40 protein-coding genes (1 of these 40 only partly in view) are annotated in these 44,944 nt (G+C 61.7%); 23 read left to right on the top strand and 17 right to left on the bottom strand.

Annotation, left to right across the window (positions count from 1 at the left end):
• Positions 1-774, top strand: partial view of an NAD-dependent DNA ligase LigA gene (ligA, locus tag V6M61_RS17190; RefSeq protein WP_332777806.1) — the 3' end only. The gene continues 1,323 nt to the left of window position 1, outside the view; the window shows 774 of its 2,097 coding nt (coding positions 1,324-2,097); its start codon lies off the left edge, out of view; it ends in the stop codon at positions 772-774.
• The gene (gene def, locus V6M61_RS17195) at positions 774-1,313 is read left to right on the top strand and encodes a peptide deformylase (RefSeq protein ID WP_332777807.1); all 540 of its coding nucleotides are present in this window, start codon (positions 774-776) and stop codon (positions 1,311-1,313) included. Before ligA ends, def begins: the two co-directional genes overlap by 1 nt.
• 97 nt (positions 1,314-1,410) lie before the next feature.
• Here the strand turns inward: def and V6M61_RS17200 are convergent, their stop codons facing one another.
• The 5 genes from V6M61_RS17200 to map form a co-directional block, all read right to left on the bottom strand.
• Positions 1,411-2,259 carry a phosphate/phosphite/phosphonate ABC transporter substrate-binding protein gene (locus V6M61_RS17200; RefSeq protein WP_332777808.1) on the bottom strand — a complete coding sequence of 283 codons (849 nt, stop codon included), beginning with the start codon at positions 2,257-2,259 and terminating at the stop codon, positions 1,411-1,413.
• Positions 2,256-3,458 (bottom strand): hypothetical protein, encoded by a 1,203-nt coding sequence (locus V6M61_RS17205; RefSeq protein WP_332777809.1) that lies wholly within the window; start codon positions 3,456-3,458, stop codon positions 2,256-2,258. Before V6M61_RS17205 ends, V6M61_RS17200 begins: the two co-directional genes overlap by 4 nt.
• Entirely contained in the window at positions 3,401-4,282 is an 882-nt protein-coding gene (locus V6M61_RS17210; RefSeq protein ID WP_332777810.1) for a phosphate/phosphite/phosphonate ABC transporter substrate-binding protein, read from the bottom strand. The genes V6M61_RS17205 and V6M61_RS17210 overlap by 58 nt, the downstream gene beginning before the upstream one ends.
• Before the next feature lie 318 nt (positions 4,283-4,600).
• Entirely contained in the window at positions 4,601-7,273 is a 2,673-nt protein-coding gene (locus tag V6M61_RS17215; RefSeq protein ID WP_332777811.1) for a [protein-PII] uridylyltransferase, read from the bottom strand.
• Between the two features lie 31 nt (positions 7,274-7,304).
• Positions 7,305-8,165, bottom strand: coding sequence for a type I methionyl aminopeptidase (map, locus tag V6M61_RS17220; RefSeq protein WP_332777812.1), 861 nt, complete (start codon positions 8,163-8,165; stop codon positions 7,305-7,307).
• 192 nt (positions 8,166-8,357) lie between these two features.
• Between map and purL the strand changes: the two genes are divergently transcribed.
• Positions 8,358-12,491, top strand: coding sequence for a phosphoribosylformylglycinamidine synthase (purL, locus tag V6M61_RS17225; protein WP_332777847.1), 4,134 nt, complete (start codon positions 8,358-8,360; stop codon positions 12,489-12,491).
• 339 nt (positions 12,492-12,830) lie between these two features.
• Here the strand turns inward: purL and V6M61_RS17230 are convergent, their stop codons facing one another.
• The 7 genes from V6M61_RS17230 to V6M61_RS17260 all read right to left on the bottom strand — a co-directional run bounded on the left by V6M61_RS17230 (position 12,831) and on the right by V6M61_RS17260 (position 18,733).
• A complete protein-coding gene (locus V6M61_RS17230; RefSeq protein ID WP_332777813.1) occupies positions 12,831-13,613 on the bottom strand; it encodes a peptidylprolyl isomerase in 783 nt (260 codons plus the stop codon).
• Positions 13,614-13,685: 72 nt separating this feature from the next.
• Positions 13,686-13,979, bottom strand: a complete 294-nt coding sequence (locus tag V6M61_RS17235) for a BolA family protein (RefSeq protein WP_332777814.1) — start codon at positions 13,977-13,979, stop codon at positions 13,686-13,688.
• Complete coding sequence (locus V6M61_RS17240; RefSeq protein ID WP_332777815.1) at positions 13,976-14,602, bottom strand: septation protein A; 627 nt, start codon at positions 14,600-14,602, stop codon at positions 13,976-13,978. Before V6M61_RS17240 ends, V6M61_RS17235 begins: the two co-directional genes overlap by 4 nt.
• 171 nt (positions 14,603-14,773) lie before the next feature.
• The gene (gene msrB, locus V6M61_RS17245; RefSeq protein WP_332777816.1) at positions 14,774-15,181 is read right to left on the bottom strand and encodes a peptide-methionine (R)-S-oxide reductase MsrB; all 408 of its coding nucleotides are present in this window, start codon (positions 15,179-15,181) and stop codon (positions 14,774-14,776) included.
• A 37-nt stretch (positions 15,182-15,218) separates the two neighbouring features.
• Positions 15,219-16,697 carry a protein adenylyltransferase SelO gene (locus tag V6M61_RS17250; protein ID WP_332777817.1) on the bottom strand — a complete coding sequence of 493 codons (1,479 nt, stop codon included), beginning with the start codon at positions 16,695-16,697 and terminating at the stop codon, positions 15,219-15,221.
• A 258-nt stretch (positions 16,698-16,955) separates the two neighbouring features.
• Complete coding sequence (locus V6M61_RS17255; protein ID WP_332777818.1) at positions 16,956-17,642, bottom strand: Crp/Fnr family transcriptional regulator; 687 nt, start codon at positions 17,640-17,642, stop codon at positions 16,956-16,958.
• A 68-nt stretch (positions 17,643-17,710) separates the two neighbouring features.
• On the bottom strand, positions 17,711-18,733 hold the full coding sequence (locus V6M61_RS17260; RefSeq protein ID WP_332777819.1) for an AraC family transcriptional regulator: 1,023 nt from the start codon (positions 18,731-18,733) through the stop codon (positions 17,711-17,713).
• A gap of 406 nt (positions 18,734-19,139) precedes the next feature.
• On the opposite strand from V6M61_RS17260, the gene V6M61_RS17265 reads away from it, so the two are divergent.
• The 20 genes from V6M61_RS17265 to V6M61_RS17360 all read left to right on the top strand — a co-directional run bounded on the left by V6M61_RS17265 (position 19,140) and on the right by V6M61_RS17360 (position 41,304).
• Positions 19,140-20,285 (top strand): ABC transporter substrate-binding protein, encoded by a 1,146-nt coding sequence (locus V6M61_RS17265; protein ID WP_332777820.1) that lies wholly within the window; start codon positions 19,140-19,142, stop codon positions 20,283-20,285.
• 90 nt (positions 20,286-20,375) lie between these two features.
• Entirely contained in the window at positions 20,376-22,004 is a 1,629-nt protein-coding gene (locus V6M61_RS17270) for a 3-(methylthio)propionyl-CoA ligase (RefSeq protein WP_332777821.1), read from the top strand.
• Positions 22,005-22,140: 136 nt separating this feature from the next.
• Positions 22,141-23,466 carry a branched-chain amino acid ABC transporter substrate-binding protein gene (locus tag V6M61_RS17275; protein ID WP_332777822.1) on the top strand — a complete coding sequence of 442 codons (1,326 nt, stop codon included), beginning with the start codon at positions 22,141-22,143 and terminating at the stop codon, positions 23,464-23,466.
• A gap of 267 nt (positions 23,467-23,733) precedes the next feature.
• The gene (locus V6M61_RS17280; protein WP_332777823.1) at positions 23,734-24,681 is read left to right on the top strand and encodes a branched-chain amino acid ABC transporter permease; all 948 of its coding nucleotides are present in this window, start codon (positions 23,734-23,736) and stop codon (positions 24,679-24,681) included.
• 2 nt (positions 24,682-24,683) lie between these two features.
• Positions 24,684-26,147: a branched-chain amino acid ABC transporter permease gene (locus tag V6M61_RS17285; protein ID WP_442957800.1), complete on the top strand. Its 1,464-nt coding sequence runs from the start codon at positions 24,684-24,686 to the stop codon at positions 26,145-26,147.
• A 107-nt stretch (positions 26,148-26,254) separates the two neighbouring features.
• A complete protein-coding gene (locus V6M61_RS17290) occupies positions 26,255-27,031 on the top strand; it encodes an ABC transporter ATP-binding protein (protein ID WP_332777849.1) in 777 nt (258 codons plus the stop codon).
• An 87-nt stretch (positions 27,032-27,118) separates the two neighbouring features.
• Positions 27,119-27,814 (top strand): ABC transporter ATP-binding protein, encoded by a 696-nt coding sequence (locus V6M61_RS17295; RefSeq protein ID WP_332777824.1) that lies wholly within the window; start codon positions 27,119-27,121, stop codon positions 27,812-27,814.
• A gap of 216 nt (positions 27,815-28,030) precedes the next feature.
• Positions 28,031-30,139: a 3-hydroxyacyl-CoA dehydrogenase NAD-binding domain-containing protein gene (locus tag V6M61_RS17300; protein WP_332777825.1), complete on the top strand. Its 2,109-nt coding sequence runs from the start codon at positions 28,031-28,033 to the stop codon at positions 30,137-30,139.
• An 18-nt stretch (positions 30,140-30,157) separates the two neighbouring features.
• Positions 30,158-31,333, top strand: a complete 1,176-nt coding sequence (locus tag V6M61_RS17305) for an acetyl-CoA C-acyltransferase (protein WP_332777826.1) — start codon at positions 30,158-30,160, stop codon at positions 31,331-31,333.
• Positions 31,334-31,429: 96 nt separating this feature from the next.
• A complete protein-coding gene (locus V6M61_RS17310) occupies positions 31,430-31,999 on the top strand; it encodes a hypothetical protein (RefSeq protein WP_332777827.1) in 570 nt (189 codons plus the stop codon).
• A gap of 113 nt (positions 32,000-32,112) precedes the next feature.
• Positions 32,113-32,556: a PaaI family thioesterase gene (locus V6M61_RS17315; protein ID WP_332777828.1), complete on the top strand. Its 444-nt coding sequence runs from the start codon at positions 32,113-32,115 to the stop codon at positions 32,554-32,556.
• 27 nt (positions 32,557-32,583) lie between these two features.
• The gene (locus V6M61_RS17320; RefSeq protein ID WP_332777829.1) at positions 32,584-34,473 is read left to right on the top strand and encodes an acyl-CoA dehydrogenase; all 1,890 of its coding nucleotides are present in this window, start codon (positions 32,584-32,586) and stop codon (positions 34,471-34,473) included.
• Positions 34,473-34,703 carry a hypothetical protein gene (locus V6M61_RS17325; protein ID WP_332777830.1) on the top strand — a complete coding sequence of 77 codons (231 nt, stop codon included), beginning with the start codon at positions 34,473-34,475 and terminating at the stop codon, positions 34,701-34,703. Before V6M61_RS17320 ends, V6M61_RS17325 begins: the two co-directional genes overlap by 1 nt.
• Before the next feature lie 117 nt (positions 34,704-34,820).
• Complete coding sequence (locus V6M61_RS17330) at positions 34,821-35,612, top strand: SDR family oxidoreductase (RefSeq protein ID WP_332777831.1); 792 nt, start codon at positions 34,821-34,823, stop codon at positions 35,610-35,612.
• Positions 35,609-36,076: a PaaI family thioesterase gene (locus V6M61_RS17335; RefSeq protein ID WP_332777832.1), complete on the top strand. Its 468-nt coding sequence runs from the start codon at positions 35,609-35,611 to the stop codon at positions 36,074-36,076. Before V6M61_RS17330 ends, V6M61_RS17335 begins: the two co-directional genes overlap by 4 nt.
• Positions 36,077-36,175: 99 nt before the next feature.
• Complete coding sequence (locus V6M61_RS17340) at positions 36,176-37,192, top strand: NADP-dependent oxidoreductase (protein WP_332777833.1); 1,017 nt, start codon at positions 36,176-36,178, stop codon at positions 37,190-37,192.
• Positions 37,193-37,211: 19 nt separating this feature from the next.
• Positions 37,212-38,969: an acyl-CoA dehydrogenase family protein gene (locus V6M61_RS17345; protein ID WP_332777834.1), complete on the top strand. Its 1,758-nt coding sequence runs from the start codon at positions 37,212-37,214 to the stop codon at positions 38,967-38,969.
• 26 nt (positions 38,970-38,995) lie between these two features.
• A complete protein-coding gene (locus tag V6M61_RS17350) occupies positions 38,996-39,934 on the top strand; it encodes a glutathione S-transferase family protein (protein ID WP_332777835.1) in 939 nt (312 codons plus the stop codon).
• Positions 39,931-40,383: a GNAT family N-acetyltransferase gene (locus V6M61_RS17355; protein ID WP_332777836.1), complete on the top strand. Its 453-nt coding sequence runs from the start codon at positions 39,931-39,933 to the stop codon at positions 40,381-40,383. The genes V6M61_RS17350 and V6M61_RS17355 overlap by 4 nt, the downstream gene beginning before the upstream one ends.
• Positions 40,384-40,398: 15 nt before the next feature.
• Positions 40,399-41,304, top strand: coding sequence for an SDR family oxidoreductase (locus tag V6M61_RS17360; RefSeq protein ID WP_332777837.1), 906 nt, complete (start codon positions 40,399-40,401; stop codon positions 41,302-41,304).
• A 234-nt stretch (positions 41,305-41,538) separates the two neighbouring features.
• Here the strand turns inward: V6M61_RS17360 and V6M61_RS17365 are convergent, their stop codons facing one another.
• From V6M61_RS17365 to V6M61_RS17380, 5 genes are all read right to left on the bottom strand, one after another.
• Positions 41,539-41,895, bottom strand: a complete 357-nt coding sequence (locus tag V6M61_RS17365; protein ID WP_332777838.1) for a TfoX/Sxy family protein — start codon at positions 41,893-41,895, stop codon at positions 41,539-41,541.
• Positions 41,896-41,897: 2 nt separating this feature from the next.
• Positions 41,898-42,386 carry an anthrone oxygenase family protein gene (locus V6M61_RS17370; RefSeq protein ID WP_332777839.1) on the bottom strand — a complete coding sequence of 163 codons (489 nt, stop codon included), beginning with the start codon at positions 42,384-42,386 and terminating at the stop codon, positions 41,898-41,900.
• Positions 42,387-42,468: 82 nt separating this feature from the next.
• Positions 42,469-42,804: a hypothetical protein gene (locus tag V6M61_RS17375; RefSeq protein WP_332777840.1), complete on the bottom strand. Its 336-nt coding sequence runs from the start codon at positions 42,802-42,804 to the stop codon at positions 42,469-42,471.
• A 215-nt stretch (positions 42,805-43,019) separates the two neighbouring features.
• Positions 43,020-43,253 carry a hypothetical protein gene (locus V6M61_RS21060; protein ID WP_442957804.1) on the bottom strand — a complete coding sequence of 78 codons (234 nt, stop codon included), beginning with the start codon at positions 43,251-43,253 and terminating at the stop codon, positions 43,020-43,022.
• 5 nt (positions 43,254-43,258) lie between these two features.
• Positions 43,259-44,944: ATP-binding protein (locus V6M61_RS17380; protein ID WP_442957801.1), on the bottom strand; the 1,686-nt coding region annotated here is incomplete at its 5' end.

The raw sequence follows: 44,944 nt of genomic DNA on the forward strand, positions 1-44,944 counted from the left end.
GCCGTGCGCGAAGAGGGTGAAGCCGATTACCGCTGCACCGGAGGGCTGTTTTGCAGCGCCCAGCGCAAGGAGGCGATCCTGCATTTTGCGCATCGCCGGGCGGTGGAGGTCGAAGGCCTGGGCGACAAACTGGTCGAGCAACTGGTGGATGCGAACGTGATCCGCACGCTGCCCGATCTTTACAAGCTGGGCCTGACGGCCCTCGCCAGCCTGGACCGCATGGCCGACAAGTCGGCCAACAACCTGCTGGAAGCACTGGAGAAATCCAAGCAGACCACCTTGCCGCGCTTCCTGTTCGGCCTCGGCATACGCCACGTGGGCGAGGCGACGGCCAAGGAGCTGGCGCGCCACTTTGGCAAGCTCGACGCCATCATGGATGCGACCGAGGAGCAGTTGCTCGAGGTCAGCGATGTGGGGCCCATCGTCGCCAAAAGCATACGCATGTTTTTTGACCAGCCGCACAACCGCGAGGTGGTCGAGCAGTTGCGCGCTTGCGGCGTTAGGTGGGAAGAGGGTGAACCTGCTGCGGTGGCGCCCAAACCGCTGGCCGGAAAAACGTTTGTCATCACCGGAACCTTGCCCACACTGAGCCGCGACGAGGCCAAAGATCGGGTCGAGGCCGCCGGCGGCAAAGTGGCGGGTTCTGTCAGCAAGAAGACGGACTTCGTGGTCGCCGGCGCCGAGGCGGGCAGCAAGCTTGCCAAGGCACTGGAGTTGGGGGTGGCCGTCATCGATGAGGCTGCTTTGATGGTTTTGCTTGAGGGAGGTGTTTGATGGCCGTGCATGAAATTCTCAAAATGGGCGACCCGCGCCTGCTGCGCGTGGCTCCACCCGTCACCCGGTTCGATACCGACGAACTGCATCTGCTCGTCTCCGACATGTTTGATACCATGCAGGCGGCTAATGGGGCTGGCCTGGCCGCGCCGCAGATTGGCGTGGATGTGCAATTGGTGATTTTTGGCAGCAACCAGGTCAATCCGCGCTACCCCGACGCGCCCGTGGTGCCACGCACGGTGCTGCTCAACCCGGTCATCACGCCCCTGGGACCCGAGGAGGAAGACGGCTGGGAAGGTTGCCTGTCAGTGCCCGGCCTGCGCGGTGTCGTGCCGCGTTTTGCGCGCATCCGCTATACCGGCTTTGACCAGTATGGCGACCCCATTGACCGGACGGTTGATGGCTTTCATGCCCGTGTGGTGCAGCATGAATGCGACCACCTGATGGGCGTGCTCTATCCGATGCGGATCAGGGACTTTAGCCAGTTTGGCTTTACCGAGGTGCTGTTCCCGGGGCTGGACGCGCCTGTCGAGGAGTAAAGGCGCGACAGGCGCACCAGGCGCCCAGGGCGTGCATGGGGGCTGTCTCGTTCCGTTTTATCAATAGGCCGTGCATGCATGGCGCAAGAACATGAATTTATTCGCCCGTATATTCCAGCAGGGCCAGATAGTCGGCGCGGTCGGCCTTGGCCCACTGCTTGACGCCTATGTCAGACAGAATGCCTGCAGACTGGCTGTTCATTGCCAGAAGTGATTCGGTGAGTTTGGCCACAAGCTCTGGCGGCGCTTTGGGTGACGCCAGCACCGACCAGTTGACCACCGGCTGCGTCTCTCCAATGATGCGCCCCCCACTATCCTTCCACTTTTTGGCAATAGTTGGATTGACCACGCCGGCCTCAGCGAAGCCGGCGTTGATCTGTGCGGCCACCGTATCCTGGAAGCGGGTGTGCGACATGTAGGGTTCGCGTATATTCATTCGGCGTACTTCGGCCTTCGCCAGAGCGGTGGTAGCGGAAAACTCGTCGGGCAGCAGCAACTTCCGGCCACCGAGTTGTGAAAAGGCCTGAATTGATGAATCCTTTGGAACAATAAATGCGGCCTTGTAGGGCTCTGGTCGGCGCACCAGTGGCTGGTAGCCGTGATCTCGCACCAGCTTGGACAACTGGTTGACCGATTTCCCAAAAATTAACAGCGGCTTTTTCTCCGACTGTGCTTGTTTCACGAAGCGCCGGATATCGATGATGGCGTCTACATACACCTGCTTGTTGCGGATTTGTGCGGCCATGTAGTCGGCCCAACTGCGGTAGCGCATGGCCAGCATGGAAATGCTGAGGTCGGCTGTCATGGCTTCGTTGACCAGCAGGTGCCACTGGTCTGCGCCGGGCTGCTGCGCCCGGGCCATCGGGGTGCTGCAAAGAGCGGCGGCTGTGACGCTGCGCAGGACAGTGCGCCGGCTGACGGAGGCATGGCAAAAGGGCTGGTTCATTTCATCACCTCTAAGCGTTTGGTTGAAGAAAATTCCTCGGGTGAACTCACACCAGTACGCCGCTCGGGTACCAGGCTGGCCGTCCGCTTGCCGGGGGCTTGCTTCTCCCAGGCTTGCGCGGCTTCCAGGGTCGCTTTGAAAGCGGTGGCGCTTTCAAGAAGCCATTTCTTGTTCTCGGGAGACAGGGCATAACTAAGCCGGAACTCATCCATCGGCATGCGGTCTTCCTTGACCGCCTTGATCAGGCGGTCGATCTCTCCGGCTGCATGAGCGGGTGTCGATAGCAGCACCAGGCGGCTCATCTTGTCCGGGTTGTTGGGCACGTGGCAGCTTGTGCATTGCGACTCGCGCATCTGCAGCGCCAGGTCGCGGTACTGACGGTCGATGGATTTGATGTAGGGGTTTTCGGGGCGGTAGATGCCGTCGAACAGGGTCACTGCTGGCTGCGTATTGCCCTTTTCGTCGGTCCACAGCCAGGGCCCTTCGTATTTGGCATGCTTGATGGGCTGCACCGGTAGCAACATCGGCGTCGACGCGCGGTCGGTGAACTGCGCTGCACGGATCTTGCCGGTTTCAGGATTTATCCACAGAATGAAAGCATTGGCGTTTTCATACATCGTCCATTTGCCTTCGTCATGCCAGAAAGGGTAGGGGAATTGCCCCGGTGCCAACCGGTTGCGAAAAGCCGCTTCCAGCTCGACCCGGAACATCTTCTCTTCTGGCACCCACTCCACGCTGTGGCGCCCATTGAACATGAAGAGAGGCGCGTACATGCTGGTCCAGATGTCCGGCGCGAACTGGGTCAGATTGGTCTGGCGCAGCGTGGCATTGGCCGTTTTGCTCTGCCGGCCCCACATCAGAAAGCTGGGCAGATGAGAACGCAGGGTGCTCGGCCCGAACAACCCTTTACGGCAAGTGTTGTAGGCCCCGGTATCCCCTGCAGATGCCAGAGGGCAATGCGAGGCCAGCTCCGCGGCGATATCTCGCGCCGTCTGCTGAACCGCAGGCGGTACGCCAGCCGGATCTGGCGATTGCAGGTTGGGCAGGGAGGCCGCTGCGGCGGCAAGCGCAAGCCCGCCGAGCAGGGCCGCCACAGCGGTTCGGATGCCGTGAGATTTGTAATGCGTTTCGAACATTCCCTTCACTCCTTCGTGTAGTCCAATAAATCGAGATAGTCCTTGCGCTCGGCCACAGCCCATGCCTTGACGCCGATGGCGGCGATGACCGTGGGCGCTTGGCTATTCATGCTGAGCAGTGCTTCGCGCAATTGCTGCACAACTTCTGCCGGCAGGCTGGGTCCTGCCAACACAGACCAGTTGACCACTGGCTGGGTTTCGGCCAGCAGGCGGCCGCCTTCTTCTACCCATTTGCGGGCCGTGGTCGGGTTGACCACACCCACCTGCGCCACACCGGCCTTCACCTGCTGGGACACAGCTTCCTGGTAGCGGATATGCACAACGGTCGCATTGACGTTTTGCCGGCGCAGCTCAGCCTTGGCCACGGCGCTGGTCGCTGCGTATTCGTCGGGCATGATGATTTTTGCGTTTGCCGCATCTGAAAGTTTCTTCATCGGTGAAGCCTTGTCGACGATGAACGCGGCCTTGTAGGGGTCAGCACGCCGCACCACTGGCTGATAGCCGTTATCCCGCACCAGCTTGGCCAACTGGTTGACCGACTTGCCAAACACCAGCTCTGGTTTGGACTGGCCTTGCGCCAGCGCCATAAAGCGCTTGATGTCTACAACGGGTTCCAGGCCGATGGACTTTCCCTTGAACTGCGTCTCCAGGAAGTCAGCCGTCGGGCGGTAGCGGCTCGTCAGCAGGAAGATATTGGTGTCACCCGTCACGGCCTCGTTAATGACCAGGCGCCATTGACTGTTGGGGGCTTTCTTGCTGGCGCCGGGGCTTTGGGCCCATGCCGGCACCGCTGGCAGCAGAGCGCCAACACCGAGTGAAAATAAGGTTCTACGGCCAAATGGGGTGAGCAGGCCGTGAGGGCGTGGCTCGCGGTCAGGGTATTTCATACTGGCTGGTTTCCTCGTCATGCGCCGGGGGGCACACGTAAGGGCACTCTAGGAGCGCGCCAGTACAAGCACAAACTCCTGCGATGCACCTCCCCCTGTCAGATCTAACAGGGTCACCAGCTGAAGGCTTCAAATGACGATACGGCCGCTAACACTGGAAATAACTTGATACTTGGGGTGGCGATGAAAGGTCGCGTTTTCGCGATGCTCGGATGTATTTGCGCCAAAGCGGGCTGCAGGAAAATATCCTGATCAACTGTCAGAAATTCATGTAACAAACGTACAGAAAAGGCAGTCTGTTGGATTGCCGCAACGGCATCAGGCGTTCAACGCCTCGAGCAACTCGGTTTCAATCGCGATCTGCGCCTTGTTGTGCTGCAGCTCCGGCCCGTCAATCAGGAAGGTGTCTTCCACGCGCTCGCCCAGCGTGGTGACTTTGGCCAGTTGCAGGTTGATGTGATGGCGGGCCAGCACCAGGGCGATGGAGTACAGCAGGCCGACCCGGTCGCTGGCGGACACGCTGAGCAGCCAGCGCTGGGCTTTTTCGTCGGGGCGCAAATCCACGCGCGGGGCGATCGGAAAGCTTTTCACGCGCCGCGAAACACGGCCTTTGCCCGGGGCCGGCAGCGGCCCGCGCTCTTCAATGGTGCGGTCCAGATCGGCTTCGACCATGGCGGCCAGTTCGCGGTAATGCTCGGTCAGCGTCGGACTCACCACCTGGAAGGTGTCGAGGGCGTAGCCGTTTTTGGCGGTATGCACCTTGGCGTCCAGGATGCTGAAGCCGGCGTGCTCAAAGTAACCGCAGATGCGTGCGAACAGGTCGGGCGCGTCGGGCGTGTAGACCAGCACCTGCATGCCTTCGCCGGCCGACGAGCGGCGTGCCCGCACAATGGCTTTGGTCCTGGATGCGAGCGGGGCATCGCCTTCTTTTTTTTCCACATGGCGCGACAGCTGGCGGGCGTGCCAGGCAATGTCGGCTGCTTCGTGGCGCATGAAGTAGCTCACATCGAGCGTGTCCCACAAGGCCTTGTGCGCCTCAAACGGTTCGGCATGCAGGGCCAGCGCGGTCAGGGCTTCACGCTTGCGGGCTTCCACCTCGGCGTGGGGGTCGGGCGCCCGGCCGCCCAGCACACGCAGGGTGTAGCGGTACAAGTCTTCAAGCAGCTTGCCTTTCCAGGCGTTCCAGACCTTGGGGCTGGTGCCGCGGATATCGGCCACGGTCAGCAGGTACAGGGCGGTCAGGTAGCGCTCGTTGCCCACGCGTTTGGCAAACGCGGCAATCACTTGCGGGTTGCTCAGGTCTTCTTTCTGGGCAATGCGGCTCATGCTCAGGTGCTCGCCCACCAGAAACTCCACCAGCTTGCTGTCTTCGGCGGCAATGCCGTGCTGGCGGCAGAACACGCGCACATCCCGGCAGCCCAGCTCGGAATGATCGCCGCCGCGGCCTTTGGCGATGTCGTGAAACAGCGCGGCGATATACAGGATCCAGGGCTTGTCCCAGCCGGCAGCGAGCTGCGAGCACATGGGGTATTCGTGCGAGTGCTCGGCCATGAAGAAGCGCCGCACATTGCGCAGCACCATCAGGATGTGCTGGTCCACGGTATAGACGTGAAACAGGTCGTGCTGCATCTGGCCGACGATCTTGCGGAAAACCCACAGGTAGCGCCCCAGCACCGAGGTCTGGTTCATCAGCCGCATGGCGTGCGTGATGCCTTCGGGTTGCTGAAGAATGCGCCGGAAGGTGTCGCGATTGACCGGGTCGCGGCGGAACTTGCCGTCCATCACGCCGCGGGCGTTGTACAGGGCCCGCAGGGTGCGGGCCGACAGCCCCTTGATGCCGACCGTGGTTTCGTAGAGCAGAAAGGTCTCAAGAATGGCGTGCGGTTCGCGCACGTACAGGTCGTCGCTGGCGACCTCCAGCATGCCGGCCTTGTCCGAAAACCGCTCGTTGATCAGGCGCGGCTCGTGGGTGCTGGGGTTGAGCCGTTCCTGGATATTGAGCAGCAGGATCTGGTTGAGCTGCGTCACGGCCTTGGCCGCCCAGTAGTAGCGCTTCATGAGCGCCTCGCTGGCGCGGCGCGGCAGTTTGGTGCCGTCTTCGGTCTGGGCCAAATAGCCGAATGACTCGGCCACGGCGGTTTGCAAATCAAACACCAGCCGGTCTTCGCGGCGCTGCGAAATGATGTGCAGGCGCGCCCGGATCAGGCTGAGCAAGGCTTCGTTGGCCTTGATCTGTCGTATTTCAAAGGCCGTCGCCAGCCCCGTACTGGCGAGGTCATCCCACGATTTGCCCAAACCGGCGGCACGGGCCACCCACAACACCACCTGCAGGTCGCGCAGGCCACCGGGCGATTCCTTGCAGTTGGGCTCCAGCGAATAAGGTGTGTCTTCAAACTTGTTGTGGCGTTGGCGCAGCTCCAGCGTTTTGGCCACAAAAAAGGCCTGGGGGTCCAGCACGGCATCGAGTTGCTGCTGCAGACGCAAAAAATGCTTCCTGGCACCGGCCACCAGGCGCGCCTCCAGCAGCGAGGTCTGCACCGTCACGTCTTTGCTGGCTTCCTCGACGCAATCGCCCACGCTGCGCACGCTGGAGCCTATTTCCAGTCCGCTGTCCCAGCAACTGCCAATAAAGTGCTCAATCCTGGTTTTCAGGCTGTCGCCGTTCGCTCCGGCGGCCTCCATGTCCGCGCCATCGGGCAGCAGCAGCAAGACATCGACGTCAGAGTGCGGGAACAGCTCGCCGCGGCCATAGCCCCCGACTGCAATCAGCGCGCAGTCTGCCGGAAAGCCGGCGCGCCGCCAGAGTTGCTGCAGGGTGCTGTCGGTGTGCCGGGCCAGCTTTTGCAGCAGGCTGTGAATGCCGCGTGTTGAGGCGCCGCTGCGGGCCACCGAGGCCAGCAGGGCGGTTTTGCCGCTGCGGTAATGCTCGCGCACCTGGCTCAGCCCGGACGCGGCCTGGGCTGAGCCGTTGTCAGGGGAAACAAGGGTCATGGGGGCGATTCGGCGCGCCGGCTGGTTGAACTCAGGCAGGAACGGATTCGGTGCCGGCGGGGCGGGCCTGGGCCGTCGCCTGGCGTGGCACAAAATCAGGCACGGGCGGGCTGCCGGCCGACAGGGTGAGCACCTCGTAGCCGGTTTCGGTGACCAGGATGGTGTGTTCCCATTGGGCGGACAGCGAGTGGTCGCGCGTCACGATGGTCCAGCCGTCTTTTTCAGGGCCGTCCTTGATGTCGCGCTTGCCGGCGTTGATCATGGGCTCGATCGTGAACGTCATGCCGGGCTTGAGTTCTTCCAGCGTGCCGGGGCGGCCATAGTGCAGGACTTGGGGCTCTTCATGAAAGCGCTTGCCAATGCCATGGCCGCAAAACTCGCGCACCACGGTAAAGCCCTGTTTTTCCGCAAAGGTCTGGATGGCAAAACCAATATCGCCCAGCCGCACGCCGGGTTTGACGCGCATGATGCCCTGCCACATCGCTTCGTAGGTGATGTGGCACAGCCGCTTGGCGGCAATGGAAGCTTCGCCAATGATGTACATGCGGCTGTTGTCGCCGAACCAGCCGTCCTTGGTGATGACGGTGACATCGATGTTCATGATGTCGCCCTTTTTCAGCGGCTTGTCATTCGGGATGCCGTGGCACACCACATGGTTCAGCGAGGTGCACAGCGACGCGGGGTAGGGCGGGTAGCCCGGCGGCTGGTAGCCCAGCGTGGCCGAGGTTGTGCCCTGCACGTTCACCATGTAGTCGTTGGCGAGCTTGTCGATTTCCCGGGTGGTGACGCCGGCCTTCACGAAGGGCGTGAGGTAATCCAGCACTTCGGAGGCCAGTCTGCCCGCCACGCGCATACCTTCCATGCCTGCTGCATCTTTGTAAGTAATACTCATGCCGCGATTATCCCACCAGGCCAGGCCGAAGTGCATGGCCCCGGCCCGACTGACAGAGTTTGCGAGAAGATGGGGGAGTCGCTGGTAAAATTACAGGTTAACGCGTACCCGGAAGCTTCAGGCTTGCAGGCGGTGTTAAACCCCCAAATCAGCCCATGGCTGTCCACCCACCACTACAAGGCCACCGCTACCGTGACCCTGCACCTGACGACTTTTGAGGGCGAGCCCCACGGGATCAGCGCCCTGAGCGATTTCCGCGTTCAGCAACTTCTTCCCCGCCTGCAAGCCATCCACGACAAGATCACGGGCATCAGCGCCCGTTTTGTGCACCTGGTGGCCTCCGATGCACCGCTGACTGATGCGGTCAAAACCCAGCTGGCGGCCTTGCTCACCTATGGCGAGCCTTGCGCCCAGCCCGCCGGCCCCAGCGACTCTGGCCAGCTGTTCATCGTGTCGCCGCGCTTTGGCACGGTGTCGCCCTGGGCCTCCAAAGCCACCGATATTGCCCACAACTGCGGGCTGGCCATCAAGCGCATCGAGCGCATCACCGAGTACCGGCTGACGCTCAAATCGGGTTTTTTTGGCAAAACCGCGCTGACGGATGCCCAACAGAGCCAAGTCGCTGCGCTGCTGCACGATCGCATGACGGAAAGCGTGATGTTTGACCGGGCGCAGGCCTTCAGCCTCTTTACCGAACTGCACGGTGCGCCGCTGCAAACCATTGACGTGCTGGCGGGCGGCAAAGCGGCGCTGGAGCGCGCCAACAGCGAATTCGGCCTGGCGCTGGCCGCTGACGAGATCGACTACCTCGTCAACGCCTTTACCCAGCTCAAGCGCAACCCGACCGACGTCGAGCTGATGATGTTTGCGCAGGCCAACAGCGAGCACTGCCGCCACAAAATCTTTAACGCCGACTTCACGATTGACGGCGTGCCGCAGGACAAAAGCCTGTTTGCCATGATCCGCAACACCGAGCAGCTGCATCCCCAGCACACGGTGGTGGCCTATTCGGACAACGCCTCGGTGATGGAGGGCTCCAAAGTCCAGCGTTTCTATGCCAAATCGACCTCCAGCCGGGAAGGAATGGGCGCAAGCAGCTATCAAACTTATAGCGCAACCGACGACGTGCTGATGCACGTGCTGATGAAGGTCGAGACGCACAACCACCCCACGGCGATTTCGCCGTTCCCCGGCGCCTCGACGGGCGCGGGTGGCGAGATCCGCGACGAAGGTGCAACCGGCCGCGGCTCCAAACCGAAGGCCGGTTTGACCGGGTTTACCGTGTCAAAGCTCTTTGACGGAGACTTCGGCAAACCCGAGCAGATCGCCAGCCCGCTGCAGATCATGCTGGAGGGCCCGCTGGGCGGCGCGGCCTTCAACAACGAGTTTGGCCGGCCCAACCTGGCCGGTTACTTCCGCGAGTACGAGCAGACCGTGGGCGGCCAGCGCTGGGGCTACCACAAGCCCATCATGATTGCCGGCGGTGTCGGCACCATAGCTGCCGAATTGACCAAAAAAATCCTTTTCCCGGCCGGCACGCTGCTGATCCAGCTGGGTGGCCCCGGCATGCGCATCGGCATGGGCGGCAGCGCGGCCAGCTCCATGGCCTCGGGCGCCAACGCGGCACAGCTCGACTTTGACTCGGTACAGCGCGGCAACCCCGAGATCGAGCGGCGCGCCCAGGAAGTCATCAACCAGTGCGCCCAGTTGGGCGCGGCAAACCCTATCCTGGCGATTCACGACGTGGGCGCCGGCGGCCTGTCCAATGCTTTCCCTGAGCTGGTCAACGACGCGGGGCGGGGCGCCCGCTTCGACCTGCGCGCCGTGCCGCTGGAGGAAAGCGGTTTGTCGCCCAAGGAAATCTGGAGCAATGAAAGCCAGGAACGCTATGTGATGGCGATTGCGCCCGAGTCGCTGCCGCAATTCAAGGCGTTCTGCGAGCGCGAGCGCTGCCCGTTTGCGGTGGTTGGGGTGGCGACTGAGGAGAGGCAACTCCTTGTATCCGACGACGCGCCCCTCACCCTAGCCCTCTCCCCAAAGGAGCGAGGGAGCAATACGCTAGTTTTGGCCACGGATGAATTACTCCCTCTCCCTCTGGGAGAGGGCAGGGGTGAGGGCGCGGCCGTGGACATGCCCATGAACGTGCTGCTGGGCAAGCCGCCCAAGATGCACCGCGACGTGACAAGCGTGACGCGTGCTGTCAAGCCGATAAATCTGACCGGTGTAGACCTGCAGAAAAGCTGCATAGCCGTGCTGAGCCACCCCACGGTGGCGTCCAAGCGCTTTCTGATCACCATTGGCGACCGCACGGTGGGCGGCCTCACGCACCGTGACCAGATGGTTGGCCCCTGGCAGGTGCCGGTGGCCGATTGCGCCGTGACGCTGGCCGATTACCTGGGCTTTGCCGGCGAAGCCATGAGCATGGGCGAGCGCACGCCGCTGGCCGCCGTGGGCTCGGGTGGGGCCGCCGCTTCGGGCCGCATGGCCGTGGCCGAGGCCATTACCAACCTGCTGGCGGCACCGATTGAGCTGCCGCGCGTGAAGCTCTCGGCCAACTGGATGGCCGCCTGCGGCGAGCCGGGGCAGGACGCCGCGCTGTACGAGACCGTCAAGGCCGTGGGCATGGAGCTGTGCCCGGCGCTGAGCGTGTCGATTCCGGTCGGCAAGGATTCGCTGTCCATGCGCACGGTCTGGACCGATGGCGCCGAAAGCAAAAAAGTCACCTCGCCGGTTTCGCTGATCGTCAGCGCGTTTGCCTCCTTGGCCGATGTGCGCGGCACGCTCACACCCCAGCTCAACAGGACGGAAGCCGACACCACGCTGATCCTGATCGACCTGGGCAAGGGCCAGAACCGCATGGGCGGCTCCATCCTGGCGCAAAGCCTGAATCTTGAAGACGGCGCGGTGCCCGATCTGGACGACCCGCAAGACCTGGTCAACGTGGTCAACGCCATCAATGAACTGCGCGCCCAGGGCCAGATCCTGGCCTACCACGACCGCAGCGACGGCGGCCTGTTTGCCAGCGCCTGCGAAATGGCGTTTGCCGGCCACGTGGGGGTATCGCTCAATGTGGACATGCTGCTGGTCGAGGGTGACGGCATTTCCGACAGCCGCATGGACACCGGCGACAGCAAAAACTGGGCAGCGCAAGTCGCGCCGCGCCGCGATGAGCTCACGCTCAAGGCGCTGTTCAATGAAGAATTGGGCGTGCTGATCCAGGTGCGCACCGAATCGCGCAACGACGTGATGCAGACCTTGCGCCAGCACGGCTTGTCGAAATTCAGCCACTTTGTCGGCACAACCCGGCCGGATCACGCCTCGCTCGACGTGGGCAAGGGTGAAGTCCAGGTCTGGCGTGACACCAAGGCAGTGTTCAGTGCCAAGCTGCAGGACTTGCACCAGGTCTGGGATTCGGTGAGCTGGAAAATTTGCCAGCAGCGCGACAACCCGCTGGGTGCTGACGCCGAGCATGCCGCAGCAGGTGAGCCTGCGGACCCGGGCCTGCATGTGGCGCTGACCTTCGAACCGGTGAAGGCGCCGGCCGCCCCCGCACTGAATCTGTCGCGACCCAAAGTGGCCGTGCTGCGCGAGCAGGGCGTCAACTCGCATGTGGAAATGGCCTATGTCTTTACCCAGGCTGGTTTTGATGCCTGCGACGTGCACATGACTGATCTGCAAACCGGCCGCGCCAGGCTGGCTGATTTCAAGGGCATCGTGGCCTGTGGCGGTTTCAGCTACGGCGACACGCTGGGTGCCGGCATTGGCTGGGCGCGCTCCATCACCTTCAATCCGGTGCTGGCCGACCAGTTCAAGGCCTTTTTTGCCCGGCCGGACACCTTCGGCCTGGGCGTGTGCAACGGCTGCCAGATGTTTGCCGAGCTGGCTGACATTATTCCCGGGGCTGGGGCCTGGCCGCGTTTCACCACCAACCGCAGCGAGCGCTTTGAGGCGCGCCTGAGCCAGGTCGAAGTGCTGGATTCACCGAGCCTGTTTTTCAAAGGCATGGCCGGCAGCCGCCTGCCGATCGCCGTGGCGCACGGCGAGGGCTACGCCAACTTTGCTTACCGGGGTGATGCATCCAAGGTTATTGCGGCGATGCGCTATACCGACAACCACGGCCAACCCACCGAGGTCTATCCGTTCAACCCCAACGGCAGCCCGGGCGGCCTGACGGCAGTGACCACGCTTGACGGCCGCTTCACCGCCCTGATGCCGCACCCCGAGCGCGTGTTCCGCAACATCCAGATGAGCTGGACGGATCAGGACCGCAGCGCACACAGCCCGTGGATGCAGCTGTGGCACAACGCAAGGAAGTGGGTGGGCTAGCTCGAACGCGGCGAAGGGCCGCCCCAAGCAAGTTCAGTCCCCTCGGGGGGCAGAGAGCTACACGCCAGTAGAGCGAACGTGGGGGCTAGTTTCCTATGACCTCGCTCGCACGAGACAGGCGCTTAAAACGCAGGCACCGCGGCGCAAGCCACGCCCCATCTCGTTTTGTGTAGTTTCCCGCTGCCTCATCAACAAGCTTATCCACATGAAGCAGGGACAACTTTTTGTCGCTGCAGCCAGGCAAGCACGCTCACCATCGGTAGCCATAAAAAAAAGCGCGGACATGTCGCGCTTTTTTTTGAGGGCTTCGCTGGGGCTCAGCGAAACTCGACAGGATGATTACTCGATTTTGGCCTTTTCACGCAGGCCTTGCTGGAAAGCGGCCAGCTTTTGCTGCTGCATTTGCTGGGCGATTTGTGGCTTGAGTTCTTCGAACGCAGGCAACTGGGCGGTACGAATGTCGTCGACACGGATGATGTGGTAGCCAAACTGGGTTTTGACCGGCGCATCAGTCATCTGGCCCTTGCCCAGCTTGGTCATGGCTTCGGCGAACTCGGCCACATAGCTGCTGGGGTTGGCCCAGTCCAGGTCGCCACCGTTGGCGCCGGAGCCGGGGTCTTTCGATGATTTCTTGGCGATGTCTTCAAATTTACCGCCTTTTTTCAGGCTGGCAATGATGGCCTTGGCTTCGTCTTCCTTGTTCACCAGAATGTGGCGGGCCTTGTATTCCTTGCCGCCGTTGGCTGCGGCAAATTTGTCGTACTCGGCTTTCAGGTCGGCGTCGGTGACCGGGTTTTTCTTCTGGAAGTCGGCAAACAACTCGCGGATCAGGATGGTCTGGCGGGCCAGTTCCATCTGGACCTTGAAGTCTTCGCTGGCAGACAGACCAAGCTTTTCAGCTTCCTGCATGAAGACTTCACGGGTAATGACTTCTTCACGCAGCTGGCCCTGCATTTCGGGCGTCACGGGGCGGCCGGTACGCGCGATTTGCTGTGCCAGGGAATCCAGACGGGCTTTGGGCACGGCCTTGCCGTTGACGATGGCCACGTTCTGGGCCCATGCGGCGCCGCCAAAGGTCATCAGGCCTGCGACCGCGGTTGCCAGTAAAAGTTGTTTCTTCATAAGTTTTTCCTTTGTAATCCTTGACGGGTGTTCGCAAGTAGCTATATTTTTAATAGCGAAAATCAGGCGTGTTTAAGGGTTGTCGACAATCTCGATGGCCAGGGCATGCAGCCCCTGGTCGATGAAATTTTGCATTGCATCATACACAAGCCGGTGGCGCGCCACGCGGCTTTTACCCTCAAACAGGGGGCTGGCAATGCGGATGCGAAAGTGAGTGCCAAAGCCTTCTTCATTGGCACCGGCATGACCGGCGTGAGCGGCGCTTTCATCGATCACTTCGAGCCGTGTCGGGCTCAAAAGGGTTTTGAGCTGCTGCTCAATCTGGGCAGCCCGCACCGGCACCGGGGCCGCGGCTGAATGAGTCATGGTGCTGAATCAGCTTTGAGGTATTTGCCCAGGTACAGCGCCTGCGCCACCACAAATGCCAGCATCAGCCCCAGGCCGCCAAACAGCTTGAAGTTGACCCAGGTGCTGGTCGAAAAGTTGTAGGCCACCCACAGGTTGATGATGCCCATGACCGAAAAAAAGGCGACCCAACTCCAGTTGACCGTGCGCCAGATGGCTTCGGGCAGCACCATCTGCGAGCCCATCAGCGCCTTGATGCCGTTCTTTTTGAAGAGTAGCTGGCCCAGCAGCAGGGCGCCGCCCATGACCCAGTAAAGCACGGTGGGCTTCCACTTGATGAAGGTTTCGCTGTGAAAGTAAATGGTGGCGCCGCCCAGCAGCGTGACCAGGCCCAGGCTGACCCACAGCATGGTGTCGATCTTGCGGCCATGGGCCAACAGCCAGAGGATTTGCAGCAGCGTGGCCACAATGACCACCACGGTGGCCAGCAGTACCGGGGCCTCTGACGGGCCCACCACACCGCCGGAAACCATGAAGCCCAGCCATTCGGTTGCGGTAACGGCGGCCCAGTCCCTTTGGCCTTCGGCGAATTTGAACATGCCGAAGAAAAGGGCAATCGGCAGGAAGTCGAACAAAAGTTTCATAACGTGATTATCGGGGTTGTTGGAGTGCGGCCGGAGAGCTATATGCAGTGAACGAACGTGGGGATGGTCTTTTCAAGTAGGGGCCGCGGGACTGGCTCTGCCAGACCGCAGGCGCAGCGGCCCCCTCGGGGGGCAGGGAGCTACACGCAGTGAGCGACCGTGGGGGCCACATTATTTTGGTTTGAAGTCAAGCGAAGCGGAATTCATGCAATAACGCAGACCGGTAGGCGTGGGGCCGTCTGGAAAAACATGGCCCAAGTGCGCGCCACAGCTGGCACACACGGTTTCGGTGCGCGTCATGCCGTGGCTGCGGTCCACGATCTCTTCAATGGCGCCAGGCACCGCCAGCGAAAAGCTGGGCCAGCCGCAGCCGGCGTCGAACTTGGTGCCGGCATCAAACAGCTTGTTGCCGCAGCAGATGCAGTGGTAGCTTCCGTCGTCCCAGACCGCTTCGTATTTGCCGGTGAAGGGCCGTTCCGTGGCGGCATGGCGGGTCACCTCGAAAGCGCCGCGCTCGGCGCCTTTCTCTGCGAGCAGGGCTTTCCATTCGGCATCAGTCTTCTGGATTTTCACGGTCATGGCTCTACCTTTGGCGGCAACTATTGATCAAGAGAGCTTACGAACTGCAGCTGATCTCGATCGAGGCAGCCCAGTCGGGGGGAAAGTCGGCAAAGCTGTCATGCCCCGGATGTTCCTCAAATGGGGCCTGCAGCAGTGTCAGCAAGGTGTTGACCCCGGAAAAGTCTTTTAGTTTCGCGGCGCGTATGGCCTCTTCGCCCAGATGATTGCGCAGCACGAATTTCGGGTTGTTTTTGAGCATCAAATCTGCCCGCAGCCCTTGATCGACGTGCGCCAGGCGCTCTGAATAATGGAGCGCCCAGACGTCAAAGGACTCGCGGTCGAAAAACAGGTCGCGCACGGGCTCGTGGCCGCTTTGGGGCGTAAAACGGCACAGGCGGCGCCAGAAAATCGAATAATCCGCCTTGTTGCTGGCCAGCAGCTTGAAGGTGCTTTCAATCAGCTCCCTATCCTCGGGCTGCTCATCGGTCAGCCCCAGCTTGGCCCGCAGCCGGTCTTCCAGCGCCTGTGGAAACACGGTTTTGTAGGACTCCAGCGCCGCCAGCGCCTCGTCCTGCTCTGCAATCAGCGGCAGCAAGGCCTGGCCGAGGCAAAACAGGTTCCAGTAGGCGATGTTGGGCTGCTTGTTGTAGGCATAGCGGCCCTGGGGGTCGGAATGGTTGCAGATATGACCCGGCTCAAATGCGTCCAGGAACTGGAAGGGGCCGTAGTCAATGGTCAGGCCCAGAATGCTCATGTTGTCGGTGTTCATGACACCGTGGCAAAAGCCCACGGCCTGCCAGGCCGCCATCAGGTGCGCCGTGCGTTCACTCACCGCCTGCAGCAGTGCCGCATAGGGCTGGCTGGTCTCGCGGCAGGCCGGGTAGAACTGATCGATGACGTAGTCGGCCAGCGTTTTGAGCTGGGCATGCTGGTTGCTGTAGCTGAAGTGCTCAAAGTGGCCAAAACGGATGAAGCTGGGCGAGGTGCGCGTGACCACGGCGGCGGTCTCGATTTCTTCACGGCGCACCGGGGCATCAGAGCCGGTCACGCACAAGGCGCGGGTGGTGGGTATGCCCAGGCCGTGCATGGCTTCGGAGCACAAAAACTCGCGGATGGAGCTGCGCAGCACGGCCCGGCCATCGCCCATGCGCGAGTAGGGCGTGAGGCCTGCGCCCTTGAGCTGGACTTCCTGCGTGCCCGCTGGTGTCTGAAGGTCGCCCAGCATGATGGCCCGGCCGTCGCCCAACTGCCCGGCCCAAACGCCAAACTGGTGGCCGCTGTAGACACTGGCCAAGGGGCGGGAGCCTGCCGCTCCGCGGTTGCCGGTCAACACTTCCAGCGCGTCGGCTGATTCCAGCCAGCTGTCTTCCAGCCCCAGTTCACGGGCCAGCGCCCGGCTGCGGCCCACCCAGTAAGGTGAAGGCAGGGGGGTAGGCTGGAGCTCGGTATAAAAATCAGGCCCCAGCCGGGCAAAGCGGTTGACCCATTTCAGGGTTGAGGTCGCGGCAAGCGGCTCATCGATGGCAGCGTTCATGCCGCCATTGTCCTATGGCGGCGGCAGCCCCGTGCCGGTGGGGTTAAGCCTAGGAATTTTCCAACGGGCCGCCCCTAGGAAAATTAACCCCCTCGGGGGGCATCCTTCGACAAGCTCAGGACGATCGGGTATGAAGTGAACGTCCGCGGGGGGCTCTCCAACCCAGCAGGGGCCGTGGAACCGGCTTAGCCGGGCCGCAGGCGCAGCGGCCCCCTCGGGGGGGCAGAGAGCTACACGCAAGTGAGCGAACGTGGGGGCTTAAATTTCAGGCTGGGTGGCATAGGCCGCCAGCGCGCGTTCGTCCAGCATGGTCACGCGGCCAAACTCCAGTGACACCAGGCCTTGCTGCTCCATTGATTTGAGCGCCCGGTTCACCGTCTGCCGCGACAGGCCGGCCAGGTGCCCCAGTTCTTCCTGGGAGAGCACCAGCTTGCGCCGGCCCTGCCAGAACACGCGGCTCAGGTACAGCGCCACGCGCTGCTCGGGCGCGCGCAGGCGCCCGGCTTCGATGATGGTCATGGCCTGCCCGAGGCGCCGGTTCAGATGCGCCACCAGAAAGTGGTTGAAAGGCAGGCAATCGGCCAACAATTCGTCGAACTGGGCGCGTGGCAGGCACAGCAACACGGTGTCGCGCAATGCGATCACGTCGTAGCGGCGCGGCTCGGTCTTCAGTGTCGAGCCTTCGCCAAACCACTCGCCATCGGGTACACCCAGAAAAGCCGACACCCGTCCCTGGGACGAGCTGCTTTGCAGTTTGACCAGGCCCGACAGGACGGCGTACCAGCCTTTGACCTCTTCACCGGCGCGCAGCAGCACCTCGCCCTTGCTGGCCGCCTGGGTGAAAACGCGGTCGGCCACACGGGCCTGGGTTTCCTCGGGCAGTTGCCTGAACCAGGGCTGCATGTTGAGGAACTGGGTGGAAGGGCGGGAAATGTCGGGGAGCATGGGACGCATTTTCCGCCGGCTCGCTTCTCCAGGGGTAAATACTGGGAAGCTGCCTGTGTCACTGCCATTCAGGCAGTGGACGTACGGTCGGCCTCAAGGCGCTGGCGATACTGCCCCGGCGGCAAGCCAAACCAGCGCTTGCAGGCGCGAAAGAAGTTGCTTTGGTCGACAAAGCCAAGCATGTCGGCCACTTGGCCCAGCGAATGGCGTTCCTCTGTCAGGTATTTGCGGGCCAACTCGCTGCGGGCCTCGTCCAACAGCTGCTGGAATGAGGTGTTTTCGGCGTGCAGCCGCCGCTGCAGCGTGCGGTCCGTCAGGGCCAGGGCGCTGGCAATATCCTCGCGACGCGGCTCGCCTTGGTGCAGCCTGCGGATGATTTCCCCGCTGACCCGATAGCTGGTGCGGGTATTGCCCAAACTGGTCAGCCTTTCCTCGATCACACGCTCATGCAAGTCAAACATCAAAGGGTTGCGCGAAGGTATGGGCGCGTCCAGGTCTTCGGCGGCCAGCAGGATACGGGAGACCGGCTGGTCAAATCGCACGGGGCACTCGAACGCCATGCGGTAGGGGTGGATGTTGACCGGTTCTGGAAAAATGAACTCGGCGCCCAGTATGTGCACGTCGCGGCGCGTCAGCCAGCGGCACAAACTGAGCAGCGTCAACAGGCTGTACTCCTGCCGCTGCCTGGGCAGGTGCCGCGTGTTGCCAATGTGACCGAGTATCAGCCAGCAGTTCTCACGTTCGGGCAGCAGCTCGAGTGTCGTGCAATCCGAAATCAACGCCAGATAGCGCGAAGCGTTTCCCAGGGCGGTGCGCAGGTTGGGGCTGGAAAGCATCGCGTAGCCCACGATGTCAAAGTTGACGTATCTGGAAGCGAGCTCCGGGTTCAGGCCCAGGGCCGGGTTGCCCGACCACGCCACTGCCAGCGCCCATAGCTCGGAAATCTTTTCAACGTCAAAGCGCGCCTCCGCTTGGTCCAGCAGTTGGATGTCCAGCTTCGCAGCCCGGAACAGTTGCGCTACGTCTATGCCTTGCGAGGCGAACATGTCGGTCAATCCCTTGACCCAGGTGGATGAGCTTGTACGGTTCATATCAAAAATGGCGTGCCAAAGTCACTATTTCGGTCGTGTTCGGATAGCCATGAAACACCCCGCATTCCTTAGAATTTTTTCATTGCGGACCCGCCACACGATCCGGCGATTGGAAGTGATTTGGCCGGCGCGCGCAAGCTCACATTTACCCTTGACAGGAGACAAACAATGAATTCAAAAAGCAGGCTGTGGTCGATGCCGGGCGCGAACCAAGCTTCGGGCCTCTCCAATATTTTCGAGCGGCGCTGACGCAGGCCGGAACTTCGACCCAGTAAGAGCGGGAGGGCCTAGGGTAAACACCCGCGAAATGTCGATCAGGCGACATGTTTTGCCATGGGTCGCCGACGCCATCAGACTTCTGCACAACGATTCGAGCACGACACCCTTTCGGGTGATGGAGACAACTATGTGGAATAAACGGTTCTTGCTGGGCCTGCTCGGCCTCGCTGCAACGCTGGCCTGGAACGGGGTCCGTGCCGAAAGCGGCGTGACCGACAAGGAGATCGTGATTGGGCAGTCCTTGGGCCTGACCGGGCCATTGGCGCAGCTGGCACCCGACATCGTCAACGGCTCGAAGGCGTATTTTGATGCCGTGAACGAGAAGGGCGGCGTTTTCGGCCGCCGCATCCGCGTGGTGACGCTGGACGACGCCTACCAGCCGGCCAATACCGTCAAGACCGTGCGCCAGCTGATCGACGCGGATCAGGTGTTCGCCCTGTTCAATCTGACGGGCACCGCCAATGTGGCCGCGATACTGCCGGCGCTCGAGAGGGAAAAGTCGCCGGTGCCGCTGTTCGCGCCGTTCACCGGTGCGGACCTGATCCGGGTGCCACCGCTCAACCACGTGTTCAACATTCGCGCCAGTTACGCCGATGAAACTGAAAAAATGGTGCAGCACCTGAGCACCATCGGCGTGCAGCGCATCGGCGTGCTCTGGCTCAACAACGGCTTCGGCAAGGACGGGCTGGCCGGCGTGGAAAAGGCCATGCACAAACGCGCGCTCAAGCTGTACGCCAACGCAGCCATCCAGCCTGACGCCTCGGATGTGGACAAGGCCGTTGCGGCGCTGCATGACACGCGGCCCGAGGTCATCATCATGATCACCACAGGCGTGCCCACGGTCTCGTTCATCAAGGCCTACAACAAGGTTCGTAAGGGCATGCGCTTTTACACGCTGTCGGTCATGGGCACCCAGGCCACGCTGCGTGCGCTCGGGCCTGACGGCGTCGGCGTGGTCGTGACCTCGGTAGTGCCGTTTCCCTGGAGCCAGAGTCACCCGGTGGCCAAGGAGTACCGCGCCGCGATGCAAAAAGCCGGCCATGACAACCTTTCGTTCCTGGGCTTCGAAAGCTACATCAATGCCAGGGTGCTCGTCGAAGGGCTCAAGCGTGCAGGCAAGGATCTGACCCGCACGAGGTTCGTCAGCGCACTGGAAAACATGAAGCAGTTGAACCTTGGCGGCTTCGAAGTCGGCTTCGGCAAGGAGTCGAGGCAGGGCTCGCGTTTCGTCGAGCTTACCTACATCGGCTCCAATGAGAAGTTCACGAAGTAGCCGTCCCTTGGGCGAAACCCGATCTTTCCATTCCCTCTGCAAACCACTACGATCAAGGACCCGAAACAAATGCCTCATCAAGGAGTACCCATGCTGGGTTTGATGCAAAGCCAACCGCTGCTGATCTCGTCGCTGATCGAATTCGCCGAGCGCCACCATGGCGATGCCGAGATCGTCTCGCGCCGCGTGGAGGGCGACCTGCACCGCTACACCTATAAGGACGCGGCTGCCCGCGCCCGCCAGGTGGCCGGTGCGTTAGATGCCATGAAACTGCAGTTCAGCGACCGTGTTGCCACGCTGGCCTGGAACGGCTACCGGCATCTGGAGCTGTATTTCGGCGTCAGCGGCTCAGGCCGTGTGCTGCACACGCTCAATCCACGTCTGCACCCCGAGCAGATTGCCTGGATTGCGAACCACGCGGAAGACCAGGTGCTGTGCTTTGACATGAGTTTTTTGCCCATCGTCAAGGCGATCCACGGCAGTTGCACCACCATCAAGCAGTATGTCGCCTTGTGTGACGCCGACAAGCTGCCGGAGGGCAGCGGCATTCCGAACCTGGTGAGCTACGAGGCCTGGATCGCAGCGCAGTCCAGCGACTACGCCTGGCCGAGCTTTGACGAGAACTCGGCTTCGAGCATGTGCTACACCAGCGGCACCACGGGCAATCCCAAGGCCGCGCTGTACAGCCACCGCTCGACCATACTGCACGCCTACGCAGCGGCACTGCCCGATGTGATGTGCCTGAGCGCACGCGACTCGATTTTGCCGGTCGTGCCGATGTTCCACGTCAATGCCTGGGGCATTCCGTACTCGGCCGCGCTGACCGGCGCCAAGCTGGTGTTTCCCGGCCCGGGCCTGGACGGCAAATCCGTCTATGAATTGATCGAAGCGGAAAAGGTGACTTATGCCGCCGGCGTGCCCACCGTCTGGCAGATGATGCTGGGCCACATGAAGCCGGCCGGCCTGAAATTCTCAACGCTCAAGCGCACCGTCATCGGCGGCTCGGCCTGTCCGCCCGCGATGATCCATGCCTTCCAGGAAGACTACGGTGTCGAGGTGCTGCACGCCTGGGGCATGACGGAAATGTCGCCGCTGGGAACCTTGTGCACGCTGAAGAACAAGCACCTGTCGATGTCCAAGGAAGAGCAGATGAAGATACGCCTGAAGCAGGGCCGGGCCATCTATGGTGTGGACATGAAAATCGTTGGCGAAGACGGCAAGGAGATCGCCTGGGACGGCAAGGCCTACGGTGACCTGCATGTCAAAGGCCCATGGATCGTCGGTGAGTATTTCAAGGGCGAGGGCGGAAACCCCTTGGTTGACGGCTGGTTCCCCACCGGCGACGTGGCCACGATTGATCCCGACGGCTACATGCAAATTACCGACCGCAGCAAGGACGTGATCAAGTCCGGCGGCGAGTGGATCAGTTCCATCGACATCGAAAACATCGCCGTGGCGCATCCGGCCGTGGCCATGGCCGCCTGCATCGGTGTCAGGCATCCCAAATGGGACGAGAGGCCCATCATTGTTGTGGTGAAGAAGCCGGGCGCCGAGGTCACGCGTGCCGAACTGCTCAAGTTCTATGAGGGCAAGACGGCCAAATGGCAGATTCCCGATGATGCGGTGTTTGTCGATGCCATCCCGCTGGGCGCCACCGGCAAGATGCTCAAAACGCGGCTGCGGGAGATGCTGAAGGACTATGCGCTGCCTTCCGCCTGATTTTGGTGTGTTTCGGCCCGTGGAACTGATGTGTCACATGGGTGATAGAAAGGGCCTCGCTTAGGGGCAATCCCTGATCGCTGCACTGCACAAAACTTGTACTCTTATTTCGTTCTTGATTCCTAAGGAGACATACATGACATTTCCGATGAAACACCTCGCCATCGCCGCTATTTTTGCCTGCGCAGGCACCGCCTTCGCGCAGCAGGCCGCGCCCGCCAAGCCGGCTGCGCCTGCGGCGAAAACCGCGCCCGCGCCAGCCGCGCCTGCGATGGCCGCCGGCGTTCTCAAAGGGGAAACCGTCAAGATCGCCTTCATTGACCCGCTGTCGGGACCGTTCGCCAACGTCGGCCAGAATCAGCTCAAGAGCTGGCAGTTCGTGACTGAGCGCCTCAGCGGCGCGAAAAACCAGGCGGGCGTGAAATTCGAGGTGGTCGGCTTCGACAACAAGGGCTCACCGCAGGAAAGCCTGAACTCGCTCAAGGCAGCGATCGATCAGGGCTTTCGTTATGTCACACAAGGCAACGGCTCTGGCGCCGCATTGGCGATCTCCGACGCAGTCGCCAAGCACAACGAACGCAATCCCGGCAAGGAAGTCATTTACCTGAACTACGCTGCGGTCGATCCGGCGCTCACCAATGAAAAGTGCGACTACTGGCACTTCCGTCTGGACGCCGACACCAGCATGAAGATGGAGGCCTTGACCTCGTTCATGAAGGACCAGCCCAAAGTCAACAAGGTGTACCTGCTCAACCAGAACTACTCGCACGGCCAGCAGGTCGCCAAGTACTTCAAGGAAGGCATCGCGCGCAAGCGTCCCGACGTGAAGATCGTCGGTGAAGACCTGCACCCGATCGGCCAGGTCAAGGACTTCGCGCCCTACGTCGCCAAGATCAAGCAGTCGGGTGCCGACACCATCGTCACCGGCAACTGGGGCGCCGACCTGACGCTGTTCGTCAAGGCGCTGAACGACGCCGGCCTCAAGCTGCCGATGTACACCTACTACGCCCAGGTAACCGGCACGCCGACCGCGCTGGCCGCCGGCGGCGACAGCGAGGTTTACGTGATTGCCTACGGCCACGCCAACCACACCGGCGAACTCGGCGCCATGGCTGCTGACTTCAAGAAGAAATTCAACGACGATTACTACACCTTTGCCACGCTCAACGGCACCCTGCTGCTGGGGGAGGCCATGGCCAAGGCCAAGTCGAGCAACCCCGTGGCTGTGGCCAGAGCGCTGGAAGGCCTGAGCGTCAAGAGCTTTGCCGGTGACGTCACGCTGCGCGGCAGCGACCACCAGTTGCAGCAGTCCATGTTTGTGACCAAGTGGCAGAAGGCGGACAAGAAAAATCCGTACAGCGTGGAGAACACCGGCTACACCTTCGTGCAGGTCAAGCAGATGGACCCGTACGTGGCCAGCACGCCGACGAGCTGCCAGATGAAACGGCCCTCCGCCGGCTGAAACTGACAAGGAACAAGTCCGGGATAGCTATTCGCCGTCCCGGCTTTTTTCTATGCCGACGGGCTGCCCCACGCAAGTTCAGCCCCCTAGGGGGGCAGAGAGCTACATGCAGTGAGCGAACGTGAGAGCCGACAATTTTCCGCCGGGCCGCCCCAAGGAAAATTAGCCCCCTCGGGGGGCAGCGTAGTACGCGAAGCGACAAGCGTGGGGGCCTACTCCCGCTTGCGTTCCTGACGCAACGTCAATTCATACCAACGCAGGTACCGCATGGAGTTTTTTACCATTTCCCTGTTGAACGGGCTCAGCTACGGGCTGCTGCTGTTCATGCTGAGTTCCGGCCTCACGCTGATTTTCAGCATGATGGGCGTGCTCAATTTCGCGCATGCCAGCTTCTACATGCTGGGCGCCTATTTCGCCTTCAGCACCACCGAGTTGCTCGGTTTCTGGCCGGCGCTGCTTGTTGCTCCCTTGCTGGTGGGGGTGCTGGGCGCGGGCTTCGAGAAGTTCTGCCTGCGCCGTGTCCACAAGTTCGGCCATGTGCCCGAGCTGTTGATCACCTTTGGCCTGAGCTACATCATTGTTGAGCTGGTGCAACTGGTCTGGGGCCGCAGCTCGGTCGACTACCGGGTGCCGCCCGCACTGGATGGCCCGCTGTTCACGCTGTTCGGCACGCAGTTCCCGATGTACCGCGGCTTCATGATGCTGGTGGCCGTGTTCATGCTGATCGTGATCTGGCTGCTGCTCACGCGCACCCGCATCGGGCTGGTGATCCAGGCCGCGCTGACGCACCCGGAAACGGTGGAAGCGCTTGGCCACAACGTGCCACGGGTCTTCATGCTGGTGTTCGGCGGCGGCGCGGCACTGGCCGGCCTGGCCGGGGTGATTGGCGGCAACGCCTTTGTGACCGAACCGGGCATGGCGGCCACCGTGGGCTCGGTCATTTTCGTGGTGGTGGTGGTCGGGGGCATGGGCTCACTGCCGGGCGCCTTTGTCGCTTCATTGCTGATTGGCGTGATCCAGACCTTCGCGGTGGGGATTGACAGCTCGCTGCTCGGCGCTGCCTCGGCGGCCGGTGTGGCCATCACGCCGCAGACCTTTGGCTACGCGCTGTGGAAACTCAAAATCAGCCAGATCGCACCGATCATGCCCTACCTGTTCCTGGTGCTGATCCTGATCTTCCGGCCCAAGGGCCTCATGGGCACGAGGGAGGGATGAGCATGAGCGTTACGCAGAACCACTTCCAGCAAGCTCGCGGCCCCTTGGGAGGCAATGCCGCCGCCATGGCGGCAAACGTGGGGGCCGCAGAACGCAGCGCCGGGCCGCCCCAAGCAAGTTCAGTCCCCTCGGGGGGCAGCGCATTACACGAAGTGAAAAGCGTGGGGGCACTAGTGAAAAGCAACTACTACCAATTCAAACCTTTCAATCTCGGTCGCTGGATCGTCTGGGGTCTGTTTGCACTGCTGCTGCTCGCGGCGCCCCTGCTGTTCACCAGCAGCCTGAGCCACACCATGCTGTCGCAAATGGGCGTCGCGATCATCGTCTGCCTGAGCTACAACATGTTGCTGGGGCAGGGCGGCATGCTCAGCTTCGGCCACGCGGTTTATTCGGGCTTGGGCTCCTTCCTCGCCATTCACGCGCTCAACCTGATCGTCAAGGGCCACTGGCCCATCCCGGTCAGCCTGGTGCCTATCGTGGGCGGCTTGGCCGCGGCGCTGTTTGCGGTCTTGCTGGGTTACGTGACCACCAAGAAAGCGTCGACGACCTTCGCGATGATCACCTTGGGCATCGGCGAACTGGTGGCGGCCATGTCGCTGATGTTTCCGGAATTTTTTGGCGGTGAAGGCGGCATCAGCAGCAACCGGGTGGCCGGCAGCGCGCCGCTGGGGGTTACCTTTGGCCCGCAGATCCAGCTGTATTACCTGATCGCGTTCTACACCTTTGTGTGCACGGGGCTGATGTTCGCGTTCACGCGCACACCCTTGGGCCGCATGCTCAACGCGGTCCGCGACAACCCCGAGCGGGTGGCGTTCGTCGGCTACGACACGCAGAGAGTGCGCTACATCGCCTTCATCATCGCGGGCTTCTTTGCCGGCATTTCCGGCGGGCTCGCAGCGCTCAACTTCGAGATCGTGACGTCCGAAGTGGTCGGGGCAGCGCGCTCCGGGGCCTACCTGCTGTTTGTTTTCCTCGGTGGCGCCACTTTCTTCTTCGGCCCCATCATCGGCGCCATCCTGATGGTGCTGGCTTTTGTGCTGTTGTCCGAATTCACCCAGGCCTGGCTGCTGTACCTGGGTTTGATCTTCCTGTTCATGGTGATGTATGCCCCCGGCGGGATTGCCAGCCTGATCATGATGAACCTGCGGGTGGCCACCTTTGGCAAGCTCAGGCAGCTCTGGGTCAGCTACCTGGCGCTGGCCGTCACGGCGCTGATCGTGCTCATAGGCGCAGCGGCCATGATCGAGATGATTTACCACTTGCAACTCAATGCGGCGCTCGGCAACGAACTGCGCTTCATGGGCGCCACGCTCAATGCCAAGGGCTTGAACAGCTGGTTCGGCGCCGGCTTGGTAATGCTGACCGGGCTGGGCCTGTTCGAGGTATCGCGCCGCCAGTTCGTGAAGGAATGGGGCGAGATCCAGGAATTCATCGAGAAAGAAATCAAGCGGAGGGAAGCGCTATGAGCGCAGTACAAAACCACACAAGCGTGGGGGCTGGCGAACGCAGCGAAGGGCCGCCCCGAGCAAGTTCAGCCCCCTCGGGGGGCAGCGCAGCACACGAAGTGGCAAGCGTGGGGGCTAGTTACGCACTTGAGCTGAAAGACTTGCGCAAGAGCTTTGGCAAGACCGAAATCATCCGTGGAGTGCACCTGGCCGTGAATGCCGGCGAGCGGATCGGCATCATCGGTCCCAACGGCGCCGGTAAATCGACCTTGTTCAATCTCATCAGCGGGCGTTTTGAGCCCAGCAGCGGGGAGGTGCTGCTCAATGGGCATCGCATCGACGGCAAAAAGCCGTTCGAGATCAATCGCCTGGGCCTGTCACGCAGCTTCCAGATCACCAACATCTTCCCCAAGCTCAGCGTGTTCGAAAACCTGCGCTGCGGTGTGCTCTGGAGTCTGGGCTACAAGTACAGCTTTTGGAAGTTCCTGGCCGACCTGGACGACGCCAACGACCGGGCCGAGGAATTGATGCAAATGATCAAGCTCGACAAGAAGCGTGATGTGCTGGCGATCAACCTGACCTACGCCGAGCAGCGCGCGTTGGAAATCGGCATCACCATCGCTGGCGGCGCTGGCGTCATTTTGCTGGACGAGCCCACTGCCGGCATGAGCAGGTCGGAGACCAAGCGTTTTATCAACCTGATCAAGGAAGTCACCGTGGGCAAGACCCTGCTGACCGTGGAGCATGACATGGGCGTGGTGTTCGGCCTGGCTGACAAGATTGCGGTGGTGGTGTACGGCGAGGTCATCGCCTTCGATGTGCCTGACGCGGTGCGCGCCAACCAGCGCGTGCAGGAGGCTTACCTCGGATCTTCAGTGGCCGACCAGCAGGCAGGGGGTCATTGATATGAGCCCCCACGTTTGCGGCTACGCCGCTTCACTGCCCCCCGAGAGGGGCCTAGGCTGCCTAGGCGCGGCCCGTCGGAGCCTTACATGTTGAAAATCGAAAACCTCCACGCCTTCTACGGCAAGAGCCATGTGCTGCATGGCGTGCACTTCGAGGTGAACCCCGGCGAAATCGTCGCCCTGCTGGGGCGCAACGGCTCGGGCCGCTCGACCACGGCCAAGGCCATCATGGGCATGGTGGACTGCCAGGGTTCGCTGCACTGGAAGGGCCAGGAGATCATGGGCAAAAAAGCCTATGAAATTGCCCATATGGGGCTGGGCTACGTGCCCGAGAACCGCGACATCTTCCCCAAGCTCACGGTGCACCAGAACCTGCTGCTCGGCCAAAAAGGCTCGGGCAAAGGCAGCCGCTGGTCGTTCGACGACATGTACCAGATGTTCCCGCGCCTGAAAGAGCGCCAGCACACCGAAGCCGGCGTGCTTTCGGGCGGCGAGCAGCAAATGCTCACGCTGTGCCGTACGCTGATGGGTGACCCGGACCTGATCATCATCGACGAGCCGACCGAAGGGCTGGCGCCAAAAATTGTCGAGCTGGTCGGGCAGTACCTTCAAACACTGAAGGCCAAGGGCATCTCGGTGCTGCTGATTGAACAAAAGCTGACCATTGCCATGGCGATTTCCGACCGGGCCCTGGTCATGGGGCATGGCAGCATTGTGTTTCAAGGCACGCCGGACAGCCTGCGTGCCGACGCCTACACCCGCAAGGAGTGGCTGGAGGTGTAGGTAGCTGCAACCCCGGATGCAACCCCGGACTTGGTCCGGGGCCGGTTGGCAGTGGGGCGCTTGTCACGGCAGAGACAAACTGGGCTTGCACAGTAGTCCAAGCCCTCTACAATGAGAAAACGAACGGTCGTACTATTTTGCTTTGACTTGTTTCAGCAGCCTGCAACGGGCTGTGCCGACCAACGGAAAACGTAACTCAAGGAAAGAGAAATCCACATGACAGCGCAATACCAAGTCCACGGCACCGTCGCGGTAATCACCCTGGAGAACCCACCCGTCAATGGTCTGGGCCATGCCACGCGTCTGGGCATCACCGACGGCCTGCAAAAAGCCAATGCCGATGCGGCGGTCAAATCCATTGTCATCACCGGCGCCGGCAAGGCGTTTTCCGGCGGCGCGGACATCAAGGAATTTGGCACCCCCAAAGCCCTGTTCGAGCCCAATTTGCTGAGCGTCATCCAGACCGTCGAAAACTCTGCCAAGCCGGTGGTGGCGGCCATTCACTCGGTCTGCATGGGCGGTGGCCTGGAATTGGCACTGGGCTGCCACTACCGCATTGCGGCCCCGGGCTGCAGCGTGGCGCTGCCTGAAGTCAAGCTGGGCCTGTTGCCCGGCGCCGGCGGCACCCAACGCCTGCCGCGCGCACTGGGCGTGGAACCCGCGCTGAACATGATCGTGAGCGGTGAGCCCGTCAAGAGTGAGCTGCTGGCCCAGTTGCCCGGACAAAAGCTGTTTGACAAAATGGCCGCCGCGCCCGAGTCGCTGGCCGAAGAAGCCCTGGTCTTTGCCCGCTCGGTGGCCGACGCCCGCCCGCTGCCCCTGGTGCGCGACCTGAAGGCCAAGCACCCCAATGGGGATGCCTACTTCCAGTTCGCGCGCAACATGGTCAAGGGCATGTCGAAAAACTTCCCGGCCCCACTCAAATGCGTGGACGCGGTGGAAGCCGCCACCAAGAAGAAGTTTGAAGACGGCATGCTGTTTGAGCGCGAGCTCTTCATCAACCTGATGTGGACCACTGAAAGCCGCGCACTGCGCCACATTTTCATGGCCGAGCGTGCCGCCTCCAAAATTCCGGATGTGCCGGAAGACACCCCCAAACGCGAGATCAAGTCGATTGCCGTGATTGGCGCCGGCACCATGGGCGGCGGCATCGCCATGAACTTCCTCAATGCGGGCATTCCGGTCAAGATGCTGGAAATGAAGCAGGAAGCGTTGGACCGCGGCATTGCCACCATCCGCAAAAACTACGAGGCGCAGGTCAAAAAGGGCAAACTCAAGCAGGACAAGTACGAGCAGCGCATGAGCCTTTTGACGACCACGCTGAGCTACGACGACCTCAAGGACGCCGACATGGTGATCGAGGCCGTGTTTGAAGAGATGGGCGTCAAGGAAAAAGTCTTCAAGGAACTCGACCGCGTGATGAAGCCCGGTGCCATTTTGGCGTCCAACACCTCCACGCTGGACATGAACCAGATCGCCAGCTTCACCCGCCGCCCGCAAGACGTGATCGGCACCCACTTTTTCAGCCCGGCCAACGTGATGAAGCTGCTCGAAGTGGTGCGCGCCGAGAAAACCGCCAAGGATGTGCTGGCGACCGTCATGGCGCTGGGCAAGAAGATCAAGAAGACTTCCGTTGTCTCGGGCGTGTGCGACGGCTTTATCGGCAACCGCATGATCGAACAGTACAGCCGCCAGGCCGGCTTTTTGCTGGAAGAGGGCGCAACGCCGGCCCAGGTCGACAAGGCGGTTGAGAAGTTCGGCTTTGCCATGGGCCCGTTCCGCATGGGCGACCTGGCCGGCAACGACATTGGCTGGGCCATCCGCAAGCGCCGCTACCAGGAAAAGCCGAACATGAAATACAGCAAGACCGCCGACCTGCTGTGTGAAATGGGCCGCTACGGCCAGAAGACCGGCGCCGGCTGGTACGACTATGTGCCCGGCAAGCGCGATGCGATTCCTTCGCAGCTGGTGGAGGGCATGATCGAGAAACACCGTGTCGACTTGGGGCTCACGCCGCGCAAGATTTCCGACGAAGAAATCGTTCAGCGCCTGGTTTACTCGCTGGTCAATGAAGCCGCCCACATCCTGGAAGAAGGCATTGCCTCCAAGGCCAGCGATATCGACATGGTTTACCTGACCGGTTATGGCTTCCCGATCCACCGCGGCGGCCCCATGCTGTATGCCGACCAGATGGGTCTGTTCAACGTGGTGCAGAGCATGAACCGCTTTGCGCAGAACCCGCTGGACGATGCCAGGTTCTGGCAACCCGCACCGCTGCTGGCCAAGCTGGCCGCCGAAGGCAAGACATTCAACCAATCCACGTAACAGATTCCGGAGCCGAACATGACATCAGCTGTAATCGTTTCTACCGCCCGTACGCCCCTGGCCAAAAGCTGGAAGGGCTCTTTCAACATGACGCACGGCGCCACCCTGGGCGGCCACGCCGTGCAGCACGCGATCCAGCGCGCCGGCATTGAAGCCGCCGAGGTCGATGACGTGATCATGGGCTGCGCCACGCCCGAAGGCGCGACGGGCGCCAACATTGCGCGCCAGATTGCGCTGCGCGCCGGCTGCCCGATCACCACCTCCGGCGTCACGGTCAACCGCTTTTGCTCATCGGGCCTGCAAGCCATTGCCCTGGGAGCCCAGCGCGTGATCGCCGGCGAAGCCGACATCTACGTCGCCGGCGGCGTGGAGAGCATTTCCTGCGTTCAGCAGGAGATGAACACCCACATGATGCGTGAAGACTGGCTGGCCAAAAACAAGCCCGAGATTTACTGGAACATGCTGCAGACCGCCGAGCAGGTTGCCAAGCGCTACAGCATTTCCCGTGACCGCATGGACGAATACGGCGCTCTCAGCCAGCAAAAAGCCACTGCGGCACTCGCCGCCGGCCTGTTCGAGGCCGAGATTGCGCCAATTACCGTGACGGCCGGCGTGGCCGACCCCGTGATGGGCCTGACCACCAAGCAGGTCACCGTCAGCAAGGACGAGGGTATTCGCGAAGGCACGACCAAGGAAGGCATCAGCGGCATCAAACCGGCCATTCCCGGCGGCGTGATTGCCGCAGGCAACGCCAGCCAGTTCTCGGACGGCGGTGGCGCTTGTGTGGTCATGGACGAAAAAGTGGCCGAGAAAAAAGGCTTGAAACCGCTGGGCCGTTTTCTCGGGTTTGCCGTCGCGGGCTGCGAGCCTGACGAAATGGGCATTGGCCCGGTGTTCGCCATTCCCAAAGTGCTGGCGCGTCTGGGCCTGAAGGTCAGCGACATTGACCTGTGGGAACTCAACGAAGCGTTTGCCGTGCAGGTGCTGTACTGCGCCGACAAACTGGGCATTCCCATGGACAAACTCAACGTCAATGGCGGTGCCATCGCCGTGGGCCACCCCTACGGCGTGACGGGCCAGCGCCTGACGGGCCACGCCCTGATCGAAGGCAAGCGCCGCGGCGCCAAGCGCGTTTGCGTGACCATGTGCATTGGCGGCGGCATGGGCGCGGCCGGCATTTTCGAAGTCCTTTAAGTAACGATGCTCATGCGTTCTGCGGGACGGTGGCTGACTATGTGCATCGCTGCGGCTGCCATGCCGGTGGCGCACGCGGACCCGTTAGAAGAAAGCATGAGTGCCTGTCGTTGGGGCCTTTATGACTCCAACATCACTGAATTTCGCAAATCGCGAGCCCGGTTACCCACCGGCATTGAGGTTAAGGCTGAGTGCAAGAAAAATGGCCCAACTTATCTTGTCAGGACTGAAAAGAAAACCTTGGTCATTCAGGATGGCTGGATAGAAGGTGACAACTCGACGGCACACTTTTTCGCGAAAGAGCAGCCGTCGTCAAGGTATTGGATATTCAGTTACCAAGGATACGAATGGAGTGGCCTCATGTTCATCAATAGAAGAACAGGGGCAATGACCGATACCCCGGGCAATAGCTGCGAAGCCCCCGTCTTCAATTCCTCTGGCAATCGGGCAGTCCTTCGTTGTTACCCTGAGTACGGAAGTGGCGAAAGCGAGCTGTATTACATCAATCTTGGGAGCAAACTGGCTTTATCGAGATTGCACCGCTATCCGCCTGGAGGGGGCCTAACGGTGAGCTGGCAGCGTGAAGGAGAGGTAACTATTCAATTCGCCACGCAGACGGGGAAAATTGCAGTTCGGAAATACCGCATTCCTAAATTGATGAACTAGCAAGGGAACAAAAATGGCACTCCGAGACACCTTGGCGTTTCTGCGCTACCAGTGGGTTGAGTGCAGTTTTCGTTTTTTAAATCCTCTAGGCTCCCTTTACTCTTGGCAATGCTATGAATGAAGCCCTGCTCCTTCAGAAAGGGCAGGCGTTTCTTGCCCTGCAGCCTTTCAGCATGCTGATTGGTGCCGAGCTGCATGCGCTGTCTCCGGGGCGTTGCGAGCTGCATGTTCCGGTGGCCGAAAAAATCCTTCAGCAAAACGGGTTCGTGCACGGCGGAGTGGTCAGCTATGCGGCCGACAACGCGCTCACCTACGCAGGTGGCACGGTGCTCGATTGGGCGGTGGTTACCTCGGAATTCAAGATCAATTACGTCAGGCCGGCCATTGGCGAGAGGCTGATTGCGCGTGCCCAGGCCGTGTATGCTGGCAAATCGCAAGCGGTTTGCCGCTGCGACGTGTTTGTGCTGGTGAACGGCGAAGAAAAGCTCTGCGCCGTGGCCCAGGGCACGGTTGCAAGGCTTCCCACGAATGTGCCTGCCCAAGACACCCCGAAATAATGCCAGTGCTGGAGATCGCATCACACCATGAGCCTCAGGCCTACCCTTGATTTTTTGCTGTACCAGTGGCTGGGCGCCGAGTCGCTGAACCAGCGCGCGCGTTTTGCCGACCATTCACGCGAGACCTTTGACGCGGTGCTCGACACCTGCGAGCGCATCGCCCGCGAAAAGTACGCCCCGTTCAACCGCACGGTAGACACGCAGGAGCCGCATTTCGACGGCGAGAAAGTCATCCTGCCCCAGGCCACGCATGAGGCGCACAAGGCGTTTGCCGAGTCCGGCATGCTCAGCGCCGCACAGGACTATGCCATGGGCGGCATGCAGCTGCCCTACACGGTAGAGGCCGCGGCCAATGCCTTTTTTGCCATGGCCTCGGTCAGCATCGGTTCGGGCATGCTGACGACCGGCAATGCCAACTTGCTGATGGTGCACGGCACCGACGCCCAGAAGGACGTGTTCGCAAAAAACGAATTTTCGGGGCGCTTTTCGGGCACCATGTGCCTGTCGGAGCCGCAGGCCGGCTCGTCGCTCAGCGACGTCATGACCCGGGCCGTGCCGGACGGCGCTGATTTCGAAGCCGACCCGCTGGGCCCGCGTTACCGCCTCAAAGGCAACAAGATGTGGATTTCGGCGGGCGAGCATGAGCTGACCGAAAACATCATCCACCTGGTGCTGGCCAAGATTCCCGGGCCCGACGGCAAACTGATCCCGGGCACGCGGGGCATTTCGCTGTTCATCGTGCCGAAATGGCTGGTCAACCTGGAAAGCCCTCACCCCGGCCCTCTCCCAGGGGGAGAGGGAGGAGACGGCAGCGCGACCGTGAAGGTCACGCTGGGCCCCAGGAATGACGTGGCGCTGGCGGGCTTGAACCACAAGCTCGGCTGGCGCGGCACCACCAACACGCTGCTCAATTTCGGCGAAGGCAAATACCCGGTGAATGGCAAGGCGGGCGCCGTGGGTTATCTGGTGGGCAAGCCGCATGAAGGCCTGCGCTGCATGTTCCACATGATGAACGAGGCGCGCATTGGCGTGGGCACGGCGGCCACCATGCTGGGCATGGCCGGTTATTACGCCTCGCTGGATTACGCCAAAAACCGTCCGCAGGGCCGCCCGCTCGGCCCCGATGGCAAAGACCCGGCGCAGCCGCCCATCCGCATCATTGAGCACGCCGACATCAAACGCATGCTGCTGGCGCAAAAATCTTACTGCGAAGGTGCGCTGGCACTCGAACTCTATTGCGCGCGGCTGGTCGACGAGCAGCGCACCGGCGACGCAAAGGCGGCCGACGACGCACGCCTGCTGCTGGAGGTGCTGACGCCGATTGCCAAGAGCTGGCCCAGCGAATGGTGCCTGGAGGCCAACTCGCTGGCGATCCAGATCCATGGCGGCTACGGCTATACGCGCGATTTCCCGGTCGAGCAGTACTGGCGCGACAACCGCCTGAACATGATTCATGAAGGCACGCACGGCATCCAGGCCATGGACCTGCTGGGCCGCAAGGTTCTGATGGAAGAGGGCAAGGGGCTGCGGCTGCTGGCACAGCGCATCAGCGCGACGATTGAGCGTGCCATCCAGCTGCCCGAACTCGCTGCGCACGCCAGCGCGCTGGACAAGGTCTTGCACCACGTGGGCGCGGCCACCAAGGCCGCCTGGGCCACCGGCAACCCGACCGATGCGCTGGCCAATGCCGTGCCCTACATGCAGGGTTTTGGCCATACCGTCCTGGCCTGGATCTGGCTGGATGTGGCCTGCGCCGCCCTGAAAGAAGACGCTACAAAATCAATAGCTGCCACCGCAGGTAAACTGGGGGCCATGCAGTATTTTTATCATTACGAATTGCCCAAGATCAATGCCTGGCTCAAGGTGGTTGAAACCCGCGACCTGACTTGCGCCAGCTTGCCTGAAGAGGCGTTTTAATGGCTTTTTTCAAACCATCATCCGGCACCGTCTCCAACAAATTCGTGGCGCGCCTGCAGGCCCTCATCTGGGTCCTGATTTATGGCGGCTTGCTGACGCTCATCCTGGGCCTGTCGGTGCAGCGCACCGATGAAGCTCTGGGCTGGCCCCTGGTGGTGGGCGGCGCTCTGGTCGCTGCGCTTGGATTTGTCCTGATCTATGTACGCTCAAGAATGAAGGTCGAGCCATGATCCAAGCACCCATATCACGCCGGAGACACTCAGGTTTAAAGTCGCCGTTGCAAAATCAGGGCTTGAATGCGCTGATGAAGCGCCAGTGCATGGATCATCAAATTTAAGGAAACCCTCATGACTCGCACCATTTCGCAACTGTTCGACCTCAAAGGGAAAACCGCACTCGTGACCGGTGGCTCGCGCGGCCTGGGCCTGCAGCTGGCGCAGGCCCTGGGTGAAGCCGGCGCCAAAATCATGCTGAGCTCGCGCAAGGCCGAAGACCTGCAGGAATCCGTGGCCGAGCTGAAAGCGGCAGGCATTGATGCCGACTGGATTGCCGCCGACTGCTCCAAGGAAGCGGATATTCGTGCGCTGGCCGACGAAGCCATCAAGCGGCTGGGCCATGTCGATATCCTGGTGAACAACGCCGGCGCGGCCTGGGGCGCCCCGGCCGAAGACCACCCGGTGGAAGCCTGGGACAAGGTGATGAACCTCAACATCCGCGGCTACTTCATCCTCTCGCAGCACATCGCCAAACACAGCATGATTCCGCGCCAGTCCGGCCGCATCATCAACATTGCCTCCATCGCCGGCCTCGGCGGCAACCCGCCCGAGATGACCACGGTGGCCTACAACACCTCCAAGGGCGCCGTCGTCAACTTCACCCGCGCGCTGGGCTGCGAATGGGGCAAGTACAACATCACCGTCAACGCCATCTGCCCCGGCTTCTTCCCGAGCAAGATGACGCAGGGCACGCTCAAGACCCTTGGCGAAGAAAAACTCGCCGCCCACGCCCCGCTGCGCCGTCTGGGCGATGACGAGGACCTCAAAGGCCTGTGCGTGCTGTACGCATCTGACGCGGGCAAGCACATCACCGGCCAGTGGCTGGCAGTGGACGGTGGTGTATCTGTGGTCACCGGCGGATGAGCTGGGAGCCCGTGATGAACTTCGGCGCCGAGATTCCCTTCGTCACCCACCTTGGCTTTGAACTGGAACTGTTTGAAGGCGGGGCGTCTGCCATTGGCTACACGCCCCAGCCCGAGCACCTCAACTCCTTTGCCGTGACGCACGGCGGTGCCTGCATGACGCTGCTCGATGTGACCATGGCGGTGGCCGCGCGCAGTGTGCAAAAAGACATGGGGGTGGTCACCATCGAGATGAAAACCAGCTTTATGCAGCCCGCACCGGGCAATGGCGGCAAGCTCACCGGCAAGGGCCGGCTCATGCACCGCACGGCCACGCTGGCCTTTACCGAAGCCACGCTGTATGACGCCCAGGGACGTGCCTGCGCGCACTCGACCGGCACCTTCAAATACGTCAAGCGGCTTCCCACCGGGGTGAAAAGCGCCAATGCCCTGAACGCGCCCTTGAACCCGATTTCGACCGACTGAGCGCATCTTTCAAGTCATTTGAGGCTCTGGCCCTTGTTGAATGTGCGCCGACAGCTATCAAATCAATAGCGGATTTCCGCTGATCATCAGGAGAGCCACATGCCCCGCAACCAACAAATCATTCTGGATAACCGCCCCCAGGGCGAAGCCACGGCCAGCAATTTCAAGCTGCTCAGCAGCGACACCCCGGCGCTGGCCGAGGGCCAGGTGCTGGTGCGCCACCACTACCTGAGCCTGGACCCCTACATGCGCGGCCGCATGAACGACGCCAAGAGTTATGCGGCGCCGCAGCCGCTGGGCCAGGTGATGCAGGGCGGCACGGCCGGCGAAGTGGTGGAAAGCCGCTCGCCCAAGTTCCAGGTCGGTGACAAGGTGGTGGGCATGGGCGGCTGGCAGGAATACAGCGTGGTCAATGTCGAGCCGCCCGGCGCCTTGCGCAAGGTCGACACCACGCACGTGCCGCTGAGCCACTACCTCGGCGCGGTCGGCATGCCGGGCGTCACGGCCTGGTATGGCCTGGTCAAAATCATCGAACCCCATCCCGGCCAGACCCTGGTGGTCAGCGCGGCCACCGGCGCAGTCGGCAGCGCGTTTGGCGTGCTGGCCAAGGTGCGCGGCTGCCGCGCAGTCGGCATTGCCGGCGGGCCGGACAAATGCAAGTACGCGGTCGAAGAGCTGGGCTTTGACGCCTGCATCGACTACAAGCAGCACAAGGACGCAGCGTCGCTGTCCAAGGCACTCAAGGAAGCCTGCCCCGACGGCATCGACGGTTACTTCGAGAACGTGGGCGGCATGGTGCTGGACGCGGTGCTGCCGTGCATGAACGATTTTGGCCACATCGCGCTGTGCGGCATGATTGCCGGCTACGACGGTCAGCCGTTGCCGCTGGCCTACCCGGCGCTGATCCTGACCAACCGCCTCAAGGTACAAGGCTTCATCGTCAGCGAACACATGGAAGTCTGGCCGCAGGCGCTGCAGGAACTGGGCACCCTGGTCGCCACCGGCAAGCTGCGGCCGCGTGAATCGGTGGCGCAGGGCATTGCCGCCGCACCGGAAGCCTTTCTCGGCCTGCTGAAAGGCAAGAACTTCGGCAAGCAACTGGTTAAACTGGTCTGAGCCATAGCAGGAGGCCGCCATGGACCTTACCCATGAAGTCTTCAACCAGCCCGCGCCGCTGGCCGGCTACAACCTGTTCGAAACCAACCGGCCGCTGCGCGATGCGCTGAAGTTCAACGCGCCCCAGCTCGACACGGCCGAACTCGTCGCGCTAGGTACTGTGCTCGGCAGCGCGGACATGCAAACCCACGCGCGGCTGGCCAATGTGCACACGCCGCAGTTGCACAGCCACGACCGCTTTGGCCGGCGTGTGGATCAAGTGGAGTTTCATCCCAGTTATCACGTGCTCATGAAGCTTGCGATCGAGGCCGGCCTGCACGGCACGCCTTGGGGAAGCCCTCACCCTAACCCTCTCCCAAGGGGAGAGGGAACAGATCATCCTCTCCCAAGCGGAGAGGGGACTGCCGCAGGCGAAATATCTTTACTCCCTCTCCCGCTGGGAGAGGGCAGGGGTGAGGGCTCTTCCCCGCATACGCTGCGCGCGGCAGGCTTCATGCTGTTCACCGAGCTCGAACCGTCGACGCTTTGCCCGATCTCCATGACCTATGCCGTCACGCCCGCGCTGCGCAGCAACGCTGCCATCTACGCCGACTGGGGCCCCAAGCTCATGAGCCGCGCCTACGACCCGGCACTGAAACTCTGGCGCGACAAACCGGGCCTGACCATGGGCATGGGCATGACCGAGAAGCAGGGCGGCTCCGATGTGCGGGCCAACACCACCCAAGCCGTGGCGGACGGCAGCGACGCCTGGGGCCAGCGCTACCGCCTCACGGGCCACAAATGGTTTGTCTCGGCGCCCATGTGCGACGCCTTCCTGGTGCTCGCGCAGACGCCGGCGGGCCTGACCTGCTTCTTCCTGCCGCGCGTTTTGCCCGACGGCAGCCTGAACGCCATCCGCATCCAGCGCCTCAAGGACAAGCTCGGCAACAAGGCCAATGCCAGCTCCGAAGTCGAGTTCCATCAGGCGACGGCTTGGCTGGTCGGCGACGAGGGCCGCGGCGTTTCGCAAATCCTGGAGATGGGCACGATGACGCGCCTGGACTGCGCTCTGGGCACCAGCGGCCTGATGCGCCAGGCGCTCGCCATTGCGCTGAACCACACCTCGCAGCGCCAGGCCTTCGGCAAGCGCCTGATAGCGCAGCCGCTGATGCGCAATGTGCTGGCCGACCTGGCGCTGGAGTCCGAAGCGGCGACTGCGCTGGCGATACGCCTGGCCCGTGCCTTCGACAAAACCGGCGATGCGCAGGAAGCCGTGATGGCGCGGCTGCTCACGCCCATCGCCAAGTTCTGGATCTGCAAGCGCGGCAGCCATTTCGCGCAAGAGGCCATGGAATGCCTGGGCGGCAACGGCTATGTGGAAGAGGGCGGCGAGGGCATCATGGCCCGCATCTACCGTGAGATGCCGGTCAACTCGATCTGGGAGGGCGCGGGCAACATCATGGCGCTGGACCTGCTGCGTGCCTTGCGCACGGCCGATGTGGTTGCGGCGCTGGCTCAGGAGCTGTCGCCTGCCAAGGGTGCACATCCCGCACTGGACCGGCTGGCCGCCGCGCTGCCGGCCCGTGTCGAAGACATGGCCACCGAAGTCGAAGCCCGCCGCCTGGCGCAGGACGTGGCGCTGGCCGTGCAGGCCGCCTTGCTGCACCAGAGCGCACCGGCGGCCGTGTTCAGCGCCTTTTGCGATTCGCGCCTGGCCGGAAACTGGGGCCAGGCCTTCGGCACGCTGGGCGCAGGCACCGATTTCGACAGCATCATTGCCAGGGCTATGCCCCATTAAAAAGAAAGAGACAGAAAGAAACACCTATGGCTGACCTGATTCTTCACCACTACCCAACCTCGCCGTTTGCCGAGAAAATCCGCCTGATCCTGGGCTACAAAAACCTGAGCTGGAAGTCGGTCATCATCCCGATGATCATGCCCAAACCCGATATGGTGGCGCTGACGGGCGGCTACCGCAAAACACCGGTGCTGCAGATCGGCGCCGACATTTACTGCGACACGGCGCTGATTTGCGACGTGCTGGAGCACCTCCAGCCCACGCCCTCGCTGTACCCCGCCCCCGGCAAAGGCCTGGAGCGCACGCTGGCGCACTGGGCCGACACCACGCTGTTCTGGACCGCCATGGCTTTCAACCTGCAGCCCAAGGGCGTGGCCCAGATGTTCGGCGACCTGCCGCCCGAGGCGGCGAGGGCGTTTGGCGAAGACCGCAAAGCCATGGGCGCCGGCATGGTGCGGCTGCGTCCGGCCGATGCGGCGGCCGCCTACCGGTCTTACCTGCGCCGCCTGTCCGACATGCTGCACGGCCGGCCGTTTTTGCTGGGCGATGCACCCACCGTCGCCGACTTTGCGGCCTACCACCCGCTGTGGTTCACGCGGGTGCGCACCTCGGTGCTGGCCGACATCCTGGACAACGTGCCCGACGTGCTCAACTGGATGGACAGCATGGCTGCCATCGGGCATGGCAGCATGGAGCAATTCAATTCCACCGACGCCATTGCGATCGCCGCGGCCTCCACCCCCGCCGACCTGCATGACGATATCTTCCAGGACGAGCACGGCATCCCGCTGGGCAGTCGCGTCAGCATCAGCGGCGAAAGCTTTGGCCCCGAACCGTCGGAAGGCGAGCTGATTGCCGCCACCCGCATGCACTACACGCTGCGCCGCACCGACCCGCGCGCCGGCACGGTGCATGTGCACTTTCCGCGTATTGGCTATTGCCTGAAGGCAGCAGCGCAAGCATGAGCGACATCACGTGGCGGTTTGTTCCCTTTGATGCGCTGACAACCCGGGAGCTTTACGGCGTGCTGCAGCTTCGTAGCGAGGTGTTTGTAATCGAGCAGGCCTGCATCTTTCAGGACATGGATGGCACCGATGCACAAGCCATGCATTTGCTGGGCACGGTAGCGGGCCGGCTGGTGGCCTACGCCCGCTGCTTTGCGGCCGGCGTGAAATATGCAGAGGCCAGCATAGGCCGCGTGGTCACCCATGCCAGCGTGCGAGGCACAGGAGCGGGCCATCTCTTGATACGCGAAGCCATCCAGCGCACCGCGGGGCATTGGGGCTCGCAGCCCATCAGGATTGGTGCGCAGGCCCGGCTCGAAAGCTTTTACCAGCAGCATGGATTCACCGATATGGGCAAGCCCTATGTCGAAGACGGCATTGACCACATCGAAATGCTGCGCCCCGCTTAATTTTTGGAGACATGGATGATCACGAATTTCAAAGGCAAGACAGCCGTTCTGACCGGCGCAGGTTCCGGCTTCGGCCTCGAATGCGCCCGCATCGGCGCCAGGCTGGGCATGAACCTGGTGCTGGTCGATGTGCAGCAGGACGCGCTGGACCAGGCCAGCGCGGAAATCCAGGCCACCGGCGTGCCGGTGCTGTCATTCAAGCTCGATGTGTCCAACGCGGCGCAGATGGAGGCCATGGGCCAGGCTGTATTCGAGCGCTTTGGTGCGCCGCATTTTGTCTTCAACAACGCCGGCGTCGGCTCCGGCGGCCTGATCTGGGAAAACACCGTCAAGGACTGGGAGTGGGTGCTGGGCGTCAATGTGATGGGGGTGGTGCACGGCGTGCGCATCTTCACGCCCATGATGCTGGTGGCTGCCGCCAAAGACCCCGCCTGGCAGGGCCACATCGTCAACACCGCCAGCATGGCCGGCCTGGTAAACCCGCCCAACATGGGGGTTTACAACGTCAGCAAGCACGCCGTGGTCTCCTTGAGCGAAACCCTGTACCAGGACCTGGCGCTGGTGACCAACCAGATTGGCGCCTCGGTGCTGTGCCCGTTTTTTGTCGCCACCGGCATCGGCCAGAGCCACCGCAACCGCCCGGCCGAACTGGCCACCTGCAAACCCACCAAAAGCCAGCTCATCCAGCAGGCCATGACCGGCAAGGCCGTGGGTTCCGGCAAGGTCACGGCCGCCGATGTGGCGCAGCTGGTGTTTGACGCCATCGCCAGCAACCAGTTCTACATCTACAGCCACCCCAAGGCCATCCACTCGGTGCAGACCCGGCTCGAAGACGTGCTGCAGGCCCGCAACCCGACCGACCCGTTTGCCGACAAGCCGGAAATTGGGCAGCAGCTCAAGCAGGCTTTGCGCGCGGCTTGAGGTGTTTGGCGCGCAGTTGCAGGTCGGTTTTTACTCAGCAGTCCGTAGTGAAGGCGACGCCGCCCATGCTGTCATTCTGAGCAACGCGAAGAATCTTGCCAGCATACCGAGATCCTTCGCTGCGCTCAGGATGACAAGGTATGTCGCACTACTTTCGGGCTGCTGAGTCATAGGAAAGCGGCCTGTAGCCAGTGCAGAATATGCGCAGGCAGCTATCAATTTAATAGCTAATTTTCAGACTGATTTTTTACCCGGCTTCTTGAGCTTGCGCGCCACTTCAATCGACTCCATTGCCAGGGCCACCAGCGTTGACGGGTCTTCGAGCAGCTCCCCGGGCACCTGGAAGTACTTTTTAACCTCGACCCGGCCTTTTTTGGTGTTGTAGCCAAAGCAGGGGCTGCCCATCTTCTCGTACCGGGCGCGCGTGCTGGCATCCACCACGAAGTAAAGCGAATTGCCCATGAGCATGGCGAACTGGGTCGAGTCGGCGCTCAGGCCCATGCCGCCAAAGAAGCGGCCGCAAGCCAGGTTCTTGATGGGCGCCAACTGTTCCATCACGAAGTCGACGTAAGCGGGGCTGCTGCTGGTCATGCTCAGTGGCGCAGCGCGATGGTGAGGAATGCCGCTGCCACCAGCGACGCGGCGGTCCGGGCGTGGTTCCAGGCCGTCCAGCTACTCACGTAGCCGGCCCACAGGCTGGCACTGTCGGGGCTGGCCGGCACAACCCGGGCCAGTGCTTCGTTTCTGGGCACGTTGAAGACAATCGTCACCAGCAGGCAGCCGACGAGGTAAAGCAAGCTGCCAGTGAACAGGTAAATGGCACCCGCCTCGTGCCAGCGCAGCAGCGAAGCGATCAAAGCCAGGACGCACAACACGGCCGTCCCCATGAAAGCCGCCATGAACCACGGATTCAGCACGGCGACGTTGATGGACTGCATGGCGGCCATGCCCTCGCCAGCGGGAAGGCGAGAGAGGGCCTTCATCACAAAGGCCGAAAAGGCAAAGAAAATCCCGGCCACCAGCCCGCAGCCGAGTGCGGCGACAAACGTCAGGGTGAAGAGCCATTGGTCAAGAGTTATCACAAAGCCTCCTGCAAACTACCGCGAGCATTGAAAATAAGCCGATGCCGGAGGCGGTCGACTCTTGACTGATGGGTTAACCGTATTACTTGATACGTTGGAAGAATGCAAGTTTGGCTGAGCCTTCTTCAATCTTCTCCAAGTAGGAGAGGCAAGCCGGGGCGAATGGACCGGCACCCCATTTGGCGCACAATTCAGCCGCCCGAGACTGGCTGGTAGCAAAAACAACATCGACATAGGTGTCGTCCATCCCCTTTAGCAACGTATGACCCAAAAACCCTTCTTCGGTTGAGTAGAGGCCTTCGACCATTTTGTCTACGGCCGCGAATAACTCGGATTCAGAAACACCGTGCTTGAGTTTGAACGTCGAAAACTCCATGCCGCCAAAGGCAGGGATGTCTGAAAGTGATTTGAGTTTCATGATTTCTTCTTGATTGGTAAGAGTTCGCTGAGACTACCATCCCCTACTGACACCGTCATGTCAGGGGTGATCTCGGTTTCGGTGCAAATCGTAGCGCTTTGAACATAGGGCAAACCCTCGGAGATCAGTCTGAGGTACTCACAAGAATTCGAAGCCGCGTGCCAGAAATCAAAGGGATCGTCCTTTCGTGCATTGGTACGCTTTTGCTGAACGCGTCACTCCCGAGCCGGCGCCGCGAAAGCAGCGCCCATCTGCCTCGCTCGCTTGACCTCATCGCCGTGCAAGTAAATTGACGCCGTCGAAATCGAGGCATGTCGCAGGTTGTCCCGCACGGTCGTCAGTCTCAGGTCCACCATCATGGCGGCGTAGGCCTGGATCGCCAACAGCTCCAGTGCCTGCGCCGCGCTGTGCACCATGTCGGCGTCAAAGCTCCCCTTGTCGAGCATCATGCCGATCAGCTGCGCGGTCTGGGAGGCGTGTGGCCTGCCGTGATGGTGCCTGTGCTTGCCACGACAGACTTGATGGGTTGCCATTCGGGCAGCTCAAAAAAGAAGGTCGTCCCGGCGCCGACCTCGGAACTCAAGCCCATGCGGCCGCCCATGCGTTCAATGATGGCTTGTGAAATGCTCAGACCCAGGCCGGTGTCCCCTTTTTTTGGCGTATCCGACGAGTCGGCCTGCAAGAACTTCTGGAAGATGCGCTCGCGAAACTCCTGCGGGATGCCCGAACCATGGTCATTGACCTCGACGCGCACCCGTCCATCGGCTCGCAGTAGCCTGACCTGAACGGGTGTCTGCAGCGGTGAAAACTTCACGGCATTGGACAGCAGGTTGGTAATGACCTGCGTGAGGCGGTCACTGTCGACGTTGACCACCACCGCGTCAGCCGGCGCATCGAGTGCCAGCTTGACGTTGTGCAGGCCTGCAAAGCCTTCATTGGCCGCCAGGGCCTGCGCCAGCAGGGGCTGCAGTTCCACCGGCTGCAACTCAAAACGCATCTTGCCGGACTCGATTTTTTCAATGTCAAGAATGTCGTTGATGAGCCTGATGAGGCGTTCGCAGTTAATGCTGGCAATACCGGCAAGATTCTTGGCCACGGCCGGGAGTTCTCCGGCAACGCCGCCGGTAAGCAGGCTCAGCGAGCCGCGGATGGAGGTGAGCGGCGTGCGCAGCTCGTGGCTGACGGTCGAGAAAAACTCGCTCTTCATGCGGTCAATGCGCTTGAACTCCGTCACGTCGTTGCCTAGCGAGAAAAAGCCAACCACCTTGCCTTCATCCTTGTCTTCGCCGTAGCACGGAAAGTACTTCATGACGTAGTCGCGCAGCTGCCCATTCGCATTTTTCTGCACGCGGTCATACTGCACCGCGTAACCCGACAAGGCTTCTTCGACCTTGCTGCGCACCTTTTCGTAAAGCTCATCGCCCATCATCTCGCGCAGGGTCCGGCCGTGGATCTGCTCGTACTTCAGGCCAAAGTCCTCTTCGTAGGCCAGGTTGTGAAACTGAAAGCGCTGTTCCGAGTCGATGTAGGCAATCAAGGCCGGCACGGTGTTCGTGATCTTGCGCAACTGCGATTCGCTGGCATGCAAGGCCTTGGTGCGATCCTGCACGGCCTCTTCCAGGCTGTTCATCTGCAACGCCGCTTGCCGCGCCAGTTCCCATTTGACGGTCAGCGTCCTGGCCAGCTGGCCGATCTCGATTATGTCGAACGGCTTCTTGAGAATCAGCAGGCGGTCCCGCACGTCCAGCCGCGCCAGCACTTCCTCCCAGGAGTAGTCGGAGTAGGCCGTGCAGATCACGATCTGCACCAGCGGGTCGATGCGCCAGAGCCGCTCTACCGTTTCCACACCGTCCCAGCCCGGGGGCATGCGCATGTCCACGAAGGCCATGGCATAAGGATGGCCGGCCTGAACGGCGGCCTCGACCTTGGCCACCCCGTCGAGCCCCTGGTAGGCCGAGTCCAGTTCGAAGCCGTAGCAGGCGGGCGAGGAAGGCGGCGCGACCTGGCCAAACACGGCTGCCTCAGCGTCGTCCAGTTCGCTCGAAGCCGGCGTGGCCGTGAGAATCTTGTGAAAGGCCTCATGGATAGAGGGCATGTCGTCAATCAGCAAAATACGCTGGTTCTGAAGCGGGTTCATGGC

It is taken from the genome of Polaromonas sp., assembly GCF_036676035.1.
Classification (GTDB): domain Bacteria; phylum Pseudomonadota; class Gammaproteobacteria; order Burkholderiales; family Burkholderiaceae_C; genus Polaromonas.

Coding starts and splice junctions, on each gene's coding strand:
- V6M61_RS17255 (WP_332777818.1), bottom strand. CDS start 17,642: ATGCTCCCCGACATTTCCCGCCCTTCCACCCAGTTCCTCAACATGCAG.
- V6M61_RS17345 (WP_332777834.1), top strand. CDS start 37,212: ATGGACCTTACCCATGAAGTCTTCAACCAGCCCGCGCCGCTGGCCGGC.
- V6M61_RS17265 (WP_332777820.1), top strand. CDS start 19,140: ATGTGGAATAAACGGTTCTTGCTGGGCCTGCTCGGCCTCGCTGCAACG.
- V6M61_RS17360 (WP_332777837.1), top strand. CDS start 40,399: ATGATCACGAATTTCAAAGGCAAGACAGCCGTTCTGACCGGCGCAGGT.
- V6M61_RS17205 (WP_332777809.1), bottom strand. CDS start 3,458: ATGGGCTGTGGCCGAGCGCAAGGACTATCTCGATTTATTGGACTACAC.
- V6M61_RS17325 (WP_332777830.1), top strand. CDS start 34,473: ATGGCTTTTTTCAAACCATCATCCGGCACCGTCTCCAACAAATTCGTG.
- V6M61_RS17215 (WP_332777811.1), bottom strand. CDS start 7,273: ATGACCCTTGTTTCCCCTGACAACGGCTCAGCCCAGGCCGCGTCCGGG.
- V6M61_RS17315 (WP_332777828.1), top strand. CDS start 32,113: ATGAATGAAGCCCTGCTCCTTCAGAAAGGGCAGGCGTTTCTTGCCCTG.
- V6M61_RS17270 (WP_332777821.1), top strand. CDS start 20,376: ATGCTGGGTTTGATGCAAAGCCAACCGCTGCTGATCTCGTCGCTGATC.
- V6M61_RS17355 (WP_332777836.1), top strand. CDS start 39,931: ATGAGCGACATCACGTGGCGGTTTGTTCCCTTTGATGCGCTGACAACC.
- V6M61_RS17250 (WP_332777817.1), bottom strand. CDS start 16,697: ATGAACGCTGCCATCGATGAGCCGCTTGCCGCGACCTCAACCCTGAAA.
- V6M61_RS17305 (WP_332777826.1), top strand. CDS start 30,158: ATGACATCAGCTGTAATCGTTTCTACCGCCCGTACGCCCCTGGCCAAA.
- V6M61_RS17275 (WP_332777822.1), top strand. CDS start 22,141: ATGACATTTCCGATGAAACACCTCGCCATCGCCGCTATTTTTGCCTGC.
- V6M61_RS17340 (WP_332777833.1), top strand. CDS start 36,176: ATGCCCCGCAACCAACAAATCATTCTGGATAACCGCCCCCAGGGCGAA.
- V6M61_RS17375 (WP_332777840.1), bottom strand. CDS start 42,804: ATGAAACTCAAATCACTTTCAGACATCCCTGCCTTTGGCGGCATGGAG.
- def (WP_332777807.1), top strand. CDS start 774: ATGGCCGTGCATGAAATTCTCAAAATGGGCGACCCGCGCCTGCTGCGC.
- msrB (WP_332777816.1), bottom strand. CDS start 15,181: ATGACCGTGAAAATCCAGAAGACTGATGCCGAATGGAAAGCCCTGCTC.
- V6M61_RS17330 (WP_332777831.1), top strand. CDS start 34,821: ATGACTCGCACCATTTCGCAACTGTTCGACCTCAAAGGGAAAACCGCA.
- V6M61_RS17230 (WP_332777813.1), bottom strand. CDS start 13,613: ATGAAGAAACAACTTTTACTGGCAACCGCGGTCGCAGGCCTGATGACC.
- V6M61_RS17260 (WP_332777819.1), bottom strand. CDS start 18,733: ATGAACCGTACAAGCTCATCCACCTGGGTCAAGGGATTGACCGACATG.
- V6M61_RS17240 (WP_332777815.1), bottom strand. CDS start 14,602: ATGAAACTTTTGTTCGACTTCCTGCCGATTGCCCTTTTCTTCGGCATG.
- V6M61_RS21060 (WP_442957804.1), bottom strand. CDS start 43,253: ATGATGCTCGACAAGGGGAGCTTTGACGCCGACATGGTGCACAGCGCG.
- V6M61_RS17335 (WP_332777832.1), top strand. CDS start 35,609: ATGAGCTGGGAGCCCGTGATGAACTTCGGCGCCGAGATTCCCTTCGTC.
- V6M61_RS17210 (WP_332777810.1), bottom strand. CDS start 4,282: ATGAAATACCCTGACCGCGAGCCACGCCCTCACGGCCTGCTCACCCCA.
- V6M61_RS17300 (WP_332777825.1), top strand. CDS start 28,031: ATGACAGCGCAATACCAAGTCCACGGCACCGTCGCGGTAATCACCCTG.
- V6M61_RS17280 (WP_332777823.1), top strand. CDS start 23,734: ATGGAGTTTTTTACCATTTCCCTGTTGAACGGGCTCAGCTACGGGCTG.
- map (WP_332777812.1), bottom strand. CDS start 8,165: ATGAGTATTACTTACAAAGATGCAGCAGGCATGGAAGGTATGCGCGTG.
- V6M61_RS17285 (WP_442957800.1), top strand. CDS start 24,684: ATGAGCGTTACGCAGAACCACTTCCAGCAAGCTCGCGGCCCCTTGGGA.
- V6M61_RS17200 (WP_332777808.1), bottom strand. CDS start 2,259: ATGAACCAGCCCTTTTGCCATGCCTCCGTCAGCCGGCGCACTGTCCTG.
- V6M61_RS17365 (WP_332777838.1), bottom strand. CDS start 41,895: ATGACCAGCAGCAGCCCCGCTTACGTCGACTTCGTGATGGAACAGTTG.
- V6M61_RS17235 (WP_332777814.1), bottom strand. CDS start 13,979: ATGACTCATTCAGCCGCGGCCCCGGTGCCGGTGCGGGCTGCCCAGATT.
- V6M61_RS17320 (WP_332777829.1), top strand. CDS start 32,584: ATGAGCCTCAGGCCTACCCTTGATTTTTTGCTGTACCAGTGGCTGGGC.
- V6M61_RS17295 (WP_332777824.1), top strand. CDS start 27,119: ATGTTGAAAATCGAAAACCTCCACGCCTTCTACGGCAAGAGCCATGTG.
- V6M61_RS17350 (WP_332777835.1), top strand. CDS start 38,996: ATGGCTGACCTGATTCTTCACCACTACCCAACCTCGCCGTTTGCCGAG.
- V6M61_RS17310 (WP_332777827.1), top strand. CDS start 31,430: ATGAGTGCCTGTCGTTGGGGCCTTTATGACTCCAACATCACTGAATTT.